Below are 54187 nucleotides of genomic sequence, written 5' to 3'. Positions count from 1 at the left end.
CTCCCGTGGGCACACCAGGGAGAGCCGGACAAGCGCTCTACTTCGCGGACCTGGGGGTCAGCTGTCGCCGCCCGCGGCGCCGGACGTGCCGGCGGTGACGTCGAGCAGGCGGTACTTCTCGACGGCCTTGCTGACGACGTCGGCCGCGATCTCGCCACGGCGGGCCAGGACCTGCAGCGTCCGGACCACCATCGACGGCCCGTCGATGAGGAAGTGCCGCCGCGCGGCGGCCCGGGTGTCGGAGAACCCGAAGCCGTCGGCCCCGAGCACCGCGTAGTCGCCGGGGACCCAGGCGCGGATCTGATCGGGCACCAGGTGGTCGTAGTCGCTGGTGGCGACGAACGGCCCCTGGGCGCCGGACAGCTTCTCGGTGACGTACGGCGTGCGCATCGGCGCCGACGGGTCGACGAGGGAGTCGTGCTCGGCCGCGAGCGCGTCGCGACGCAGCTCGTTCCAGCTGGTCACGGACCACACGTCGGCGGAGACGCCCCAGTCCTCCCTGAGGAGCTGCTGCGCCTCGAGCGCCCACGGCACACCCACGCCGGAGGCGAGGAGCTGGGCCTTGGGGCCTTCGGCGTCCGACACCGAGATGCGGTGGATGCCGCGCTTGATGCCCTCGATGTCGACGTCCTCCGGCTCGGCCGGCTGGATCATCGGCTCGTTGTACACCGTGAGGTAGTACATGACGTCCTGGTCGCGGCCGTCGGAGCCGTCGCCGTACATGCGCTCGATGCCGTCCCGCACGATGTGCCGGATCTCGTACCCGTAGGCCGGGTCGTACTGCACGATCGCGGTGTTGGTGCCGGCGATGAGCGGGCTGTGCCCGTCGGCGTGCTGCAGGCCCTCACCCGTGAGGGTGGTGCGGCCCGCGGTGGCGCCGATGATGAAGCCGCGCGTCATCTGGTCGCCCGCCGCCCAGAACTGGTCGCCCGTGCGCTGGAAGCCGAACATCGAGTAGAAGATGTAGACCGGGATCATCGGCTCGCCGTGCGTGGCGTACGACGTGCCCACCGACTGGAACGCGGCGGCGGAACCGGCCTCGTTGATGCCGGTGTGCATGATCTGGCCGGACTCGGACTCCTTGTAGCTGAGCATGAGCTCGCGGTCCACGGCGAGGTAGTTCTGGCCGAGCGTGTTGAAGATCTTGGCGCTCGGGAAGATCGAGTCGAGGCCGAAGGTGCGGGCTTCGTCCGGGATGATCGGCACGATGCGGTTGCCGAAGTCCTTGGCCTTGAAGAGGTCCTTGAGCAGCCGCACGAACGACATGGTCGTCGCGACGTGCTGCGTGCCGGAACCCTTCTTCAGCAGCTCGTAGGTCTTGTCCTCCGGCAGCGGGAGCGTCTTCTTCGCGGTGCGGCGCTCCGGCACGAAGCCACCGAGCTGACGGCGGCGCTCCTGCATGTACTGGATCTCGGGCGAGTCGGCACCGGGGTGGTAGTACGGCGGCAGGTACGGGTCGGCCTCGAGCTCGGCGTCCGAGATCGGGATGCGGAGCGAGTCGCGCAGCGTCTTGAGGTCGTCGCCCTTGAGCTTCTTCATCTGGTGCGTCGCGTTGCGCCCGGCGAAGCCGGAGCCCAGGCCGTAGCCCTTGACGGTGTGCGCCAGGATGATCGTCGGCTGGCCCGTGTGCGCCCGCGCCGCCGAGTAGGCCGCGTAGAGCTTGCGGTAGTCGTGCCCGCCGCGCTTCATGTTCCAGATGTCCTCGTCGGTCATGTTCTCGACGAGGGCCTTCGTGCGCGGGTCGCGCCCGAAGAAGTGCTCGCGGATGAACGCGCCGGACTCCGCGCGGTAGGTCTGGTAGTCACCGTCCGGGGTGACGTTCATCAGGTTGACCAGCGCGCGGTCCTTGTCGGCGTTGAGCAGGGCGTCCCACTCGCGGCCCCACACGACCTTGATGACGTTCCAGCCGGCGCCCTTGAACTGGGCCTCCAGCTCCTGGACGATCTTGCCGTTGCCGCGTACCGGCCCGTCGAGGCGCTGCAGGTTGCAGTTCACGACGAACGTCAGGTTGTCCAGCTGCTGCTGGGCGGCGTGCTGGATCATGCCGCGGCTCTCGGGCTCGTCCATCTCGCCGTCGCCGAGGAAGGCCCAGACGTCCTGCTGGCTGGTGTCCTTGATCCCGCGGTTGTGCAGGTACTTGTTGGTCCAGGCCTGGTAGATCGCCGACGCCGGGCCGAGGCCCATGCTGACGGTCGGGAACTCCCAGAAGTCCTGCATGAGGCGCGGGTGCGGGTAGGACGGCAGGCCGCCACCCGGGTGCGACTTTTCCTGGCGGAACCCGTCGAGCTGGTCCGCGGACAGCCGGCCCTCGAGGTACGCCCGGGCGTAGACGCCGGGGGAGGCGTGGCCCTGGAAGTAGATCTGGTCACCGCCGCCCGGGTGGTCCTTGCCGCGGAAGAAGTGGTTCAGGCCCACCTCGTACAGCGTCGCCACGGACGCGTACGAGGAGATGTGCCCGCCGACGCTGAGGCCTTCGCGCTGGGCGCGGGTCACCATGACCGCCGCGTTCCAGCGGATCCACGAGCGGTAACGGCGCTCCATGACCTCGTCGCCCGGGAAGTACGGCTCCTCGTGCACACCGATGGTGTTCACGTAGGGCGTCGCCATCGACGCGGGGATGCTCACACCACGCTCTCGCGCCCGCCGCAGCAGGTTGAGCATGACGTACCGGGCGCGGGGTCCGCCCTTGTCGTCGATCAGCCCGTCGAAGGACTCGACCCATTCCTCGGTCTCGGCCGGGTCGATGTCAGGTACGGCGCTGAGCAGACCGTTGATCAGCGGTCCGGTCTCGTCAAACGAAGCCACCAGCAACCTCTCTCGGTGTCGCGCGGCGCGGTCGCGGTTCGCGCTCCCCGCCGCCTCGTCAGGACCCGTCGCGTCGGCGGTAGCGTCACCACAGCTGGGGTTGCGGCTGTGCACGCCCACGCACAGGTGGTCCTATCCATTCTGTCCCCTCACAGCGTGCGCTCACACCATAGGGGGGTCAAGAGTGCGTGATCTGCGTTACGTCTGTGGTGGTTCGCGCCAGAATTGATACGCAGTATCGCAATGATGAGACTGGGTGCGTGACCGGCCCGTTGCCGAGGTCTCATCAATTCATCAAAAGGACACCACGCGACCTGGTTGCGAGGCATGGCCGGGGTGCGTGCACTACCTTTGGCGACGGAGGGCCTGACGGAGGGCCGACAGAACAGGCTACGACCCGGCTGCCAGTGCCGGACAGAGAGAGGGACGATCAACCAAGTGAGCACGGACACCCAGGGCGCCGGGCGCCTCGGTTTCGAGGCCGGCCAGGTGGTGCAGGAATTCGGCTGGGGAGACGACGTCGACGACGCGCTCCGGGCCGACATCGAAAAGATCATCGGTAGCGAGCTGGAGGACGAGGACTTCGGCGACGTGACCGACGGCGTCATCCTGTGGTGGCGGGAGGACGACGGAGACCTCACCGACGCGCTGGTCGATGTCCAGACCGTCCTCGACGACGGCGGTCTCATCTGGATCTTCACGCCCAAGCCCGGGCGCGACGGCGAAGTGGGCCACAGCGACATCCAGGAGGCGGCGACCACCGCCGGCCTGCAGACCACCAGCACCTTCGCCATCGCGGAGGACTGGTCCGCGACCCGGCTCGCATACCGGGGCCGCGGCAAGTGACGACCTGACAGGACGCGAGCCATGACCGAGCCTTCCACCGTTGTGTCGAGCGCCGTGTCGAGCGCCGTGTCGACAGCGCCCGTGGTGTCGCTGAAGCCGGGTGACCCCGCACCCGACTTCACGCTCCCCGACACGCACGGCACCCCGACCACGCTGTCGGACCTGCGCGGGGCGCCGGTGCTCGTCGTCTTCGTGCCGTTCGCCTTCTCGGGCACGTGTACCACCGAGCTGTGCGAGCTGCGCGACAACATCGAGGACTTCGAGACCGCCGGCGTGCGGCTCCTCGCCGTGTCGACCGACGCGGTCTTCACGCTCAAGGCGTGGCAGGCGGCCGAGGGCTACCAGTTCGACCTGCTGTCCGACTTCTGGCCGCACGGCGAGGTCGCGCGCTCCTATGGTGTGTTCGACGAGGGCTCCGGGATCGCGCTGCGCGGGACGTTCCTGATCGACGCCGACGGGATCGTCCGCTGGTGCGTGGTGAACCCGCGTGGTCAGGCGCGGGACCTGGAGGACTACCGGGTGGCGGTCGCGGAGATCTGATCCTGCCCCGATCGAGGGCCGGGCCGGAAAAGTAGGGCCGGTTGGGCCGTGGGCCAGGTATTGTGGTCCGCTGCCGGGGCTCGTAGCTCAGCTGGTTAGAGCGCCACGTTTACACCGTGGATGTCGGGGGTTCGAATCCCTCCGGGCCCACCTAGTGCCGGTTGGTATCTGGCCTGCTCAGAGGCCGTTTTCGCTCGTAGACGCGAGCGGACAGTTAGCTCAGCGGTACTGGCTCGCCTGGCTCTCGTACAGCGCCGCGTACGCGCCAACGGATTCCATGAGGTCCCGGTGCGACCCGGGCGAACCTCCACACGAGCGCCGCTGTACGGAAGCACCTCGAGCAGTTCTGTGTAGCGGTCGTCCGACCGGTTGACCAAGCACAGTTCATGCCCGCTGTCGACCTTCACCAACGTCCAACCCTCAGAGGTCGTGAACGTCTGACGGTAGAAGTCGAGAAGGGCAGGCAACGATCCATCTTGGATATCTATCACCTCGCTGCGGCGCTACCTCGACGAGCGCTTCCCGAACACGGAAGGCTTCGCGCTGGAAGTGGCTGAACAGTCTCCGAAGGGCCTAGGCGCCAAGCTGGTCACCGAAAGCCTTCCGGATCAGGTCCATCGGAATCTCAACGAGGGTCCCGTGCGCCGGGATCGTCAGACCGTGATCTGCCAGCGTCTCACCCTGCACCAAGATTGTGCCCCGGTCGCGGTTCGCGACGCGAATTTGCGAAATATTAACATGATCGCAACTAAAGCCCGAGTTTCAGCACGTCTGCGTAGCAAGCACAGGGCTTGATCGTCAAGAAGAACACCCGATTTGCACAACATTTATCCTGTCCCTGTCAGGGAGTGGTTTTCACTGCTCGGGTGGCGGTCTGATGGCTCCACTGCGGAACGAGGAAGTGCCCAGGGCCAGGCAGCTGGTCGTCCTCGTTCCGCTTTTGCTGTGCCCAGAGTGGTGGTTCGGAAGGGAACCGTCGCCTGACTCTGAACGACACAGGGAGTCGTCGTGAGCGCTCTGACCACCCAACGTCTGTCCTTCTCCAGCGACCTCGTGTCGGCCGTCGTGCTGCGTGACGCGGTAGAGGTCCCGATCACCGAGCGCAGCGTCGTCGTGAACTGTGCGATGACGGACGCGTTCACCGGCACCGCGCAGCTCGCGCCCCTGCCGCCACTCAGCTCCACGATCGTCTCCGCCGGAACGGTCACCGGTGAGCTGGTCGTCGTTGTTGTCCCACGGGACAGCGCCGACACGGAACAGCTTGCCCGCAAGCACGGCTGGCTCGACTTCTACGGCAGTGGAGGCCCGGTCCTGCTGAAGTCGTCGCAGGACACGATCGGCACGGTGGAGATAGACCGCCGGGTCATTCTCCGCCAGATCGGGCTGCCATCGGGCCCGGCACCCTTCACTGTCCGGGCCAACCTCTGGTTCAGCCCCGCGGGGACCGACTGCGGGATCCACAACGTCCATCCGTTCATCGAGGTGCACACCCAGATCAGCGGGTACGGCCGCATGCAGAAGTTCGATGCAAATGACCACGCGAGCCTCTACGAGGACCAGCAGCTCAGCCCTGGCACCACGAACCCGGTTCCGTTCTGCATCGACCGGGACAGCGAGCTGGTCTACCCGTGGCACCAGTACCGGGCGGACACGGACTGCCTCTGGCTCGCCCTCGAGTACCACGAAGCCTGACGCCCTTCTCTCGCACCGCCTTCCCCAGCGCTACGTCCATGTCGTCGGTGACCAGCCGGTCTCCTTTGGCGTACCTCAAAACAGGCAGGAGCAGCCCATGAAGACTCTCGGCATCGTTTTTGGCACCCGTCCCGAAGCTGTCAAGCTGGCACCGATCATCCGCGCCCTCCGGGACGACCCCCGTTTCCGTACCGTGCTCATCTCCACCGGCCAGCACCGCGAGATGCTCGACAGCACGCTCGAGGAGTTCCGCATCACGCCGGACGTGAACCTCCGAGTCATGAAGGACGGGCAGACGCTCTCCGAGGTCACCTACAGGATCCTTGAGAGCTTGTGCGCCGGTAGGCACCTCGACGACCTCGACGCCGTCCTGGTGCACGGCGACACCGCGACCACCCTCGCCGGTGCCCTCGCCGGGCTCCATGCCCAGGTGCCGATCGTCCATGTCGAGGCCGGGTTGCGGAGCGGCAACAACGCGTCGCCGTTCCCCGAGGAAGCCAACCGCAAGCTCGTCGGTCAGATCGCGGCGCTCCACCTCGCCGCGACCCCCGGCAACCATGCCAATCTCATCCGGGAAGGCGTCAGGGAGAGCGCGATCACCGTCACCGGCAACACCATCGTCGACGCGCTCGCCTGGGGCATGCAGAACCTGCACTCCTACGGCGACCCGCGTCTGGACGACCTCGACGATGACCCGCGCCGGGTCGTCCTCGCCACCACGCACCGCCGGGAGAGCCACGGTCGGCCCATGCAGGAGATTGCCGAGGCGTTGGCCGACATTGCCACCCGCGACGACGTCCGCGTGGTCGTCCCGCTGCATCTCAACCCGAGGGTCCGCTCGGTGATGCTGCCTGTGCTGTCGGGCATCGAAAACATCGACCTTGTCGACCCGCTCCCGTACCTGTCGTTCTGCCGCCTCCTGAGCCGCAGCGACATCATCCTTTCCGACAGCTCCGGCGCGGAGGAGGAGGGGCCCGCGCTCGGCAAGCCCACCCTGGTGCTCCGTGAGATCACGGAACGCAGCGAGTCGATCTTGACCGGGTCCTCACGCCTTGTCAGCCGTTCCCGCGGCCAGATCGTCGCCGAGGTGCAGCGGCTCCTCAACGATCCGGTCGCGTACGCGGAGATGTCGAACGCCATCAATCCGTACGGCGACGGCCGGGCAACCGGTCGCACCGTCGCAGCGATCGCGAACTACTTCGGCATGGGCCCTGCAGTGACGCCGTTCGTGCCCGGTGCTGACGTGGTTCGGTCGGTCGCATGACGGGGGCCAACCGCCTGCCTGCCGGACTGGTCGCGCTCGCCCTCGGCGGCTTCGGCATCGGACTGACCGAGTTCGTCATCCTTGGGCTCCTGCCCGAGGTGGCGGCCGACTTCCGGGTGACCATCCCGCAGGCCGGGTACCTCGTATCGGGCTATGCACTCAGCGTCGCGGTGGGCGGCGTGCTCGTCACCGCCGGTACCGCCCACCTCCGGCCCAAGCGCGTACTGGTCGGCCTGATGGTGCTCTTCATCATCGGGAACTTCCTCTCCGCGATCGCCGACACGTACGCGGTGATGATGGCCGGCCGGGTCGTCGCGGCGCTCTGTCATGGCGCGTTCTTCGGTATCGGGTCCGTCCTTGCCGCCTCCCTCGTCCCGGCGCACCGGAAGGCGCAGGCGATCTCGATCATGTTCCTCGGCCTGACGCTCGCAAACGTCCTCGGCGTCCCGGTCGGCACCTTCCTGGGCCAGGGCCTCGGGTGGCGGTCCACGTTCTGGACGATCACCGCGATCGGTGTGGTCGCGCTCCTGGGGCTCGTGGCGTTCATCCCTGACCGGCCCGCCGACGCCCGTCCGCCAGGGCAGCTCCGGCGCGAGCTCGCGGCCTTCCGGAACGGTCAGGTCTGGCTCTCGATCCTCGTCACCGTGTTCGGGTTCGGCGCGATGTTCGGCGCCTTCACCTACATCGCACCGATCCTCACGGAGGTTTCCGGGTTCTCGGACAGTGCGATCCCGTGGCTGCTCGTGCTCTTCGGCGTCGGCCTGTTCGTCGGCAACCTCGCCGGTGGCCGGGCCGCCGACCAGAACCTCGACCGCACCCTGCTGACACTGCTCGGCTCGCTGACCGTCGTCCTGATCGGCTTCGCCCTCGTCGTCGGCAACCCCTGGACCGCGGGCGCTGCCCTGTTCCTCCTCGGCGCGGTCGGCTTCGCGTCCGTGCCCGGCATGCAGATGCGTGTCCTGGAGTTCGCCGCCGCCGCGCCGACTCTTGCGTCCGGCGTGAACATCAGCGCCTTCAACCTCGGCAACGCCATCGGCGCCTGGATCGGTGGGATAACCATCACCGCCGGGCTCGGATACCGGTCGCCGATCGTGGTCGGCGTCGCCCTCGCCGCCGTCGCGCTGGCCGTCATGGCAGTCGCGGCGAGCTCCCACCGTCGCTTCGTCATGAACCAGGCGACGGCTTCACTGACCTGCCCCATCAGCGCTCACTGACGAAAGGCACTGGCATGACCACACCGATCGTTCGCAGCACCGCAGCACCGAAGTTGGCAGTCACCGAACCAGCCTTCGACTCCGAGACCGTTACCGACTTCCTCCGCGACGGCTACTGGCTCGAGGCATGCGACATCGACGGAGACGGCAACCTCGACCTCGTCGGCTACGGCCTCAACGTCGGCGAGATCTACTGGTACCAGAACCCGACCTGGCAGAAGCGGCTCGTGGTGGACAAGATCAAGGAGCCGGTCGGGGCCGGCTTCGGGGACATCACCGGCAACGGCCTGCCCGACCTGGTCGTCTGTTATCAGCTCTACGGCCCCGGCGGCACGATCCATCACGCCGACGGCGAGGGCGGGAAAATCGACTGGCTCGAGAACCCCGGAGACCCCACCGTCAGCACGGAGAACTGGAAGCGGCACTACGTCGGTCGGGCGACCGGCATGCACCGGCTCCGGGTCGGCCACTTCTCGCGCACTGACCGTCTCCAGATCATGGGGTTCCCGATCGTCGCTGTCGAGGACGTGCACGCCGTCCTCCCGGTGATGCTGTTCACCCAGCCCGACGACCCCACCGACGAGTGGGACGCCGAGGTGATCAGCCGCACGGACTTCCGCATGATCCATGGCGTGGCCCGCAAGTCCGGGCTCATCCCGGGCTCGCCCCTCGACTCGATCCTCATGGCGTCCGACGAGGGCGTCTCCTGGCTGTACTTCGACGAGGACGCCGGTTCGTTCGCGTCGGAGCACATCGGCGACGGCGAGACCGGCCAGTTCGAGCAGACCACGTTCAAGGGCTCCGGCGACCTGGACGGCGGCCGCGTCGGGGACGACCCGCTCGCCTACGTCGCTGCGATCGAGCCGTTCCACGGCAACACCGTGGCCGTGTACACCCGGTCAACCAAGGACGCCGAGGCGTCCGTGTGGCGCCGGCACCTGCTCGACATCTACGGCGACCCGAACGAGAACGGAGAGGGCCCCGGGCACACAGTCATGTGCCGCGACTTCGACGGCGACGGCGACGACGAGTTCCTCGTCGGGCTCCGCGGCCCGGAGCCGTGGCAGGGCGCCTACTACTACAAGGTCGTCGACCTCGAGAAGGGCCTGTTCGTGAAGTGGAAGGTGTCGGGCGAGTCGATCGCCCGCATCGTCGCCGGCGACTTCGGCAACCGCGGCGTGGACGACTTCGCCACCATCTCGTACTCCGTACAGCACTACTTCGTCGCACCGAAGGCGGAGATCACCCTCCACCGCAATCTCACCCCGCAGCAGGAGGAAGCCTGAGATGCCCGCGAAGATGACCGAGCCCCGCAAGGACACGCAGGACCGCTCCCCGGTCGACCGTCGGGCATTCCTGCTCGGCGCCGCCGGCACGGCCGCCGCAGGAGCGATGGTTGCGCTCGAGCCGGCGAGCCCGGCGGCGGCGGCCGCGGCCGACGTCGCCACAAGGTTCGGGGCTGTGGCCCGGAACGGCGCTGACTCCGTCGGCGCGGTCGTCACCGCGTCCGACTCCCGGTACTTGGATATGAAGACCGGCAACAATGCCCGGTTCGTCGCCACGCCGGACTACGTCCGCCTCATCACCTCCGCCCGGGACGCCGAGTCGGCCGTCCGCGCAGCGGTCCGGACCGGGAAGAAGGTGTCCGTCCGAAGCGGCGGCCACTGCTTCGCCGACTTCGTCTGCAACCCCGACGTCGAGGTCATCCTCGACCTGTCCACGATGACGGACGTCTTCTACGACCCCGCGATGCGCGCGTTCGCCGTCGAGCCCGGGGCCCGGCTGTTGAGCGTCTACGAGAAGCTGTTCAAGGGGTGGGGCGTCACCATCCCGGGCGGCATCTGCTACAGCGTCGGCGTCGGCGGGCACATCGCCGGCGGCGGCTACGGTCTGCTCACCCGCGCGCACGGGCTGGTGGTCGACCACCTCTACGCCGTCGAGGTCGTCACCGTGGACGCGCGGAACACCGTCCGGACTCACGTCGCCACCCGCGACTCCCAGGGGGCGCTCGGCGACCTGTGGTGGGCTCACACGGGTGGCGGGGGCGGGAACTTCGGGATCGTCACCAAGTACTGGTTCCGTTCGCCCGGGGCCACCGGTTCCAACCCGTCCGACCTGCTCGTGCGGGCACCGTCGAGGGTGCTGGTCAGTGCTCTGACCTTCCCCTGGGACCAGGTGGACGAGACAGAGTTCCGGCGCCTGATGACCAACTGGAACGCGTGGCACGAGCGGTACAAGGACCCGGGCACGCCGGAGTCGAACCTGTCCAGCCTGTTCAACCTGAGCCACCGGGCGAACGGCAGCCTGGGGATGTTCACCCAGATCGACGCGGACGCTCCGGACGCGACCGGCGTCCTCGAGCGGTTCATCGGCGCGATCACGGACGGGGTGAACGTGAGCACCGCGCCGATGGCCGCGCCGTCGGGCGAGCTCCCGCCGATGCCGGCCTTCTACGAGACCCAGGAGGTCTCCTGGATGCAGGCGACCCGCACCGTCGGGACCAACAATCCGACCATCACCAATCCGACCAGCCGAGGGGCGCACAAGTCCGCCTACTTCAAGAAGGGGTTCACGTCCGAGCAGCTCAGCGTGATGTGGGCCCAGCTGACCCGGCCGGACTTCACCAACCCCGACACGATGATGGTGGTCTTCTCGTTCGGCGGGCAGGTCAACGCCGTGGCGGAGGACGCGACGGCGAACGCCCAGCGGGACTCGATCTTCAAGATCTGCCTGCAGACGTTCTGGCAGGACGAGGCGGAGGACGACTTCTACCTTGGCTGGGAGCGAGAGACCTTCGAAGCGATGTTCGCCGGCACGGGCGGTGTGCCGGTCCCGGATGAGCAGGTGGACGGCTGCTACATCAACTACCCGGATGTGGACATGGCAGATCCGGCGAGGAACCGTTCGGGCGTGCCCTGGTCGACCCTCTACTACAAGGGCAACTACGCCCGCCTGCAGCGCACGAAGCAGGCGTGGGATCCCACGAACTACTTCACCCACAGCCTCGGCATCGAGCTGCCGGAAGGGAGTTGATCGACCATGAGCAACGAGGTCTCGACCCCGATGCGGCCGCCGAAGCTGCCGTCGCTCACTGGACTGCGGTTCTTCGCCGCCCTCCTGGTGTTCGGGTTCCACATCACCCTGTCGGCGTCGCCGATTCCGCCCAACGATCCGATCAACCCGTTCGCCGACCCGGTTGTCGCTTCGGCCGCCGAGCGGGTGTTCGTGACAACCGGGTACATCGGAGTGTCGTTCTTCTTCGTGCTGAGCGGATTCCTCCTGGCGTGGGCCGCTAGGCCCGGGGAGAGCATGGTGCTGTTCTGGCGGCGCCGGATCGTGAAGATCTTCCCGAACCACCTCGTCATGTGGACCCTGGCGATGATCCTGTTCGCGGCGGCCATCACCCCGGTGCACGCGTCGGTGCTGAACTTCTTCCTGCTGAGCGCGTACTCGCCGGACGGCGCGGTCAACGTCGCGGTGAACCCACCGTCGTGGACCCTCTGCATCGAGCTGCTGTTCTACATGCTGTTCCCGTTGTTGATACTCGGCATTCGCAAGATCCCCGGCAACCGTCTGTGGTTCTGGGCGTCGATGATGGTGGTGGGGATGATCCTCATCCAGATCGTCAACCTGACGCTCATCCCTGACACGCCGAAGTCCGCGATCACGCCGGTGTCGTCGTACCAGTTCTGGTTCGGCTACATCTTCCCGCCGTCCAGGCTGTTCGAGTTCGTGCTCGGCTCGATCCTCGCTCGAATCGTCATCGAGCACCGCTGGCCGGCGATCCGCGCCTGGCACACCCTGCTCGTCTGCGTGGCCGGATACGCCCTGGTGAACGCGGTGCCGTTCGTGTGGACGTTCAACGTCGCGACGATCATCCCGATCGCGATGCTGATCGCCACGGTGGCTGCCGGTGACGCAGCGGGCAAGCGCAGCTTCTTGCAGTCCCGGCCGATGCAATGGCTGGGCGACACCTCGTTCGGGTTCTACCTCTGCCAGGGCGTCGTGATCTTCTGGGCACGGCAGGCGATGGACAACGCTACGTTCCCGACCCCGGTCGCACTCCTCGTGGTCGCCGGATTTCTCGGGCTCACCATCCTCGGCGGCTGGGCGCTGTACTCCCTGGTCGAGAAGCCGATGATGGACCGGTTCGCCAGACCACGCCGGACCCCCGCCCGAGTGGCCGTCGTGCCTGTTCACCACCGGGCCTGACCGCGCGGGAAGGCCGGGCCTCGTCCGAGGCCCGGCCTTTTCCGGATAGGTGGCTCGTGGAGCGTGCCGCAGCTCAGCGAGTCACGCGCGAGGTCGTGCCGATCGTCGTCTCGACGCCGCGGCCGAGGAGGTCGAGCGCCTCGGACCCGGGGCCGTGGTCGGGGGTGTACATCAGGACCCGATGACCGGAGTCGTCCGGCGGGGTGAGCACCTCGAAGTTGAGCTCGAAGTCGCCAACCTCAGGGTGCCGGAACTCCTTCACGCCGGACACGCACCTCTCCACGGGGTGCTTGGCCCACAACTTGCAGAACTCCGGGCTCTTCACGGTCAGCTCCCCGACGAGAGCGGTCAGCCCGGGATCCTCCGGGCTCCTGCCACCGAGGACACGGAGCGACGCCACAGCGCGCACGGCCTCCTCCTGCCACCTGACGTATAGCTCCTTGGTGTGCTCGTCGAGGAACAGCATCCGCGTCATGTTCGGCCGGTCCGGGACGCGGCTCGGGCTAACGACGTCGAGGTGGCCAGCAACGAGCCGGTGCCCGAGCGCGTTCCAGCCGAGGACCTCGCTGCGTCGACCGATGATGACTGCCGGCGTTCCATGCAAAGAGTTGATCAGCCGGAGCGTCCCGGTGCGGGCATGGTCAGGCCGCACCGCGGCCCGTCGCTTGTTGGCCTGCGTCGGCCGGGCCACGTTGAACAGATGTGCCTGCTCGTCCGGCGTCAGGTTAAGCGCCCGGGCGATCGAGGCGATCACCGCGTCCGACGCGTTAGTGCTTAGCCCCTGCTCAAGACGTGAGTAGTAGGTCGGACTGACCCCGGCCAGCATCGCGAGTTCCTCACGACGTAGCCCCGGCACCCTGCGTACGCCGAAGCCCTGCAGTCCGACGTCCTCGGGTTGCAGGGCGGCGCGGCGGACACGAAGGAATCTCCCCAGCTCGTTCGGCCCATTCATCCCCTCATGTTCCCAGCCGAGACCCCGTCCTGCCTATCCCTGTCAGTGACAGGCAGGACGGGGTGTGGCTGTCGTCGGTGCCGGACAGGATCGTTGATCCAGAAATTCATCCACCCCACGGGCCGCACCATGCCCGTGCTCGAAGAAAGGTTCCCCGTGACCACGGACCAGACAGCAGATCGCGACACCATCGGCGTGGCCGAACCGGCTCCGGGCGGCCTGATGACGGGCACACAGCGCGTAGCACTCATCGTCCTGCTCACCGCGAGCTTCACGCTTGCTGTCGACTTTTCCATCCTCAACGTGGCGCTCCCCAGCATCGGGGCGGACGTCGGGTTCGGCATCGAGAACCTGCAGTGGATCGCCACCGCGTTCGCACTCTGCTCCGCAGGGCTCACTCTTCTCATGGGACGCGTCGCCGATATCGCAGGGCGCCGCCGCATGTTCCTGATCGGGATGGTGCTCCTCGGCGTCGGGTCCGTCGTCGGCGGGCTCGCCACCACCCCGGCGGTGCTGCTCGTCGCCCGCGTCGCGCAAGGGATCGCTACAGCGATCGTGGTGCCGGCAGCGCTTGCACTCCTGATCGGCGCGTTCCCTGAGGGGCGCGCGCGTGACAAGGCGCTCGGCCTGAACGGGTCGTTGATGGCTGCCGGCTTCACCACCGGTGCGATCCTCGGCGGTCTCCTGACCGACCTGCTGTCCTGGCGGTGGGCATTCTTCATCAACGTGCCGATCGCGATCGCGGTCCTCGTTGTGGCGCCGATCGTGCTCCAGGACAGCCGATCCGCGCAGCGCACCCGGCTCGACGTCCCTGGCGCCGTTTTCGTCACGCTAGGCCTGCTTTCGCTCGTATTCGGTCTCACCCGCGCTGCCGAGACGTCATGGACCGACCCGGTCACGCTGGTCGCGCTCGCGGCCGCGGCAGGCCTCCTCGTGGTGTTCGTGCTCGTCGAGCGGCAGTCGGAGTTCCCGTTGGTGCCGCTCGGGATGCTCGCGCGGTCGAACGTGGCGTGGGGGAACATTGCGGGGGCGCTCGCGTTCCTCACCGAGACCTCGCTGGTTTTCCTTCTCACCTTGTATCTGCAGGAGGTCCTCGGCTACACGCCGCTCGGCGCGGGCCTGGCGTTCGCTGTGCTCGGCATCGGCACCGTGATCGGTGGCCTCGTCGGCCCTCGGGTGATCGGCAGGTTCGGGAACAAGGCCGCCATCGTTGGAGGATTCCTCGTCCAGGCCGTAGCGACCCTCTCGCTCGTGCTGATCTCCGACGCTCCCGGGTCGATCTGGCTGGTCCTTGTCGCGACCTTCGTCGGGGGCGTCGCCAACCTGGTTGTCATCGTCGGGTTCATGGTGACCGCGACCTCTGGTGTACCTGGCTCCGAGCAGGGCCTCGCGACCGGGCTGACGACGATGAGCCAGCAGGTCGGCATCACGATGGGCACCCCGATCATGAGCGCCGTGTTCACCGCCGTGGTGCTCGCGAACACTGCCCCGGATGGGTCGGCGGTGCTCTCTGGTGTGACCACGGCCGTCTGGGTCAACGGCGGCATCTGCATCGCGGCCGCGCTGGCCGTGGCCGCGTTCCTCCGCGTCCGGCGGACCACCGCCTGAGCCTCAGGCGGCAGGCGGGACCAGCAACAGGGGCCTTCTACGGATGGGTAGGCGACGGGGACGTCGAGATCATCACCTGGCTGGACGACCACTCCCGCTGTCGCCGATCAACTGTCGCCTCTCGCGACCCCAGACACCTCCGCGCCCACCTCCGGGCGCACCTTGTGATGACGCGAGACATCGTTGACAGATGTCTCGCGTCATCGTTCACATCAGGGCAGCTCAGAAGAAGTCGCGCGGGTCGAATCCCTCGGCAAGGTCCGAGAGCGGCTGGCCTGCCTCGGAGACCTGGTCCCTGAGCCCTGACACGGCACCGTCAGCCGAGTTGGCGAGGCCCTCGACGCCCGCAGCGGCCTCGTCGAGAGCGCCAGTGCCGAGCTCGCCGACGCCCGCGGCGGCCTCGTCGAGAGCGCCAGTGCCGAGCTCGCCGACGCCCGCGGCGGCCTCGTCGAGAGCGCCGGTGCCGAGCTCGCCGACCGACGACGTGAGGCCTTCGACGTCGACGCCCGAGGCGAGCGCGTCGAAGTCGACGCCGAGGTTCGACGCGTTCTCCAGGAGCGGGCCGGCCAGGCTGCTGACCGCCGCACCCGCCGCGACCGCGCCCAGGACGCCCACCGCCCCCACGGCAGCTCCGGCCACGGCTCCGCCCGTGCCGACCTTCGCGAGCACCGACCGCATGGAGCCCGGTCGGCGGGCCTCCGTACGTGCGGCCGCCCGGGACAGGTCGGCGACGTCGGCCGAGCGGGGCTGCTCATGTGCCGGCAGCTCGGTCTGCATGCGCTGCAGCACCGCCTGGCGCTGCGCCGGCGTCAGCCGGGCGAACGACTCGGCGTGGATCTGCTCGATCTGGTGCGGTTCGGCGGTGCGCATGAGGTAGTCGTAGCGCGCGATGGCCTGTCGGTCGGCGTCGGCGGACGCCGGCGCGCTGGGCGGACCTTGCTGGGCGGTCGGGTATCCCTGCGGCGCGGACGCGTGGCCCGGCGCCTGTGCAGCCTGGTTGCGCCCGCTCACCGCCGCGGCCACGTCCTGGAGCGTGGACTGCCAGGACTTCTGGCCCGTTGAGCCGCCCTGCGGCGACCCCTGCTGCGTCTGTTGGCCCGTCTGGGCGTCGAGCACCTTCTTGGCGAGGCCGATCATGTTCGAGAGCTTGGACATGCGGTCCGTCCTTCCGTCGGGCTGGGGGACCACACTTCCAGGCGCTCATGAGAAGTTTGTGAGACCAGGATGAGAGTTTCACCCGGTCGCGTGAGGACGACGTTGATCCGCGACGTGGTGCTCACGGGCGCACCCCAGGGGCGGATCAAAGGATCCTGGAAGGATTCCCCAGGGAGCGAGATGCGGACCGCCCTCCCGTTGCGCTGAGATGGTGCACATGCAGAACAACTCCCGGCGCAAGGCCGACGCCGCAAGGCCCCCGATGGGATGGAACAGCTGGGACTGCTTCGGCGGGTCAGTGACCGAAGCCGAGGTGCTGGCCAACGCCGAGTACATGGCACGGCATCTGAAGCCCTACGGCTGGGACACGGTGGTCGTCGACATCCAGTGGTACGAGCCGGACGCCGGAACGCACGGCTACCAGCCGGTCTCTGACCCGGTGCTGGACGAGTGGGGGCGCCAGCTGCCGGCCCCGGGAAGGTTTCCGTCGGCTGCCGACGGCTCGTTCCGGCACCTCGCCGATCGGGTGCACGCGCTGGGCCTGAGGTTCGGGCTGCACATGATGCGCGGCATCCCGCGAAAGGCCGTCGAGCTGGACCTGCCCGTGCTCGGCGGGAACACGACGGCGGCGCAGATCGCCGACCGGGACAACGTGTGCCCGTGGAACCCGGACAACTACGGGATCGACCACTCGGTGCCCGGGGCGCAGGCGTTCTACGACTCGCAGCTCGCCCTGTTCGCCGAGTGGGGCGTGGACTTCGTGAAGCTGGACGACGTGTTGTACCCGCCGACGCAGAGCACGGAGATCGCTGCCTACTCCGAGGCGATCGACCGGTGCGGCCGGCCGATCGTGCTGAGCCTTTCCCCGGGTAAGCAGCTGTCCCTGGCGCACCTGGACGACCTGGGCAGGCACGCGGAGACGTGGCGGATCTCCGACGACCTCTGGGACGACTGGGGTCAGCTGAAGGAGATGTTCCAGCGCGCTGCGCGCTGGGCTCCGCATCAGCGTCCGGGTGCATGGGCGGACGCCGACATGCTCCCGCTGGGACGCCTGGGCGTGCGGGCGCACGTGGGTGACGCGCGAGACTCGAACCTGACCATCGACGAGCAGCGCACGATGATGAGCCTGTGGGTGATGATGCGTTCGCCCCTGATGTTCGGCGGGCACCTGCCCGACACACCGCCGGACACGCTCGAGCTGCTGCAGAACCCCGACGTCCTCGGGGTGTTGTCGAGCACCGGCAGCCGGGAGATCGTGCGGGACTGGTCCCTCGTGATCTGGCGCGCGGACTTCCCGGATCATGAGGTGTGCGCCGTGTTCTGGCTGGGTGACGAACCGGGCGAGCTCACGGTGCAGCTGTCCGACGTCGGGGCCGAGGGGCGGGAACGTGCCCGTGACCTGTGGGCCGGCGAGGACGTCGTCGTCAAGGACGACAGCGTTCGGCTGACCGTGCCGGCGCACGGAGTGCGCCTGCTTGAGCTGAGCTGAGCTGGCCGAGCTGACCCAGGTCAGGGCCGACGCCGGCGGGGGATCGCCGGCGTCGCGCCCACCTGCCTCAGTCGTTGTCGAGCACGGGTTCCCAGCATCGGGTGGTGACGCCGATGCCGTTCCACAGGTTGATCGTGAGCACGAGCGAGATGATCGCGGCGGTCTCGGCCTCGGTGAACACGTCGAGAGCGTCGTCGACGACCTGCTGAGGGACGTGGGTCTCCGCCAGGCGGGTGATGGCCTCGGTGAGTCGGAGGGCGGCCCGCTCCTGCGCCGTGAAGAACGGTGAGTCCTCCCAGATCGCCACGGCGTGGAGGCGCTGCGCGGTCGCGCCGTGCTGCACGGCCGCCTTGCTGTGCATGTCGACGCAGTACGCGCAGCCGTTCAGCTGGGAGGCGCGCAGCCGCACGAGCTCACGCAGGACGAGGTCGACGCCCGCGCGGTCGAGCTCGGCGGTGGCGGCCGCATCGAGGCTGCTCACGGCACGTGAGAACGTGGGCGCCAGTGCGTCGAAGTCCAGGCGCTGCGGGATGGGGACGAGAGTTGTCGTGGTGGTCATGGTGGAGACGCTAAGGGGAGATTGGCCCACACGTCGGGCCAATTCACAGAGGCTTGACCGGTCCACTCCCGACGCCCGGAGCGAGACAGCCTCACCTGTGTGACGCGCGGGTTCCGTCGTCACGGTGGGCGAGCGTGGCGAGCGCGTCCTTCCAGTACCCCTCGGCGGCGACCGCATGGCGCTCCGAGTCGATGTTCTCCTCGACCACGGTGACGAGCGTGCCGCCGTCGTCGGGCTCGAGCATGATGCGGATCTCGTGGTAGTTCTCAGGAGCGTCCGCGAGGCCGTTCAGCGGCGCGAAATGCGTGAAGTGCAGCAGCTTCGGCCGCTCGACGGCGATGACCTGGCCCTTGTCGGCGAACACCCGCCCGAAGAAGTGGCCCTCGAACGTGATCGGGCTGCCCGGCCGGAAGTCGGTCTCGATGTTGGCACCCAGCATCCACCGCGCCCCGGGATGCATGAGCTCGGCCCAGACCCGCTCGGGCGGCTCTGCGACGTGGGTCGTCGCGGTGACGGTATGGCGCGGGGTGTCGGTGCTCATCGCTGGCCTCCGGGGTGCTCTCGGAGACGACCGTACCCCGCGCCAGACCGTGCTACTCCCCGAAGTCGACGTTGCCGCGGCACGCGTCGCCGGGGCTCGGCACGACCGACTTGAAGCCGTGGCTCACCCACTTGCCGTAGGTCTGGACGTGGCCGTCGGTGACGAAGTCATCGTCGAACCCGGGCGGGTTGTTCTCTTCGGCGTCGGGAACGTCCAGACCCGAGAACGCACATATCGAGCTGGCGTTGTGCGCACCCGGGACCGAGGCACCGGTTCCGCTGGTCTCGCCTGCCTGTGCCGACATGGCACCGCCCAGGCTCAAGCCCGCCGCGACGACACACGTCAGGATGACGCGCTTCATGGTCACCACCTCCTCGTGGTGAGGGGCGGCCGGGTAGGTCGGGCGAACCCGGTCCGCCCCCCATGGCCAACGTACGTCGGGGTCACCGCGGCCACCGTCCGAGGCACAGAGTTCACCCGGGCGATGTCAGGTCGCCAGCCCGTTGCGGTAGGCGTAGACCACCGCCTGCACGCGGTCGCGCAGGCCGAGCTTGGCCAGGAGGCGGGACACGTACGTCTTGACCGTCTCCTGGCTGATCACCAGGGCCGCGGCGATCTCTCCGTTGGACAGGCCGTCCGCGATGAGCCGCAGCACCTCCAGCTCGCGGCGGGTCAGCGAGGTATCGCCGGAGGCTTCCCCAGCGGGCTTGATCCGCGCCGCGTACCTGCCGACGAGCTGCCTCGTCACCTCGGGGGCCAGCAGAGCGGCCCCGGTCGCGACGGTGCGGATGCCGGTCAGCAGCTGCGCCGCTGGGGCGTCCTTGAGCAGAAACCCGCTCGCCCCGGCGCGCAGCGCCTCGTAGACGTACTCGTCCAGGTTGAACGTGGTCACGACGAGCACCTTGACCGGGCGCTCCGCGCCGGCTCCGGCGAGCAGACGGGTCGCCTCGATGCCGTCCAGGACCGGCATCCGGACGTCCATCACCACGATGTCCGGGTTCAGCCGGCGGGCGAGGTCGACGGCGGCCCGCCCGTCCCCGCACTCGCCCACCACCTCCAGGTCGGGCTGGGCGTCGATGATCGTCGCAAACCCGGTGCGGATCAGCACCTGGTCGTCGCAGATCAGGACCCGGGTCGGCGCGCTCACGACCGGCTCCCCGTCGGGATGCGGGCCAGCACGACAAAGCCGCCGTCGTCCCGCCGTCTCGCGTCGAACGTGCCGCCCAGGGTGGTGACCCGTTCGCGGAGCCCGGCGAGGCCGCGTCCGCTCCCGGCCGGGACGCCGCGCGAGCCGGCCCGCGCTCCTGCCGGTGCGCTGGTTGGCGCCCCGGGGCCGTCGGTGCTGACCTCCACGGTGATCTCCCTGTCGTCGTAGTGCACGCTGACCGCCGTCGGGCTGCCGTGGGCGTGCTTGAGGGCGTTCGTCAGCGACTCCTGGACCACCCGATGGGCGGTCCGCTCGGCGCTGCCCGCCGCCTCGGCCGGCGCGCCCACCTCGGTGAGCTCCACCGGCTGCCCGGCCTGCCGCGTCTGCTCGACGAGCACCTGGAGCCCGCCGTCCGGCGGCGTCCTGACGGCGCCGTCGTGGCCCGGGTCGAGCACGTCCAGGAGGTGGCGCAGGTCGCCGATGGCCCGCCGGCCCGTGTCGGTGACGGCGGTCAGGGTCTCGTCGAGCCGTTCGGGTGCGGCGGTCAGGTACCGCGCGGCCTCCGCCTGCACGACCATCGCCGTCACGTGGTGGGTCACGACGTCGTGCAGCTCGCGGGCGATGCGGGTCCGCTCGGCGGCGCGGGTGTCCGCGGCGACCCGCAGCCGGCGTTCCGCCTCGGCCGACCGGGTGGAGCGCAGCCAGGCGCCGACTCCCCACGCCAGGGCCATGGCCAGGTAGAACGTCAGGTACTCGTCCACCCGCTCGGCGTCGGTCAGCCGGTCGAGAGCGACCGCCAGCCCCACGTATCCCACGGAGAGCACGACGGCGACCAGACGCCGACGGCGCTCCAGGTGCGCGCCCGTGCTGATCAGCGCGATGCCCAGCGCATTGCCCGCGAACGAGTGGTAGCCCTGGACCTGCCCGATCGCGAAGCCGAGCGAGACCAGCGCGATACACACGGCAGGCCACCGCCGCCGCACGGCGAGCGGGAGGCACTCGAGGCCGATGACCACCAGGGCCCAGCCGTCCAGGGGGCGGGCGGGCAGCTCACCGACCTGCGTCCCGTACTCCCGCAGCGCCGGTACGAACGCGGCGCCTGCGAGGCCGAGCGCGAGCGGCAGGTCCCGGACAGTGACGTCGAGCCGGTGCCATCGCCCCAGGACCTGCCGGTCCGGGTCCTGCCGGAGATCGGTCACCGGGGGAGCGTAGCGACCGCGGCCGCCCGGGCGCCGCGCCCACGCGGCACAACGTGACCGCGTCGGTAGGCCAGCCGGATGAACACCGCGGCGACCACCGCGCAGAACACCAGGGAGTACACACTTCCTTCCGGGCCGAACTCACCCCCGGTGATGAGCGCATTCCCCGACGTCGTCGCATCCAGCAGGCCCTGCGGGGTGTTGTTGCCCGAGACCTCGGTGCTGAAGATCGCGCTCCCCGCGATGTTCCAGCCGAGGTGCAGACCGATCGGCACCCACAGCTTGCGGGTGGCGACGTAGGCGGCGGTGAGCATGCCGCCGGCCTCGATCGCGATGGCGAGCGCGCCCCACAGGCTGGCGTTCGGGTTGACCAGGTGAACCAGGCCGAACAGCAGGCTGGTCACCGTCAGAGCGATCCATGTCCCGGTCCACCCCTCGATGATCCGGAACAGGACGCCGCGGAACATCAGCTCCTCCGTCACGGCGGCCGCTGCCATGACGCCGAGCAGCCCGAGCGCGCCCGTCGGCGTGCCCAGGCCGTGGACCGTGTAGCTGCCGAGAAACGCGAGGTTAGCGATGACCAGGCCGAACAGCGCGACGCCGAGCAGCGTGCCCCAGCTGATCGCCGGGGCCGCGCCCTTGAGCGCGACCTCCACCGGCGCTCGGTGCTCGGTCCGCCGCACCACCCAGGCGTAGACGACGACGGCGAGCACCGCCGTCGCCACCCCGACGGCCAGTGTCAGCCAGGGATTGTCCTGAACCGCCATCAGGCCCTGGCCGCCGAGGAACGAGACCGCCACAACCGCTACGAGCTGCCATACCAGACGCACGATGACTCCTTGTCGAGAAGCCGCGGCCGGAGCGCCGCGGGCTACCCCGAACGCTATGGACGCGGCGGTTCGCGGTAGTCACCGCACGGTGGACATTCGCAGGTAGCTCGCACGGGGGACAGACTGGCCGCCATGAGCAGCAACCTCGACCGGATCCGGGCCGAGATCATCGCCCATCCGTCCAACGCCTGGGCGCGCGACCTCGGCTACGAGCCGCTGTACGCCGCGGCACCGGGCGCGCGGATCGCGGTCATCGGCCAGGCGCCCGGCCGCAAGGCCCAGCAGAGCGGCGTGCCGTGGAACGACGCCAGCGGCGTGAAGCTGCGGGCCTGGCTCGGCGTCGACGACGCACAGTTCTACGACCCGGACCAGTTTGCCATCCTCCCCATGGACTTCTACTACCCGGGCAAGGGTGCCTCCGGCGACCTGCCGCCGCGCAAGGACGTCGCGGACCTGTGGCACCAGCGGATCCTCGCCGAGCTGCCGGACCTCGCGCTCACCGTCCTCGTGGGCGGCTACGCCCAGAAGCACTACCTGGGCGCCCGCGCCAAGCAAAGCCTGACCGAGACCGTGCGTGCCTACGCGGAGTACCTGCCCTCCATGATCCCGCTGGTGCACCCGTCGCCGCTCAACTTCCGCTGGCAGTCGAAGAACCCCTGGTTCGAGGCGGACGTCGTTCCGGCGCTGCGGACATTGGTGGGCGAGGCGCTCGCGGGGTCGTGACGGCGGCCCGACGCCGTCCGGCAAGGCCGCCGGCCTCACCGCCGACTCGCTCGAGCAGCCGCCCGAACCCGCGGACCCGCTACTGGGTCGAACCGGGACCGTCAGCCGGCGTCTTCGCGGAGCAGCTCCCGCAGGGTTTCGGCTTCCTCGGCGCATGCCCCGCATCCGAGCAGGTGGGCCTTCATGGCGGGGTCCTCGTAGTGCGGGTCCGCGATCTGGCGCTCGACGTACTCGTCGATCTGGGCGAAGCAGTCGTCGCACGACAGGTAGGGGCTCGTGTCGGCAAGGAGGCTGGTGATCGTCGTGGGGCTCAGGCCGCGAGCTGAATCTGTCATGGGGTGCTCCGGTTGGGGCGGGCGTCGAGAAAGCCGCTGTCGATGAGCGCAGCGCGCAGTCGGCGGCGGGCGTCGTGCAGGGTCTTGTAGAGGGCGTTGCGGGTGCTGCCGAGCCGGTCGGCCAGGACGTCGATCGGCACCTCTTCCACCAGCAGCGCCAGCACCACGCGCCGTTGGTGCGGGGTGAGCTCGCTGGCAATCGCGGCCCGGACGGCGCGGGCGAGCTGTGCGGCTTCGGTGTGTGCCTCCGGAGCCGGCGACCGGTCGGCGACGAGGGCCAGGGTGTCGGGCAGGGGAACCTCACGGTTCCGCCAGGCCTCGCGGCGCACTGCGACACCCGCGTGAAGCACCCCGAACTTGTAGGCCCAGGTGGTGAAGCGGCTTCGTCCCTCGAAGGTGCCGAGCCGGCGCAGCACGGCGACCAGGGCGTCGTTCGTAGCCTGCTGGGCCATGTCCTCGAGGTCTCCCGCACCTGCTCCCGGCAAGAGATCGCGCAGTCGCCAGACCTGATGCCGGGCGGCCCGCAGCAGCAGCTCACGGAGCCGTAGCAGCGCCTGCTGGCCGGCCGGACCGTCGTCAGTCAGGTCGGCGAGCCACATGCCATCCGAGGGGGGTGCGGGGGCCGCGGCGGGAATCGCCCGGTTGACGGTGGTCACGGTGCCACCTCCTGAGGCAGTGGCGCCACTATGCGAACCGCCAGCTCGGGCGGGCAGCCGCGGTCGACCAGCTGCAGGAGGGCATGTAGGTCGAATCGGCCATCGGAAGCGACCGCGTCTGCGGCCGCGGCCGGGAACCCAGCCTCGAGCAACCGACAGCGGCGCCACGTCTGGACGTCCGCCGGAGGTCCGCTGCTGCATCCGGGTGCAGCCTGCGTCTTGTGCGGGGTCATGTCCTGTTGGTGTCGCCATACCGGCGCCGTCTTACCCCGCCCGGGCCGCGGGGGTAAGAGTCCTGCGGCTGCCGACACCAACATGGTCATGGCCCTCTCGACGACGTCTTCATCGTCACCCGCACCGCTGCGGGTGGTCAACGTCGGTTGCGCCGGCCTACGCCAACTCAAACCCCGCGACTTCCCCGGCAGCTTCCACTGACCCAAGAAGAACGAGAGAGGAACTCCCGATGGCCACGAAGACCCCCGCCCCCGGCACCACCCGAACGACCCTCGGCGCAGAACGCGCCTTCCTGCTGCTGCGTACGGTGTTCACCGTCGCGCCAATCGCCTTCGGCCTGGACAAGTTCGCCGGGCTGCTCACCGACTGGGACCAGTACCTGGCGCCCTGGATCAACGACCTGGTCCCCGGCACCGCCCATGAGGCGATGATGGCAGTCGGCGTCGTCGAGGTCGTCGCCGGCCTCGTGGTCGCCTTCGCCCCGCGGTTCGGCGGGCCGCTGGTTGCCGCCTGGCTGGCCGGCATCATCGTCAACCTGGTGACCATGGGCGAGTACTACGACGTCGCGCTGCGCGACTTCGGGCTCCTCGTCGGTGCGCTGGCCCTGACGGCGCTGGCCTGGGACCGCCGCAAGGCGTCGGCGTGAGCAGCGCGGCGATCTCCGCTGCTCGGGCCACGCCCGCTGGTGAGCGGGGCGCTCGCGGGGTCGTGACGGCGGCCCGACGTCGGGCCGTGCCGGCCGCTCAGGCCGCGCCCTCGGACGCGGGGTACGACCCGTCGTCCGACACCGCGGCCCCGCCCGGCCGCTCCAACCACGGCACGGGCGGCCCGCGCGTATCCTCACGATTGGGGCACCCTGGAGACGTCCGCGGGTCTGGCGCGAGTCATCACAGGAGAAGACATGACCGGGAACTACGTCGCGACGGCGACGATCACGATCGACGCGGCACCAAGTCACGTGTGGTCGGTGCTCACCGACCGCGACGCGATCAGGGAGTTCATGTTCGGCACGGAGGTCTCCACCGACTGGACCGTCGGCGGGCCGATCACCTGGCGCGGCACCTGGGAGGGGAAGGGCTACCAGGACAAGGGCACGATCCTCGAGCTCGAACCCGGACGACGGCTCGTGCACACGCACTTCAGCGGGCTCAGCGGCCAGGAGGACAAGCCCGAGAACTACCACATGCTCACCTGGACGCTCGAGGCCACAGCAGGAGGGACCCAGCTGACGCTATCGCAGGACAACAACGCCAGCCCTGAGGAGGCCGAGCACTCGAAAGCCATGTGGGAGAGCCTCGTGCAGAGCGTCAAGGAGATCGCCGAGCGAGCAGCCTGAGGCCGTCCCCCCGCACGATGACAAGCCGGGGTCAGCTGGCCTTGAGGAATTCGGGGCGGATGACCTCGCGCAGTGCGGCGGTCATGGTGGTCAGGTCGATTGGTCCCGAAGCCGGTCGTGCTTGCTGGTCGAGGGTTTCCAGGATCGCTAGGCGTGCCATGGTCGAGACAGGCAGGTCTCGGCCGGCGGCGAGCGCGGCCAGACGGTCGTACTGGTCGGCAGTCAACCGCACGGACAGCACCCTTGGAGCGGGCTTGTCATCTCGCCGCACGCCCACGGCGTCGTCGGGCAGCGGGTCATGGCGTCGCGCCTCGGACTCTTGGGAGACCTCGGTCAGCAGATCTTCGATGCTCTTCTCGTTCATGGTTTCTTGTCCTCCCGCTTGCCACCGGCTTGGTCCTCGCCGGTGGGCTGTTCTGCACGCTGGTAATGGCGCTGGTCGACGTCGTTGGACTTCCACGCGTTCGCGCCCCAGAGTGTGTCACCTTCACGCACGGTGATCACCGTGATGAGGAGGCCGGCGGTCTCCGACCAACCAATGGTTCGGTCCGACAGGCCCTTCTTCGCTGCCGGATCCGGGGAGAACACAACCGCGGCCGGATCGGCGAACGCCTCGTTCGCCCACTCTGGCTCGATGTTCGTCTCCCCAGCGGACTCCTTCCGGGCTGATCTGGTGCGGATGTAGTCACCTCGGTGCTTCCAGTCCGGTTCCGCCGGGCTGGTCTCTTCGCCATCGCTCACGTAGTAGAAAATACTACGTCGGATCTTCAGACGGAAGGCTCGCCGGCCGACAGGTGCAGATTGATCCGATGAACGTGTCCGACGTCGGCCGGGTCGGCTAAGCGACTGGGCCGGCGCACGTCTGAATTCACCCGCTGCCGCCTCTGCGTGGGGCCAGTCCTCGCTATAGATTTCGTCGGTGCTGACCCAGACGCCCCTCTGGCCGGAGCTACAGGCGCCTCGACGGTCGCCGTGGCCGCGGCGGGGCAGGCGCAGTTCGGAGCGGCGCAGGCGCCGGGCGATCGGCATTGTCGCCGTCGCGGCGAGCATGGTGGTGGCGGCTGGGAGCGCCTACGCACTCGACGTGTTCGGCTCCAAGGCGACGGCTCCGCCGTCCGCAGTGACGGAAGCGCGGACAGCGATCGCCGAGAGCGCGACGTTCCGCGCGGATCTGATCGGCGAGATCAAGGATGCCCAGGCTGTCCTGAAGAGCCCGGACGGTCAGGCCGCGGAGAAGTCCGAGCGCCGGATGCTGAACGCGGCGATCGACGACGCACAGGCCGTGGCGGTGTCGCTGGAGTCGGTGGCATCCGCGCCGTGGGGCACGGTGGATGAAGCCAAAGCGGTGCTGGAACTGACGAGCGCGCTCCAGGACGACGTACCCGTCGTGACGGCCGCCCTGCGAGACGCCGCCAGCGCGGTGGCGACGTCGGGTCGGCAGGTGCGAAAGGCACGAGCGAAGTCCGAGGCGACGGCGCAGATCCAGGACGGCAGCGCCGCCGTACTCGCCGAGACCTCGCAGGACGGGACGGGCGTGGAGGCGGACGGCGCCGACCCGACAACCGGAGACGCGGGCGCCGACCCCGCGACCGACCCGGCAACCACTGAGGATGCAGGCACGGACGCAGCGACGCCCGCCGGCACCTGTCCCGAACCGGACCAGGTGTGGTCCGCGGAGAACGGCCACCTGTCGTCCTCGGAGCTGGCGTCGATCCCGTTCGCGTCGGGCCACTACGTGCGCGCCGACGTCGTCGGTGGACTGGCGGACCTGAACGCGGCGTACGCGGCCGAGTTCGGCGTGAACCTGACCATCAACTCCTCGTACCGCACGTACGCGCAGCAGGAGGCGCTGTACGACCCGTCGTCCGACACGGCGGCCCCGCCCGGCTGCTCCAACCACGGCACGGGACTGGCGATCGACATCGGCGGCGGCGTGGAGGCCTTCGGGTCGGCCCAGTACGACTGGCTCAAGGCCAACGCCGAGGCTTACGGGTGGGTCCACCCGCCGTTCGCCGAGCCGTCCGGGCGCAATCCCGAGCCGTGGCACTGGCAGTCCGTCCAGGCGCCCAACAGCTACTGACGTGGCCGACGTCGTTCCGGCGCTGCGGACGCTGGTGAGCGAGGCGCTCGCGGGGGTCGTGACGCCGGCATCGGCGTCCGATCAGCCGGTCGTGGACGCGGCTTCGTCCCGGGACATCTCTACCGCTCCGGAGCTGCGCAGGAACACGATGATCCAGCTGAAGATGAGTACCGCGGCGACCAGCTCGACGGCCGTGAGGTTGTAGTACCCGGTGATGAAGAAGACCGCCAGGATCACGATGACCCCGACGTAGATGTAGCCGAGCAGGACAAACACTCGTGGCATCGACGGAAGCAGCCGGCGAAGACTCACGACCATCGTGACGTAGATGATCACCATTCCGATGGCGGCGGTGTTGTGCGCCGCCAGGAAGTCGTCGACGGGGAAGATCCCGACGCACGCGAGGAGCACGCCGATGAGCACGAGCGCCGTCCGGACGAGGGTGCGGCCCCGCACCTCCATGGGGGTCGAGTGCGGCAGGTACGCGGTGGTGTAGTGCGCGATGGTCGTGACCATGACGCCAGCGATGATGAGGGTCAGGTTGAACGCCATCGCAGAGATGTCGTCGGTCATCCCGAGGGCGCTGAGGTTCTCCTGCCACCAGTACGGATCGGTGGCGCTGAGCATGCTGGTGAAGGCGCCGACGACGAGGAACAGCGCCAGGACCAGCGAGACCATCATCGGGGTGAGGTTCACAGCTGAGAGAAATGCCAGGTAGGCGGTCACGGCCAGGGCGACGCCGCCGAGCACTGCGGCGGCCGTCGAGTACGCGGTCGCTCCGATGAAGCTCTCGCCCACGACGGACGCGAGCCCGATCCATCCCAGCAATGCGATGACCGCGTGCGCCAGCGCCAAGGCCGCGATATCGAACCAGCGCAGCCGCGGGCGGCCGCTGCCACCCGCTTCGTCGCGTCGGATCTGGGTACGTCGCAGTACACACCCGAAGAGGAATGCGGCAATCGCGACCAGCGCTCCGCCGATGGCGGCGAAATCGCCGATCGAGCCGCGCCCGGAGATCGGCACGCCGCTGTCCCGGAACACGAAGAGCCCCACGAGCGCACCCAGCACGAAAGCGCCGGCGCCGGCGAGAAGCGCCGATGATTCGCGCGACTCAGTGCTCGCGACGGGGTGACGAAAGATGCGATAGAGGGGTGTCGGATCATTCATGTCGGACTCCTGTTCTGCTCGCCGCCGGGCCCGTCCTACGTTCCTCGGGCCCGGCTGCGGCCACATCACCCGAACAGGATGATTCGTCAGTCGCTTCGCGCTCCGGCTCGCTCTACCGTGCCGGAGCGGCTCGCCCTACCGGCTCACCCGGACCGGCTCCCACGCGAACCCGTCCGGGTCCGTGAACTCGCCGAGGTCGCTGTTCACCGCGATCCGGTGCGAGCCCGACCCCTCCGGCGGCACCCCGGCGTCCTTGGCCAGCGCCGCGCGCTTGTACAGGCCGAGCCCGATCGGGCTGGAGCCCATCTTGAAGTCGACGTACGAGCCGAAGCTCTTGCCCACGGTCAGGCCGCGCTGCACGTAGAACTTCTTGCTCGCCGACACGTCGTCGGCCCCGATGAGCAGCACGATCTCGTCGACCTCGCGTGCGGCCGGGCCGGAGTCCTTCTTGGCGGACGTCGCGACCTTCCAGATCGCGCCGTCGGGTGCCTGGAGGACGCCGCCGTGGCCCCACATGGACTTGGCGACGGGCTTGAGGACGGCGGCGCCGGCGGCGACCGCCGCGTCGAACATGGCGTGGACGTTGGCCGGCTGGGAGGTGATGAGGGACAGGTCGTATCCGCGGAATCCGGTCGTGGGGACGTCGGTGGCGCGGAGCTGGAGGGTGTCGCCCAGGTCGAAGGCGGCGTCGTAGAAGGAGCGTGCGGCGGGGAGGTCGGTCACTTCGAGGGTGACGGAGTCGATGTTTGCCATGCCCATCACGTTAGGTTCCGCGCGGCGTCCGGTGCTTCTCGATTCCTGACCGACTCTTGCGACTCTTTCCGACCAAGCCCGCCCCGTTCGCAGTAGCCTCCTGATGTGCCCCTCGCACCGGAGCTGCTCGACTGGTTGCTCGACGCCGACCCAGCGCTGCGCTGGCAGGTCGAACGCGACCTCGCGGGCGCGCCCGAGGACGTGTGGGGCGCGACGCGAGCCCGCATCGCGACGGAGGGATTCGGGGCCCGCCTGCTCGCGCTGCAGGATCCCGACGGGCAGTGGGCCGGGGGCGCCTTCTTCCCCGCGGGGTTCGAGGGCGACGAGGAGGGCCAGCCCTGGACGGCGACCACCTGGACGCTCTGCACCCTCCGGGACTGGGGCCTCGACGCCGCCGTCCTGGCCGGCACGGCCGAGAAGCTGGCCGCGGGCTGCCGCTGGGAGTACGAGAACCTGCCCTACTGGGAGGGTGAGGTCGACTGCTGCATCAACGGCTGGACGCTCGCCAACGGCGCGTGGCTCGGCGTGGACGTCTCGGGCATCGCCCGGTGGTTCGTCGACCACCGGCTGGCGGACGGCGGCTGGAACTGCGAGTGGGTCGAGGGCTCGACGCGCTCGTCGTTCCACTCCACGCTCAACTCCCTGAAGAGCATCCTGTACTACGAGGTCGCGACCGGCGGCAGCGACGAGCTGCGGGCCGCGCGCCGGGCCGGCGAGGAGTACCTCCTGGAGCGCCGGCTGCTGCGCACCCTGTCGACGGGCGAGCCCGTCGGCCCCTGGGCGACCCGGTTCCGCTACCCGTTCCGCTGGGGCTTCAGCGCGCTCAACGCCCTGGACTACTTCCGCGCGGCGGCGCTGCACGACGGCGTCGGACCCGATCCCCGGCTCACCGACGCGGTCGAGGTGGTGCGCGCCGCCCGCCGCCCGGACGGCACCTGGCTGCAGGAGGGGCGCCATCCGGGCCGGGTGTGGTTCGAGGTTGACGTGCCGGAGGGCGAGCCGTCGAAGTGGCTCACGTTCCACGGCACCCGCGTGCTCGACTGGTGGGACGGGCGCCGGGGCTAGCCGGCGTCGTCGGCCGTGGTGGGCGACGCCGGCTCCCGGCCGACGACGCCGAGGCGCAGCAGGCCCGTGCGCAGGGGGCTCGTGAGCACCATGACGAAGAGCCAGAAGTACGACGGCACGATCAGGCTGAGCAGCATGGCCAGCGTGAAGAGCAGCGCCATGGCCAGCGGCGCGGCTGCCATGGTGGTGGGGAACGGCAGTCCGGCCGCCGTCCGCTTGCGTCGTTCGACGACGGCGATGGCGAACAGCAGCCACGCGCTCACCGCGAGGGTGCCGATGTAGGACGCGATCAGCGGCCGGTCTGTCTCCAGGCCGCCGGTGAGCGCGGTGACGACCGGCATCAGCGTGATCGTGAACAGCCACGCGAACTGCAGCGTCGTGCGGCCGCGGTCCGCGGGCGTGTCCGGCAGCAGCATCGCGTGGTGCAGCCGCCAGAACAGCGCGATCATCACGAAGCTGAGCGTGAAGGCCAGCAGCTGCGAGGCGTGCGCGTCGACGTACTCGGCGAGGCTGTGGTCGTCGGCGGTCGCCTCGGACACGCCCTCCATGAGCGGCAGGATGAGCAGCGTCAGCGCGATGGCGATCGCGGCGTCGAGGAAGGTGATGAGGCGTTCGCTCGTCTGCTCCGGCGGCGTCGTCGTGCTCGTCTGGGTGCTCACGCGGGAGATCCTGCCATGCTCGTGCCGACGTCGAAAGGTCGGCCTCCAGCACAACATTGCGCATGGTTTTCCGCCCGGGACCATGCGCAAGACTGTGCTGGAAGCGGACCGTTCCGTTCGGCTCGCCCGGGCTAGCCGACGACGGCCGGCGTCCGGGCCGCGCGGGCCACCGCCAGGCTGGTGATGGCGGCCGCGGCCGACCAGGCCTGCGGGCGGCAGGCCGCCGGGTAGGGCGTGGGCACACCAGCGCGGGTCGCTGGGTCCCCGGAGTGCAGCTCCGGCACGCGGTAGCCGAAGCCCTCGGCCGCCGCGAGCAGTCCGTCCACCGTTCGCGCGGCATGCTCGGCACGTCCCGCCCGGTGCATACCGTGCACGACGATGGCGGTGTCGTGCGTCCACACGCTGCCCCCGTGGTACGACAGCGGCCAGTAGCCCGCTGCGCCGGTGGACATGGTGCGGATGCCGAAGCCGGTGGACATCGTCGGGCCGAGCAGCAGGTCCGCGACGTGCAGCTCCTCCGCGGGGTCGAGGATTCCCGTGCCGATGAGGTGCCCGATGTTGCTCGTGAGCGTGTCCACCGGCCGCTTGTGCCGGTCCAGCGCGACCGCCGGATAGCGGCCCTCGGGAGTCTCGACCCAGTACGTCCGCGCGAACCGGGCACGCAGGTCCCGGGCCCAGGCACGGAGCGCGGCCGGGCGCAGCGGGCCGGGCTCCTTGGGGCCAGGCTCGGGGGAGCCGAAGGCCTCGAGGAGGTCCGCGCCCGCGAGCGCCGCTTCGTAGGCATAGCCCTGCACCTCGCAGAGCGCGATCGGGCCCTCGGCGAGGGTCCCGTCGCGCCACTGGATGGAGTCGCCGGAGTCCTTCCAGCCCTGGTTCGCGAGCCCGCGCCCGGTGCGGTCGATGTAGTCGAGGAACCCGTCGCCGTCGCTGTCGCCGTGCTCCAGCAGCCAGGTCAGGGCCCCGCGCAGGGCGGGCAGGAGGGCGGCGACCTCGGCGTCGGGCATGCCGGCGCGCCAGGCGTCGGCCAGCAGGCACACCCACAGCGGGGTGGAGTCGACGCTGCCGTAGTACAGCGGCGGCAGGACGACGTCGTCGTGCGGGATCGCCAGCGGCGTCGCGCGCAGCTCGTGCAGGATCTTGCCGGGCTCCCGCGCCGTCTCGACGTCGTGGGTGGTGCCCTGCAGCCGCGCCAGGACCCGCAGGGTCGAGGCGGCGGCCCCGGTGTCGACGGGGAGCGCGAGCCGGGCCGCCCAGAGGGCGTCGCGTCCGAACAGCGTGAAGAACCAGGGTGCGCCGGCGGCGAAGAAGTCGTCGTCGGGGTGGTCGGGGAGGGTCAGGCGCAGGGCGTCCAGGTCGTCGAGGGCGGTTGCCAGCCAGCGGCCGAGCCGGGGGTCGGCCCCGGCAGGGAGATCCGCGCGGCCTGCGCCCGGCCAGGTGCCGGCGGCGCCCCGCACGACCAGGGAGCCGTCGTGCAGCGCGAGCGACCAGGCGGCCTCCGCCTCGCCGCCCGGCGGGACGTCGAGCGGCCAGACGGCCTCGACCTCGCCGCCGGCAGTCGTGGTCACGGTCGCGCCGTCGGCCGTCAGGGTGAACGACCGAGGGCCGGCACTCGCGGTCGCCGACCCCGGGGCGACGGTGACGGCGACGTCCGGGTTCGCGGCGCCGGCGAGCCCCGCCTTCACGTCGTGCAGCGTCGCGAAGTCCGGTCGGAGCCGCAGGCGCAGGGTGACGCGGACCGCCTCGGGCAGGTGCGAGGCCACCGTCCAGGTCTCGGCCACCTCGCCGTCGGCGACGCGGCGGTCCCGCACCAGGCGGACCTTGGGGTCGGGCTGGTCGTCGTCGACGGCGCGCAGGAGGCCGCCGAATACGACGCGCGAGGCGCCCTCCGGGGCGAGCGAGATGTACTCGACCGGCGACTCCGCGCACTCGCACGTCAGCCCGCTGACGTGCCGGACGTCGCCGTGGTAGACGCCGTCGACGGGCGCGCCACCGAGGTCGCCGTCGCGGCCGGACCACACCTGGGTCGGGGCGCGCAGCGCGATGACGGCGTCGCTGAGCAAGGGCTGCAGCGGTGCTGTGCGGTCGGCCGCGCGCTCGGGCTCGGGGGTGAGGCTCATTCTTTGACGGCTCCTTCGCTGGCGTTCATGATGCGTCGCTGGAAGACGAAGAACACGACCGCGACGGGGATGGTCATGAGCGCCGCTGCCGCGAGCTTGATCGGGTACTGGCTGCCCTGGCTGAGCTGGCCGCTCGCGAGGGACGCGACGCCCTTGGTGAGGGTCGTCAGCGAGGGGGACTGGGCGGACACGATGAAGTGGCTCAGCTCGTTCCACGACCCCTGGAACGAGAGGATCACGATGGTCACGAGCGCCGGACGGGCCATCGGCAGCACCACGGACCAGAAGATCCGGAACGTGCCCGCCCCGTCGATCCGCGCCTGCTCCTCGACGGAGGCGGGGACCGACTCGAAGAAGTTCTTCATGATGAACACGCCCGCGGCGTCCACCAGCAGGGGCAGGACCATGCCCGCGTACGAGTCGTAGATGCCGAGCTGGTTGATGACCAGGAACTTCGGGATCAGCAGCACGACGGTCGGCACGGCCATGACGGCGACGAGCCCCGCGAAGACGACGCCGCGCCCGCGGAAACGCAGCCGGGCCAGCGCGTAGCCCGCGAGCGAGTCGAAGAAGACACGCCCGGCGGTGACGAGCACCGTCACGACGGCGGAGTTCGCGAACCACACCGGGAAGTCCGACCTGAGGAACAGACGCCCGTACGCGCCCCACGTCAGCGGGTCGGGGATCAGGGAGACGGGGCTGGCGGCGGCGTCCGCCTCCGTCTTGACCGACGTCGCCACCTGCACGAGGAACGGGTAGACGTAGACGAGCGCCAGGGCGACCAGCAGCGCGTAGAGCGCGACCTGCCAGGCGAGCGCCTTCGGCGTCAGCCGGCGCGTGGTGCGGGTCATGCCGCCTCCCCCTTGGTGCGGGCGGTCCGGGCCCGGCGCCGGACGTCTGGTCGCTCGCGCAGGACCCAGCGCTGCAGGATCGTCAGGAGCACGATGATGACGAACAGGATGAACGCGATCGCCGCGCCCCGGCCCCACTCCTGGGACAGGAACGCCGACTGGTAGCTGAGGTAGGCAGGCGTCAGCGTCGTCTTGCCCGGGCCGCCCTGCGTGCCGGTGTAGATCTGGTCGAAGACCTGCCAGCAGCCGATCAGCCCGAGCGTGAGCACGGTGAACAGGGTCGGCCGGAGCTGGGGGAGCGTGATGCGCCAGAACCGCTGCCAGCCGTTCGCTCCGTCGACCATGGCGGCCTCCTCGACGTCAGGCCCGAGGTTCTGCAGGCCCGCGAGGAAGAGCAGCATCAACGTGCCGCTCGTCGTGAAGATCGCCATCAGCACGAACGCCGACATCGCCACCGAGGGCCCCGCGAGCCAGTCCCACCACGACAGGCCGAGGAAGCCGTGCTCGGTCAGGGCCTGCGGCCCCGACCGGACACCGAGCGCGCCGAGCAGGTCGTGCAGGACGCCGCTCGGCTCGTTGAACCAGTTCGGCCCGGCGATGCCGAGGCGGGCGAGGATCGCGTTGACCACGCCCGACGTCGAGAACAGGAACAGCCACAGCACCGTGATGGCGACCGAGCTGGTGACCGACGGGAAGTAGAACGCCGTGCGGAACACGCCCCGGCCCCGCAGCACCGCGCGGTTGACGAGCACCGCGAGGAACAGGGACAGGGCGGTCTGCAGCGGGACCACCAGCAGCACGTACCAGGCGTTGTTGCGCAGCGCGACGCCGAAGTCGCGCTCCGCGAGCCCGCCGCCGGTGGTCACCGCCGCGTAGTTGTCCAGCCCGACGAAGCCGACGTCGGACGACAGCGGGCTGCCGCGTCCCGACCAGTCCGAGAAGCTGACCCACAGCGCCATCAGCACGGGCACCAGCATGAACACGCCGAGGATCAGCAGCACGGGGGCCGTGAAGGCCCAGCCGGCGAGCGCCTCCCCGCGCCGGAGCCCGCGAGGGGGCCTGGCGCGGCGGGGCGCCCGTGCCGGCGTCGGCGTCGTCGTCGGCGCCGATGCCGAGGCCGCTGGGGGAGCGGACGGTGCGGACATCGCTCCCTACTCCGCTATCGCTTCGAGGTTCGACTGGGTGTCGTCGAGGATCTGCTGCGGGTCGCCGCCCTCGAGCGACTCGAGCTGGGAGTTGAGGTCGGTGATGACGTCGGTCGCGCCGGCCCACGTGGGCGGGAACTGCGCGTACTGCGCGCCGTCTAGGAACGCGGCGAGGTCGGGGTTCGCGCTCGTCCAGTCGCCCGCGGCCGACTCGGTCGACGGCATCGGGCCGAACGCCTTCGAGAAGGCGAGCTGCTGCTCGGTGCTCGTCAGGTGCGCGACGAGGTCCAGCGCGGCCTGCTGGTTGGGGCTGTCGGCGGCCATGCCCCAGCAGTTCGTGAACTGCAGCGTGCCCTGGCCGGCGGGCCCGGCGGGCAGCTCCGCGACCGTGTACTCGACATCCGGGAAGTCGGTGCTCAGGGCGCCGGTGATCCAGTTCCCCTCGACGGTCATGGCGGCCTGCTCCTTGCCGAAGGCCTCGCCGGGCCAGCCCGCGCCGAGGTCGGCCGCGTACGCGAACGTGCCGTCCGTCAGGTGGGTCTGCACGTACTCGAGGCCCTCTACGCTGCCCGCGCTGTTGGCGACGGGCTCGTCGTCGACCACGAGACCGCCGCCGGCCTCCGCCATGAAGACGCCGAGGCGCTGGTACTCGTTGCTGAGCGCGAGGCCCACGTGGTCGTCGGTGGTGAGCGTCTTGGCGACCGTCGCCAGCTCGTCCCATGTGGTCGGGACGTCGGCGTCGGTCAGGCCCGCGTCCTCCCAGAGCCGGGTGTTGATCACGAGCCCGAGCGTCGAGAAGTCCTTCGGGGCGCAGTAGAACGTGCCGTCGACGGTGAAGTTCTCCACGAGCGAGGGGTAGAAGTCGTCCTTGTGCTCGACGAGGTCGCCGTACGGCTGGAGCGAGCCGTTGTCGGCGTAGCCGGCGATCGCGTCGGGCGAGAGGTAGAACAGGTCCGGCGGCGAGCCGGCCGCGAAGCCCTGCGAGAGCTGCTGGGGCAGGTCGCTGGCGACCTGGACGTCGGCGGTGACGCCCGAGTCGGCGGACCAGTCGGCGACGGCGTCCGTGACCGCGTCGGTCTCGGCGTCGCCGGACGAGGCGATCAGGACCGAGAGCGCGTCGTCGGAGCTCGTGAGCTCGGTGGTGCCGCCGCTGGCGGCGTCGTCGGCGGGCTGCTCGAAGCCGGAACCGCCGCAGGCGGTGAGGGCGAGCGCACCGGCGACGAGGAGGGCCCCCGTACTGGCGAAGCGCCGTGAGATGTGCCGTGTCATGTGTCTCTTCTCCTTTGATGAGGCAGCACGCGGTGGTGGCCGGTCCTGACTTGACCCGGTCGAATTTGAACGATCAAATTGTGCTTGGCAGGAGAGTATGGACGGGGCGGGCGCGGTGTCAAGACGCCGTCGCGGCCCCTAGGATGACGCTCCGAACGTTCGCGGCAGGCGGTTCGGGGTGGGCGGTTCACTGCGGGCGGTTCCAGGCAGGCGGTTCAGTGCAGGCGGTTGACGACGGCGAGGAGGGGGCAACCATGGCGAAGGCCCCGACCGTGGAGGACGTCGCACGCGCCGCCGGCGTCTCCCGCCAGACCGTCTCGAACGTGCTGAACTCCCCGGCGATCGTGCGCGGCGCCACCCGCGAGCGCGTCGAGCGGGCGATCGCGGAGCTCGGCTACCGCCCGCACGCTGCCGCGCGGCGGCTCCGTACCCGGCGCAGCTCGACCATCGGGGTGCGCCTCGACCCATACCTGGGCGGGATCTCCGGCGTGGTGCTCGACCGCTTCGTCCACGCGCTCACGGAGCGGGCCAGCGAGCGGGGCATGCGGATCCTGCTCTACGCGGCGCACACGCCCGCCGAGGAGATCGAGCGCATGGGCGACCTCGTCGACGGCGGCGAGATCGACGCCATTGTGCTCACCGGGACGTCTCGCGAGGACACCCGCACGAGCTGGCTGCAGGGGCGGGACGTGCCGTTCGTGTCGTTCGGCCGCCCCTGGCGCGACGACGACACGGGCGCTCCCGCGCACCCCTGGGTCGACGTCGACGGCGCCGCCGGCACCCGCGCCGCGACGCGGCACCTGCTCGACCACGCCGGCCCGCGGATCGCGTTCCTCGGCTGGCCGGAGGGGTCGGGCACCGGGGGCGACCGCGCCCGCGGCTGGCACGAGGAGATGTCGCGCGCCGGGGCGTCGGGCCCCCGCTGGTTCGTGGAGGAGAGCGTGAGCCAGGCGCGGGAGGTGGCCGGGGCGGAGCTCGCGGCCGACCCGGCGGTGGACGGCGTCGTGTGCGTGAGCGACGCGCTCGCGATCGGCGCGCACCTGGCCGCGACCTCCCTCGGGCGGCCCGAGCTGCCGGTGGTCGGGTTCGACAACACCCCGGCCGCCGAGGCGCTGGGTCTCGGCAGCGTCGAGCAGCTCCCCGAGGAGGTCGCCGTCGGAGTCCTGGACCTGCTGATGGGCCCGACGGGAAACGCCGTCGTGCCCCGCAGTCCCGACGAAGAGGCGGCCTACGTCCTGGTAGAGCCGCGCCTGGTCATCCGCTGACCAGCACTCAACGGGGTGAGGCTGTCGCCCACGTCGTGCCGTCCGTTGTGGTCAGGCGCACCTCGAGGACGTCGGACACAGCCGCGTCAAGGACGCCGCCTGCCGTGCAGACATCCGCCGTCACCACGCACGGCCCGAGGGGAACCTCGCGGGTGCCGGACGGGAGGTCCGCACCCGGGTCCGCGACATCGGGGCCGGCTCCGTCCGGGTCTGCCTCGTAGGGGTAGCGGCCGGCAGCGCCTGTACCGGCGTCTGATCCGGCGTCCGGTCCGCCGTCCGCTCCGGCGGCGACCGTGACGACGACGTCGTAGCTGGCCGCCGCCCCGGCGTCGCGGACCACCACGTACGCCCAGGACGGTTCGCCCTCGTAGAGGAAGACCGTGCCGACGGACTGCGCCGAGGTGCCCGGACCGGCGTCCGTCACGAGGTCCGCGGCCGCGAGGTAGCGGCCGTGCGCCGTGTCGAGCGTCGAGCGGTAGGAGGTGGCCAGCTCGCGGTCCGGCGCCGTTGCGAGCCACACGCTGGTGCTGCCGACGCCGATCAGGCCGACCCCCAGGGCGGTGGCGAGCACCGCGCGCCGTACCCGGTGCCGCCGGAGGGATGCCGGGCGGGTCGGCGCGGCCGGGGTGCGTAGGCCCGCCGAGCGCAGGTCCCGGCCGGACGCGAGCCGGGCGAGGACGCGCCCCTCGAAGTCCGCCGACGGGTCCCGCTCCGGGACCAGGAGGAGCAGCTCATCGGCGGCCGCGGCGAGCGACGAGAGCTCGTCACGGCAGGTCTCGCACGTGGCGAGGTGCGCCATGACGGCGCCCCGGGTGGTGCCGTCGGCGACCCCCAGCGCCACCTCGGTGAGCGCGTCGCGCAGCTCGGCGCACCGCTCGCTCGTCATGGTGTGTCCACCTCCCGCAGGCTCGTCAACTCGTCGCGCAGGTGCCGCAGCCCCAGCCGGATGCGAGTCTTCGCCGTCCCGAGCGGCACTCCGGTCCGTTCGGCGATCTCCGCGCCGCTGAGCCCGAAGACCGCGGCGAGCACCACCGCCGTCGCCTGCTCCCGCGGCACCTGCGCGAGCGCCGCGTTCACCGTGGTGCCGGTCGCCACGCGTTCGGCGAGCCGGTCGGGGTCGGCGATCGTCTCCACCATGACCATCGGGTCGACCGGGACGTCTCGCCGCACCCGGAGCACGTCGATCGCGGCGTGCCGGGCGATCGCGAGGAGCCACGTCGTCGCGCGGCCACGGCGCGGGTCGAAGGCGCCCGCATGCCGCCACGCGCGGACGAAGGTCTCCTGCGCGACCTCCTCCGCGACCGCGGGGATGCCGACCACGAACAGCGCCAACCCGTACACCCGGGCCTGGTGGCGGCGCACGAAGACGGCAGCCGCGTCAGGGTCGTCCGCGGCCATCCCGGCGAGGAGCGCCTCGTCCGATGCCGTCATGTCCTTCCCTACGTGCGAGACCCGGCTCTGGATCTCGCCTCGTGGATCTCGGTGCGTGGAATTCGCCGTCGGGCGAGAGATCCGTCCGGGTGCCTCGCCACGTAAGGACCTGTGACGGACGCCCACCACGGACGCCCGGACGGAATGACCGGACCGAGGAGGAGCCATGTTCAGACTACGGGGGCGCGGGCCCCGCGGCGTGGGACTTGTCGCCGGAGCGGCGCTGACCGTCCTGCTCGCGGCGGGTTGCGGCGGAGGCGGAACCGGCGGCGGCTACGGCGGGGGTGGTGGCAGCGGCGACGGCGGGGCGGGCGACATGACCCTCGAGATCACGTCCCCGGCGGACGGCGACGAGGTCGACGTGCCGTTCACCGTCGAGCTGAAATCCAGTGAGGAGCTCGGCCCGACCGACTCGGGCAAGGACCACGTCCACGTGTTCTTCGACGGCGACGACCAGGAGTACATGGTGGTCGAGGGGAACAGCGTCGAGGTCACCGACCTGACCGAGGGCGAGCACGAGATCGACGCGTCGCTGCGCAACGCCGACCACTCCGCCGCAGGGGTGGAGACCTCGATCACCGTGACCGTAGGGTCCGGCGGTACGGGGAGCGACTCGAACGACACCAGCGACGATGGGTACTGACCCGCGGGACGACACGGTCGAGCGCAACCGGCGTCCGGCCCGGTGGTTCCATGCCGGCGTCTACGTGACGGTCCTCGTGCTGCTGGCCACGGGGTGGTGGCTCCTGCTGGGGCAGGAGGGCAGCCCGAGCGTGCTCGCTCGCGCCACGGGAATGTCCGACGCCGACCTGCACACCGTCACCGGCTGGGTCCTCGCGGGGCTGACGGCGCTGGCCGCCGTCTTCGGCGCGCGGGGGTGGCGTACGTTCTGGCGCGAGTCCGTCCGGTTCCACCGGGGCGACGCCGCGTGGTTCCGGCGCTGGCCGGCCGCGGTCTTCACCGGACGGTTCGGGCACCACGAGGGCCGGTTCGACCCCGGGCAGCGCATCGCGAACCTGGTGCTGGTCGTGACGCTGCTCGCCCTCGTCGTGTCCGGGGTCGGGCTGGCGCTGGTCAGCGGAGGCCCGGCGTTCGTCTGGTTCGCCCAGGTGCACCGGTGGTCGACGTACGTGGTGACCCCGGTCGTCGTCGGGCACGTGGTCATCGCCTCCGGCATCCTGCCCGGGTACCGCGGCGCGTGGCGCGCGATGCACCTGGGCGGCCACCTCCGCCGAACTGATGCCACCCGCATCTGGCCGGCCTGGACCGACCGAACCCACGCCGATCGTTGAGTGCTGGGTATTTGTCGTTTTGAGCCCGCCAAACGCACAAATACCCAGCACTCAACGGTGCGGGTCGGTTATTCGACCAGCTTGCCTGCGGTCGAGACCTCCTCGGATCGGATCAGGGTGGCTATCTCCTCCGGGACCTGAGGGATGTCCTCGCGGGTCACGCCCGTGCGCGGGGACCAGACCAGGTTGACCTGGAGCGCCGGGTCGAGGTCCGGGTAGTCCGAGCGGTTGTGGCACCCGCGGGTCTCGCGGCGCTCGCGGGCGGTCTCCAGCGTGGCCCGCGCCGCGATGAGGGACGCCTTGAGGTCGAAGGCGTGCGCGAGGTCCTGGAAGCCCGCGATGTCGGGGTGCACGCCGATCTCCCGGGTGCGCGCCTCGATCTCGTCCAGCTCGCGCAGGCCGGCGACCAGCCCCTCCTCGTCCCGGACGACGCCGGCGTGCTCGGTCATCGTGTTGCGCACCGCCCGCTGCAGCGCGCGCACGTTCTCGTGCCCGTCGGCGGTCAGCAGGTCGGCGACCTCGGCGCGGGCCTGGGCCTCGGCGTCGTGCGAACGCCGCTGCGCCTCCAGGCCGGCGGAGTAGGCGGCGGCCGCGCGACCGACGATGCGCCCGAACACCAGCAGCTCGATCAGGGAGTTGCCGCCGAGGCGGTTGGCGCCGTGCAGGCCGCTGGACGCCTCGCCGATCGCGTAGAGGCCGTCGACCTCGGTGCTGTGGTCCTCGGGCCGGACCCACACGCCGCCCATGGAGTAGTGGGCGGTCGGGGCGATCTCGATGGGCTCGGCCGTGATGTCGAGCATCTGCAGCTCGAGCATCGTCTGGTAGACGCGCGGGAGGCGCGTCATGATCGTCTCGCGCGGCAGGTGGGAGACGTCGAGCCAGACGCCACCCTTCTCGGTGCCGCGCCCCTCCTTGATCTCCGTGTACGCGGCCAGGGCCACCCGGTCGCGGGTCGACAGCTCCATCCGCTCGGGGTCGTAGTTCTTCATGAACCGCTCGCCCAGGGCGTTGCGCAGGATGCCGCCCTCGCCGCGCGCCGCCTCGGAGATCAGGGTGCCCGCAGCGTTCTCGGGCTCCAGGATGCCGGACGGGTGGAACTGGACCAGCTCCGGGTCGCGCAGGCGGGCGCCGGCCTCGACGGCGAGCCGGAACGAGTCGCCGGTGTTCTCGTCGCGGCGGGACGACGTGCGGCGCCAGATGCGGTTGTGCCCGCCCGCGGCGAGGATCACGGCGTCCGCGTGGATCAGGTACGGCGTGCCGTCGTTCAGGTCGAACCCGTAGGCGCCGAAGACCGCGCCGTCGCGGGTGAGGATCCGGGTGACGTAGACCGAGTCGAGGATCGGGATGTCGAGTTGCGTTGCCCGGCCCACCAGGGACCGCTGGATCTCCAGGCCCGTGTAGTCACCCGCGAACGCGGTGCGGCGGTACGTGTGCGCGCCGAAGAACCGCTGGGAGATGCGCCCGTCGTCCTCCCGGGCGAACGCCATGCCGTACCGTTCGAGGTCCGAGATGCCCTGCGCGGCGCCCCGGGCGACGATCTCGGCCGTGTGCGGGTTGGCCAGGAAGTAGCTCTCCTTGATCGTGTCGGCGGCGTGCTGCTCCCAGCTGTCCTCGGCGTCCATGGTGCCGAGCGCGGCGTTGATCCCGCCCGCCGCGAGCGAGGTGTGGGCGTCCATGCGCGGCCGCTTGCCCAGGGCCAGCACGTCGACACCCTGTTCGGCGAGCTCGATCGCGGCGCGTAGGCCGGACCCGCCCGTCCCGATGACCAGCACTGTCGTTGAGATTCGACGTTCTGTGGTGTTCATACTTCATCCGACCACCTGCCCGACGCATTCGTGACAGGGTCCGGCTGTGATGATTTTCATCGCGTGAGATGGGTCATCAGGCGGGCCGGAGCGCCTCGTCGTCGGCCACCACCGTCACCGACGGGTGGGTCCGCAGGAACGACGCCGGGACGTCGGCGGTGACCGGCCCGCGCAGCGCGGCGTCGAGCGCCCACGCCTTGGCCGCGCCCGAGGCCACCAGGACGATCGTCGATGCCGCAAGGATCGTCGCGATCCCCTGCGTGATGGCGTGCGAGGGCACCCGGTCCGCGTCGCCCGCGAAGTAGCGGGCGTTGGCGGCGCGCGTGTCGTCGCTCAGGGCGACCACGCGAGTGCCGGAGTCGCGGCTCGAGCCGGGCTCGTTGAAGCCGATGTGGCCGTTGCGCCCGATCCCGACGACCTGCAGGCCCACGCCACCGAGGCGGCGCAGGGTGGCCTCGTAGCGGTCCGCGTCCTGCTGTGTGCTGCCGTGCGGGACGAGCACCCGGAACGCCGGGATGCCGAGCGGCCTGGCGATGTGGTTGACGACGTAGGAGTGGTACGACCGCTCGTCGGCCGGCTCGATGCCCACGTACTCGTCGAGCGCGGCGAGCGTGAGCCCCTCCGTGACCAGGCCCTCCGCCCGCAGCTCGGCGAGGGCTGCATACAGGCGGAGAGGGGACGCTCCGGTCGCGACGCCGAGCACGCCCGTCGGGTGGCTTCGGACGTGGTCGGCGACGAGCCGCGCGGCGACGACGCCCACCTCGTCCGCGGCCGCCGCGAGAACCAGGGGGCCACGGACCGGGTGGGCGCCGTCGCTCGGGGAGGGTGAGCCCGAACCTGAGACCGACGCCGCCGCCCGGGCCGAGATCGAGGCCGAGGCGTGCGTCAACCGTCCTCCCGCAGGAACAGCTCGATGACGGGGATCGCGACGTCGGGCCGCCGGACCGGGAGCTCCAGCGTCAGGGTGTCGTCGCCGATGCCGGCGGCACTGGTCATGTGCGACTCGGCGTCCGTCGACAGCACCTCCATCGGGATCTCCGAGGCGTCGTGCAGGAGCTGGGCGTACTCCACCCGCCCGGCGAGCCCGGGCAGGTGCACGGCCTCGAACGGCCAGGCGAACAGGTGCAGGTACAGGCGGTTGCCGCGCTGGGTGAAGCGGCAGTCCGGCGGCGGGGTGTACGCGCTGGGTCCGGCGCCGTGGATCGCCCGGCCGTGGTGCGACATCCACTGCCCGATGGCGCGGAGCGTGTCCACGGCCACGGGGTCCAGCTCGCCGCGGGCAGTGGGCCCGACGTTGAGCAGGAGGTTGCCGTCCTTGGCGACGGTGTCGACGAGCATCCGCAGCAGCAGGTCCGGCGACTTGGCCGTCGCGTTGTCGCGGTCGTACCCCCAGCTGCCGTTGATCGTCTGGCACGCCTCCCAGAGCGCCGGCTTGCCGCCGATGGTCGGCGGCTCCGCCGGCTGGTACTGCTCGGGCGTGATGTAGTCGCCCGGGATGCCGAGCCGGTCGTTGACCAGGATGCCCGGCTGCAGCGTCCGGACGGTCGCGAGCAGCTCCTCGCTGCCCCAGTCCCAGGGGCCCTTGCCGCCCCAGACCAGCGCCCCCTCGTGGATGTGCTCGGGGTAGGAGAAGTCGAAGAACAGCTGCTCGACCTTGCCGTACCGGGTGAGCAGCTCGGCGACCTGGGCGTGCAGGTACTGGCGGTACTGGGTGATGTCGCGCGCCTGGGCCCGCGCGACGGCGTCGTCGCGCAGGGGGTGCAGCCCGTCGATCGGGAACTGCGGGTGGTGCCAGTCGATGAGCGAGTGGTACATGCCGACGCCGAGGCCGCGCTCCCGGAACGCCTCGGTGATCGGTCCGATCAGGTCGTGCCGCCACGGCGTCGAGGTGACCGAGAAGTCGGTGTCCTGCTCCGTCTCCCACAGGCAGAAGCCCTCGTGGTGCTTCGTGGTCACCACGACGTACTTCATCCCGGCGTCGGCGGCAAGCTCGGCCCACTCCGCGGGGTCGAAGAGGTCCGGCTCGAAGTGCTCGAGGTACTGCTGGTACTCGGCGTCGGGCGTCCGCTCGCGGTTCCGCATCCACTCGTTGCGGGCCGCGAGCGAGTACAGCCCCCAGTGGATGAACATCCCGAAGCGTCGCTCACGCATCCGGTCGACGGCCTCTGCGCGCAGTGCGTCGTCGTCAAGTGCGCCGTCAAGTGCGTCGCCGTGTATAGAGGTGGTCATCGGATGGCGCCCTTCGCGATGTCGCCGATGAACTGGCGCGCGCCGAACAGGAAGACCACCAGGAGGGGCACGGTCGCCAGGAGCGCGCCGGCCATGATCATCCCGTAGTCCTGGCCGAACGCCGACTGGAGCTGCGACAGCGCCACCTGGAGCGTGATCCGGTGCGGGTCCGTCAGGATCGTCAGGGGCCACAGGTAGTCGTTCCACGTCCCGATGAACGTGAAGAGCCCGAGGAACCCCAGCCCCGGGCGGATGAGCGGCAGGCACACGGTCACGTACTGGCGCATGAAGCCCCCGCCGTCGAGCACGCAGGCGTCCATGAGCTCGTCCGGGACCGCGGACTTGACGTACTGGCGGAGCCAGAAGATCCCGAACGCGTTGGCCGCCGCGGGGACGATGAGCGCCTGCAGGTGCCCGACCCAGCCGAGGTTCACCATCGTGATGAACTGCGGGATGATCGCGAGCTGCATCGGCAGCATGAACGTCACGAGGACCGCCGTGAACAGCGCGTCGCGACCCGGGAACTCGAACTTCGCGAAGGCGAACGCCGCCAGCGAGTCGAAGAAGAGCACCAGGAAGGTCACCGCGAGCGCGACGAACAGGGTGTTGAGCAGCGGGGCGACGAAGTCGATCTTGTCGAAGACCGCTCCGATGTTCTCGATCAGGTGGCTGCCGGGCAGGAGCTTGGGCGGCGACTTGTAGATGTCGCTCGTCGTGTTGCTCGCGATGACGAGGAGCCAGTAGAGGGGAAAGACCGACAGGAGCGCGCCGGACCCGAGCATGAGGTAGAGCCCGAGCTGGCGGCGTCGGCGGCTGCCGGGGGACGGCGCCAGGCGCGCGATGCGGACCGGTCCCAGGGGTCGTGGCGAGGCGAGGATGCTCATCAGCGTGTGGGGTCCTCTCTCTTCACGCTGTAACGCCAGCTGATGATCACGAAGACGAGGACGATGAGGAAGATCCCCCACGCGATCGAGGCGCCGTAGCCGAACTTGTTGTGGCTGAATGCCTGTTGGTAGAAGTACAGGACCATCGTGAGGCCGCCCTGCCCGGCCCCTCCGCTGTTCGGGTTGGTCGTGCTGGGGCCGCTGGTGAGCACCTGAGCCTCGGTGAAGCTCTGCAGCCCCGTGATGGTGGAGACGATGAGGACGAAGATGAGCGTCGGCCGCAGCAGGGGGAGCGTGATGGAGAAGAAGGTCCGCACCGGGCCGGCGCCGTCCACCTTGGCCGCCTCGTAGACCTCGCTGTCGATGGACTGCATGCCCGCGAGGAAGATGATCGCGTTGTACCCGGTCCATTGGTACGTGATCAGGATGGAGATGGTGAGCTGGATGCCTAACGGTGAGGACAGCCATGCGACGTCAGGCAGGCCGAGGGCGTTGAGGAGCGCGTTCGCGAGCCCGAACGACTTGCCGAAGATCGCCCCGAAGAGGATCGCCATCGCCACCACCGACGTGATGTTCGGGATGAAGTAGGCGATCCGCAGCGTCGTGCTGTAGCGCACGGCGTTGTTGAGCAGGGCGGCGACGACGAGCGCGATGATCATCATCGGGATCGTCGAGAGGGCGAAGATGATGAACGTGTTGCGGACGGAGAGCCAGAACGTGTCGTCGGTCGCCAGCCGCACGTAGTTGTCGAGGCCTACCCACTCGGGAGAGCCCAGGCCGTTCCACTTCTGGAACGACAGGACGAGGGAGTAGAGCGTCGGATAGAGGCCGAAGCTCAGGAAGAGGATGAAGAACGGCGCGATCGCGACGTACGCGGGCCAGGCGCGTAGGGCGCGACGCCGGCGGGAGCGCACCGAGGTGTGCGCCCCCGCCGACACCGGAGGGGCTGTGAGCATCACGCGGACTCCAGAGCCTCCTTGGCCGCCGCGACTGCGTCGGCCCAGGCCTGCTCAGGATCCTTGCCCGCCGTCTCCACGTTCGAGAGCTCCGTGTAGTACGGGGCGGCGACCTCGTTGTCGAGCGGGCTGTTGTACACGGTCGGCATGTTCTCCGAGGCCTTTTCGAACACGGACACGGTGTCCTGGCCGCCGAAGAAGTCGTCGCCGTCGTGCATGGCGGGCTCGTCGAGGGCCGTGGTGCGGGCCGGGAAGTTGCCGGTCTCGGTGTACATGACGGCCTCGTTCTCGGGGCTCAGGAGCTCCTTGATGACCTTGAGCGCCGCTTCCTTGTCCTTGGTCGCGGCCGGGATCGTCAGGAACGAGCCACCGATGTTCGCGGGACCCCCGGGCATCTGGGTGACCCGCCACTTGCCGGAGGTGTCGGCCGCGTTGCTCTTGATGTCGCCGGCGTACCACGCCGCACCGCTGAGCGTCGGCAGCTTGCCCGCGTTGACGGCGGAGGCCCAGTCCGGGCTGCCGTCGCCGATGCCGGCCACCAGCCCGCGGTCCCACGCCTCGATGGAGAGGTCCCAGGCATTGCGCACGGCGTCGCTCTCGCCGAGGAACTCACCGTCGGGGCTGACGAACTTGGTCTCGCTCTGGCCCATCACCTTGCCGAAGAAGCCGCCGAGGGAGACCTCGAGGTACGAGTCCGGGTCCGCCTTCTGGAGCTCCTCGCCGAACTTGAAGTAGTCCTCATAGGTCGCGGTCGCCGCCCCGACCTCGTCCGGGTCGGTCGGCAGGCCCGCCTTCTTCAGGATGTCCTCGCGGTAGAACAGGCCGGCCGGGCCGATGTCGATCGGCAGGCCGAGCAGCTTGCCGTCCGGGGTCGTGGCCTCGGCGAGCTTCCACTCCGGGAACTCCCCGACGATGTCGTCGATGTCGAGCGTGTTCAGGTCGGTGAACAGGTCCGGGTCCTGGAGGAAGAAGGGCATGTCCTCGCCCTTGACGCCGGTGATGTCGGGGATGTCGGCGCCGGCGGTGAAGCTGGTGAGCAGCTTCTGCTTGAAGTCGTCGCCGATGACGGACGTCTCGAGGCCGGGGGTGTCGTCCGTGACCGTCTTGACGACGGTGTCGCTGAGGCCACCCGGCCAGATCCACATCGTCAGGGATCCGTCGGAGGCGGGCTCATCGTCCGAGCCGACCGGGTCGCTGGTGCACGCCGCCAGGCCGAGGGCCAGGGTCGTGATCGCCGCGTACACGACGACCTGGGGGCGGCCGCGTGAAGTGCTGATTCTCATCGTGGTTCTTCTCTCCATGTTCGGTCGAGCTGTTCGGTGGAGCTGTTGGGGGGTCGCAGGGAGGTGGGGGTCGGAAAGCGGGGGGAGGCGACGCCGCTCAGGGCACGGCGTCACGGACGAAGGCGAACCGCGCCGGGTCGGCGGCGGAGGGGTGCTCGTCGAGCCAGCGGACGAGGCCGGCCCGGGTGGGGGCGGTGCCGGCGCCGCCGGGACGGGAGACCGTGATCGCGGCGGCGAGCGCCGCGAAGTCGACGCGCTCGCGCAGCGTCCAGCCGGTGAGCGACGCCACCGCGAGGGCGCCGACGAACACGTCGCCGGCACCCGTGACGTCGACGGCGTCGACCGGGACCGCCTCGACGTGGACCCGCTCGCCGGTCTCGGCGTCGAGGGCGAGGACGCCGCGGGCGCCGAGCGTGACCACGCTGAGCGGCACGCGCGTGGCCAGCGCCTCCAGGGCGTGCTCGGGGGTGTCGGTCCGCGTGAACGCCATGGCCTCGCCGTCGTTCGGGACGAAGGCGTAGCAGCCGTCGAGCCCGTCGAGGATCGTGGTGTCCCAGGCTCCGCTGTCGTCCCAGCCCAGGTCGGCGAACACCTTCGTGCCGCGGTCGACGAGCGGGCGGACGACGTCGTGCGTGGTGTCGTCGACGTGGACGATGGCGACGCGGGGGCGGACGTCGGCGCCCAGGATCTCGCCGAGGTCCCGCGGAGCGGGTGTGCCGCCGGTGACGAGGGCGCGGTCGCCGTCGAAACCGAGCGAGGCCGTGACCGGCAGTGCCCACCCGGCGACGGTGTGGAGCCCCGAGGTGTCGATGCCCTCGCGCTCCAGGAGACCCGCGCACAGCGTGCTGAGCGGGTCGTCGCCGACGACGGCGCTGATCGCCGTCGACGCCCCGAGCCGTGCCGAGACGACGGCCATGTTGGCGATCCCGCCCGGCCCCCAGCCGAAGTCGGTGGTCCAGGCCTCCTCGCCGGGGCGCGGGCTGTGACCCAGGCCGGCGAAGACGACGTCGAGGAAGAGCTGGCCCACCGTGAGGGTGTCCACCTGGGCGCCCGTCGGGACGTGTGGTTCCGACTGACGCGCTTCAGGGCCGGGCACCCCAGGTCGCGGGCTCGTCCGAGCCGGTCCCTCGGGTGCGTCCAGCGCGCCGCGTTTCATGGCCACAGTCCTCCTCGGTGGGGCACATGCGTCCGTAAGGAATAGCACGAGTCTGCGCGCCGCTGGTGGGTTTTGATTGTTACAGTTTAGTAAATGAGCGAAATTGAGCGATCGTGGTAGCGTGCTCCGCGTGAGAGATATGCGTGAGCGAGTCATCCTGGATCACCTGCGCAAGACCGGAGCGGCGACCGTGGGCGAGCTCGCCTCGGTGACGGGGTCGAGCGTCGCGACCATCCGCCGCGACCTGCAGCAGCTCGACCAGGCGGGAACCATCCGGCGCGCCCACGGCGGCGCCGTGCTCGCCGAGGAGGACGCTCCGTTCGCCAGCGTCGAGCCGGTCAACCGCGAGGCGAAGCAACGCATCGCCGCGCGTGCGGCCGAGCTGGTCGAGGACGGCGAGTCGGTGCTCCTGGACATCGGGACGACCACCCTGCAGCTCGCGCGCCTGCTGCACGCCCGGCACGTCACCGTCATCACCCCGAGCCTCGCGATCTACGAGGCGCTGCGGGACAGCCGCAGCGTGCACCTCGTGATGCTGCCGGGGGACTACGACCCGGTGTACCAGTCGGTCTCGGGCCCGCTGACCACCGAGTGCCTGCGGATGATCCGCGCGGACCGCACGTTCCTGGGCGTGAGCGGGGTGTCCGACACGGGCGACCTGCGCGACACCACGATGGCCCAGGTGCCCATCAAGCAGGCGATGGCCGAGGTCTCCGTCGAGACCACCGTGCTCGCCGACCACAGCAAGTTCCCGGGCACCGGCCTCGGCCGCATCAAGCTTCCGCCCAACGTTGCGCGGTTCATCACGGACGCGGACGTCTCCGGGCAGGTGTCGAGCGCCCTCGCCGCTCAGCAGGTGGAGGTTGTCGTCGCATGAGACTGACCATCATCGGTGGCGGCGGGTTCCGTACGCCGCTCGTCTACGCCGCCCTGCTGCGCGACCGCGCGCCCGGGCGGGTGACGTCGGTGGCGCTGGTCGACACCGACGCGGACCGCCTGCGGACGATGGCCCGCATCCTGGCCACCCAGGCCGAGGGCGTGGCAGACGCCCCGGTCGTGACCACCCACACGGACCTGGCCGAGGGCCTGCGGGGGGCCGACTTCGTGTTCTCGGCCATCCGCGTCGGGGGCATCGAGGGCCGGGCGCACGACGAGACCATCGGCCTGGCGCACGGGGTGATCGGGCAGGAGACGGTGGGCTTCGGCGGCATCTCCTACGCCCTGCGGACGCTGCCGACGGTCATGCACCTGGCCGAGGTCGTCCAGCGGGTGGCGCCGGACGCCTGGGTCATCAACTTCACGAACCCCGCGGGCCTGGTCACCGAGGCCATGGCGCAGGTGCTCGGGGGCAGGGTCATCGGCATCTGCGACTCGCCGATCGGGCTGGCCCGCCGTGCGCTCTCCGCGCTGGGCCTGCCTGCCGGCCCGAACGTCGAGGTGGACTACGCCGGGCTCAACCATCTGGGCTGGGTGACCGGCCTGCGGGTCGACGGCGTCGACCGCCTGCCCGAGCTGCTGAGGCGGCCGGACAGGATCGAGGCCTTCGAGGAGGGCCGGCTGTTCGGCGCCGACTGGATCCAGAACCTGGGCGTGCTGCCGAACGAGTACCTGCACTACTACTCCTACCGGCGCGAGGTGCTCCACTCCGACCAGCTCGCCTCGCACACGCGGGCCCGCTACCTGCTGGAGCAGCAGACCGCCTTCTGGTCCGACGCGCACGGCGCGGCGGACCCGCTCGCCGTCTGGGAGGCCGCGCGGCTCGACCGCGAGGCCACGTACATGGCGACCAGCCGGGAGTCCGTCGGCATGGGGGAGCGCAACGCGGACGACCTGGTCTCCGGGGGCTACGAGAACGTGGCGATCGCGCTGATGCGCGGCATCGCGTACGACGAGCACTCGCGCCTCATCCTCAATGTCCCCAACGGGGGCACGATCCCCTGGCTGGACGACGACGCCGTCGTCGAGGTGCCCTGCGTCGTCGACGCCGCCGGCGCGCACCCGATCCCGGGCGCCCAGGTGCCGGCCTTCGGCCGCGGGCTCGTGACGACGGTCAAGTACGTCGAGCGCGAGACCATCCAGGCCGGGATCGGCGGCTCGCGCGCGGCCGCGCTGCGCGCCCTGGCCCACCACCCGCTCGTCGACTCCGTCCGCGTGGCCGACGCCCTGCTCGACAGCGCCCGCGCCACGTTCCCCGAGCTGTCCTACCTCTCCTAGCACTCTCCTAGCACCAGGAGCCAGACACCGTGCACCAGAACCAGAAGCTCGTCGAGGAGCGCATCCACCGCGTGCTCACCGAGCGGATCACCCCGGCCTGCTACTCGGCCCGCACGCCCGTGACCCTCTCCGCGTGGGAGGTGCCCGACGAGCCGGTCCCGGTCGCCGAGGCGCTGCGCGCGACGTACACGGACTTCGCCGTCGGGACCCCGTGGGGGCGGCCGTGGTCGACCTGGTGGTTCCAGGTCACCGGGACCGTGCCCGACGCATGGGCGGGGCGGACCGTCGAGCTGGTCGTCGACCCCGGATTCCAGGGCGACTGGCCGGGCAACCAGGCCGAGGGCCTGGTGTTCACGCCCGACGGCGTCCCGGTCAAGGGCATCCACCCGCGCAACATGTACGTCCCGATCGCGGACGTCGCAGCGGGCGGCGAGCGGGTGCACTTCTTCCTGGAGGCCGCCGCCAACCCGGACATCCTCAAGAACGACTTCGTGCCCACGGTCTACGGGGAGAAGTCGACTGCCCCGGCGGACCCGGTCTACACGTTCGCGACCGCCGAGCTTGCCGTGCTCGAGCCCGAGGTGTGGGCGCTGCGGTTCGACGTCGAGGTGCTCTACCAGCTCGTCAAGGAGCTGCCCGAGACCGAGCCGCGCCGGCACGAGGTGCTGCGCGCCCTCGAACGGGCGCTCGACGTGCTCCTGCTGGACGACATCGTCGGGACGGCGGCCGCGGCCCGGGCCCAGCTCGCCGACGTGCTCGCGCGGCCGGCGAACGCGTCCGCGCACGTGCTCAGCGCCGTCGGGCACGCGCACATCGACACGGCGTGGCTGTGGCCGATCCGGGAGACCAAGCGCAAGGTCGGCCGGACGTTCTCCAACGTCCTCGCGCTGGCCGAGCGGTACCCGGACTTCCGGTTCGCGGCGTCGTCGGCGCAGCAGTACGCGTGGATCAAGGAGCGGTACCCCGACACCTGGCGGGGGATCAAGGCCGCCGTCGAGCGGGGCCAGTGGTTCGTCGTCGGCTCGCAATGGATCGAGCCCGACGGGAACCTTCCGGGCGGCGAGGCGATGGTGCGCCAGCTCACGCAGGGCATGCGCTTCTTCGAGCGCGAGCTCGGCGTCACGACCAAGGGCATCTGGATGCCCGACTCCTTCGGCTACACCGCCGCGTTCCCGCAGGTCGCCAAGCTGGCGGGTATCGAGTGGTTCCTCACGCAGAAGATCTCGTGGAACCAGACGAACACCTTCCCGCACCACACCTTCTGGTGGGAGGGGATCGACGGCAGCCGCGTGTTCACGCACTTCCCGCCCGCCGACACGTACAACTCGACGCTCGAGGGCGAGGAGATCCACCACGCCGTCCGCGAGTTCCGCGAGAAGGGCAAGGCCACGACGTCGCTCGTGCCGTTCGGCTACGGCGACGGCGGCGGCGGGCCGATCCGCGAGATGATGGAGCGCCAGCGCCGCGTCGCGGACCTCGAGGGCTCGCCGCGGGTCCAGATCGAGAGCCCCGACGAGTTCTTCGCCCGCGCACGGGCCGAGTACGAGGACGCGCCCGTCTGGGTCGGGGAGCTCTACCTCGAGCTGCACCGCGGCACGTTCACCTCGCACGCCCGGGAGAAGCGCGGCAACCGGCTGGTCGAGCACCGGCTGCGGGAGGCGGAGCTGTGGTGGACGGCGGCTGCTCTCCAGGGCGCCGACTACCCCTACGACGCGTTCGACCGGCTGTGGCAGACCACGCTCCTGCAGCAGTTCCACGACATCCTGCCGGGCTCGTCGATCGCCTGGGTGCACCGGGAGAACGAGGCGGAGTACGGCCAGAGCTTCGCGATGCTCGACGAGCTGCTGGACCACGCGCTCAAGCACCTCGAGGCGGAGGGCACGGTCGTCAACGCGGCCGACCACGCACGCGTCGAGCTGGTGCTCGACGAGCACGGCGACCCGGCCGGCCTGGTGAGCGTGCCGGGTCACGGGCTGGCCTCCTTCGAGCCGCTCGAGCCCGCGCAGCCCGTGACGGCCGAGCGCGACGGCGGCGACGTCGTCCTGCGCAACGACCTGGTCCGGGTACGCATCGACGAGCGCGGTCTCGTGACGTCGATCGTCGACCTGCGCGCCGGCCGCGAGCTCGTGCCCGCGGGCCGCGCGGCCAACCTGCTCCAGCTCCACCAGGACCTCCCGAACGCGTGGGACGCCTGGGACATCGACGCGCACTACCGGCACACCGTGCGCGACCTCGTCGAGGTCGAGTCGATCGAGGTCGTCGAGGACGGCCCCCTGCGCGCACGGGTCGAGGTCGTGCGCACGTTCGGGGCCTCCCACGTGACCCAGCGGATCTCCCTGCACGCCGACGACGCCCGCGTCCACCTCGAGGCGGAGCTGGACTGGCACGAGGGGGAAAAGCTGCTCAAGGCGTCGCTGCCCTTCGTCGTCCACGCGCAGCACCACTCGGCGGAGATCCAGTTCGGGCACCTGCGCCGTCCGACGCACACGAACACGTCCTGGGAGGACGCGCGGTTCGAGGTCGTGGCGCACCGGTGGGTGCACGTCGAGGAGCCGGGGTACGGCATCGGCGTCGTCAACGCCGGGACGTACGGCCACGACATCACCCGCCGGGTCGGCGAGGACGGCCAGGTCGAGACCGAGGTCCGCCTGAGCCTCGTGCGGGCCGCGAAGTCGCCGGACCCGACCCAGGACCAGGGGCATCACCTCTTCGCCTACGCGGTCGTGCCCGGTGCGTCCGTGAGCGACGCGGTCGCGGCCGGCTACGAGATGAACCTGCCGCTGCGCCTCGCCGCGGGCACGGCCGTGCGCCGCGCCGAGCCGTGGAGCGTGGTGTCGAGCTCGGACCCGGGCGTGCGGATCGAGGCGGTCAAGCTGGCCGACGACCGGTCGGGCGACGTCGTCGTGCGCGTCTACGAGGCTCTCGGGCGCCGCGCCTCGGCCACGCTGACTGCCGGGTTCGACGTCGCGGACGTCTCCGAGGTCGGCCTCGGCGAGCGGCCGCTGTCCGCGGGCATGCCCCGCGCACGCTCGCTCGACGTCGCCGGGCGCTCGATCACGCTGGGGCTGCGCCCCTTCCAGATCGTGACGCTGCGCCTCGCCCGCGGCGTCGTCCACCCCTGACGCGTGCGCGGGTCGAGCTTGTCGAGACCCGGGGGAGAAAACCCCGGCCCGCCCCACCCAACCGGGACCCGGGCACCCCCGCGGCGCCCCCCCGAGGGGGGGCGCCC

General features: G+C 70.3%; 50 protein-coding genes and 1 tRNA gene. 22 read left to right on the top strand and 29 right to left on the bottom strand.

The annotated features are described in order from the left end of the window. Positions 1 to 57: 57 nt before the first annotated feature. Entirely contained in the window at positions 58 to 2805 is a 2748-nt protein-coding gene (aceE, locus tag ACFT2C_RS19225; RefSeq protein WP_377208674.1) for a pyruvate dehydrogenase (acetyl-transferring), homodimeric type, read from the bottom strand. Positions 2806 to 3243: 438 nt separating this feature from the next. Here aceE and ACFT2C_RS19220 point away from each other — a divergent pair, with 438 nt between their 5' ends. The 9 genes from ACFT2C_RS19220 to ACFT2C_RS19180 all read left to right on the top strand — a co-directional run bounded on the left by ACFT2C_RS19220 (position 3244) and on the right by ACFT2C_RS19180 (position 12573). Beyond that, entirely contained in the window at positions 3244 to 3651 is a 408-nt protein-coding gene (locus ACFT2C_RS19220; RefSeq protein WP_129787754.1) for a DUF3052 domain-containing protein, read from the top strand. A gap of 21 nt (positions 3652 to 3672) precedes the next feature. Then, entirely contained in the window at positions 3673 to 4191 is a 519-nt protein-coding gene (locus ACFT2C_RS19215) for a peroxiredoxin (RefSeq protein WP_377208673.1), read from the top strand. A gap of 76 nt (positions 4192 to 4267) precedes the next feature. After that, positions 4268 to 4341: transfer RNA gene (locus ACFT2C_RS19210), tRNA-Val, on the top strand. An 858-nt stretch (positions 4342 to 5199) separates the two neighbouring features. Beyond that, positions 5200 to 5883, top strand: a complete 684-nt coding sequence (locus ACFT2C_RS19205) for a hypothetical protein (RefSeq protein ID WP_377208672.1) — start codon at positions 5200 to 5202, stop codon at positions 5881 to 5883. A 97-nt stretch (positions 5884 to 5980) separates the two neighbouring features. Then, complete coding sequence (gene wecB, locus ACFT2C_RS19200) at positions 5981 to 7147, top strand: non-hydrolyzing UDP-N-acetylglucosamine 2-epimerase (RefSeq protein ID WP_377208671.1); 1167 nt, start codon at positions 5981 to 5983, stop codon at positions 7145 to 7147. Between the two features lie 14 nt (positions 7148 to 7161). Beyond that, positions 7162 to 8361 (top strand): MFS transporter, encoded by a 1200-nt coding sequence (locus ACFT2C_RS19195; protein WP_377208677.1) that lies wholly within the window; start codon positions 7162 to 7164, stop codon positions 8359 to 8361. A gap of 14 nt (positions 8362 to 8375) precedes the next feature. Next, entirely contained in the window at positions 8376 to 9647 is a 1272-nt protein-coding gene (locus tag ACFT2C_RS19190) for an FG-GAP repeat domain-containing protein (RefSeq protein WP_377208670.1), read from the top strand. A gap of 1 nt (position 9648) precedes the next feature. Beyond that, positions 9649 to 11394, top strand: coding sequence for an FAD-dependent oxidoreductase (locus ACFT2C_RS19185; protein WP_377208669.1), 1746 nt, complete (start codon positions 9649 to 9651; stop codon positions 11392 to 11394). Between the two features lie 6 nt (positions 11395 to 11400). Next, complete coding sequence (locus tag ACFT2C_RS19180; RefSeq protein WP_377208668.1) at positions 11401 to 12573, top strand: acyltransferase family protein; 1173 nt, start codon at positions 11401 to 11403, stop codon at positions 12571 to 12573. 73 nt (positions 12574 to 12646) lie between these two features. Here the strand turns inward: ACFT2C_RS19180 and ACFT2C_RS19175 are convergent, their stop codons facing one another. Beyond that, positions 12647 to 13525 carry a helix-turn-helix domain-containing protein gene (locus ACFT2C_RS19175; protein WP_377208667.1) on the bottom strand — a complete coding sequence of 293 codons (879 nt, stop codon included), beginning with the start codon at positions 13523 to 13525 and terminating at the stop codon, positions 12647 to 12649. Positions 13526 to 13747: 222 nt separating this feature from the next. On the opposite strand from ACFT2C_RS19175, the gene ACFT2C_RS19170 reads away from it, so the two are divergent. Next, positions 13748 to 15133 carry an MFS transporter gene (locus ACFT2C_RS19170; RefSeq protein WP_377208676.1) on the top strand — a complete coding sequence of 462 codons (1386 nt, stop codon included), beginning with the start codon at positions 13748 to 13750 and terminating at the stop codon, positions 15131 to 15133. A gap of 222 nt (positions 15134 to 15355) precedes the next feature. Here the strand turns inward: ACFT2C_RS19170 and ACFT2C_RS19165 are convergent, their stop codons facing one another. Then, the gene (locus tag ACFT2C_RS19165) at positions 15356 to 16288 is read right to left on the bottom strand and encodes a cation-transporting ATPase (RefSeq protein WP_377208666.1); all 933 of its coding nucleotides are present in this window, start codon (positions 16286 to 16288) and stop codon (positions 15356 to 15358) included. A gap of 217 nt (positions 16289 to 16505) precedes the next feature. On the opposite strand from ACFT2C_RS19165, the gene ACFT2C_RS19160 reads away from it, so the two are divergent. Then, a complete protein-coding gene (locus ACFT2C_RS19160) occupies positions 16506 to 17777 on the top strand; it encodes a glycoside hydrolase family 27 protein (RefSeq protein WP_377208665.1) in 1272 nt (423 codons plus the stop codon). A gap of 67 nt (positions 17778 to 17844) precedes the next feature. On the opposite strand, the gene ACFT2C_RS19155 is transcribed toward ACFT2C_RS19160, so the two are convergent. From ACFT2C_RS19155 to ACFT2C_RS19130, 6 genes are all read right to left on the bottom strand, one after another. Continuing rightward, complete coding sequence (locus tag ACFT2C_RS19155; RefSeq protein WP_377208664.1) at positions 17845 to 18336, bottom strand: carboxymuconolactone decarboxylase family protein; 492 nt, start codon at positions 18334 to 18336, stop codon at positions 17845 to 17847. 91 nt (positions 18337 to 18427) lie between these two features. Further along, positions 18428 to 18877 (bottom strand): SRPBCC domain-containing protein, encoded by a 450-nt coding sequence (locus ACFT2C_RS19150; RefSeq protein WP_377208663.1) that lies wholly within the window; start codon positions 18875 to 18877, stop codon positions 18428 to 18430. Between the two features lie 52 nt (positions 18878 to 18929). Then, the gene (locus tag ACFT2C_RS19145) at positions 18930 to 19238 is read right to left on the bottom strand and encodes a hypothetical protein (RefSeq protein ID WP_377208662.1); all 309 of its coding nucleotides are present in this window, start codon (positions 19236 to 19238) and stop codon (positions 18930 to 18932) included. Between the two features lie 126 nt (positions 19239 to 19364). After that, complete coding sequence (locus tag ACFT2C_RS19140) at positions 19365 to 20024, bottom strand: response regulator (RefSeq protein WP_377208661.1); 660 nt, start codon at positions 20022 to 20024, stop codon at positions 19365 to 19367. Next, entirely contained in the window at positions 20021 to 21223 is a 1203-nt protein-coding gene (locus tag ACFT2C_RS19135) for a sensor histidine kinase (RefSeq protein WP_377208660.1), read from the bottom strand. Before ACFT2C_RS19135 ends, ACFT2C_RS19140 begins: the two co-directional genes overlap by 4 nt. Continuing rightward, a complete protein-coding gene (locus tag ACFT2C_RS19130) occupies positions 21220 to 22053 on the bottom strand; it encodes a CPBP family intramembrane glutamic endopeptidase (protein ID WP_377208659.1) in 834 nt (277 codons plus the stop codon). Before ACFT2C_RS19130 ends, ACFT2C_RS19135 begins: the two co-directional genes overlap by 4 nt. A 132-nt stretch (positions 22054 to 22185) precedes the next feature. Here ACFT2C_RS19130 and ACFT2C_RS19125 point away from each other — a divergent pair, with 132 nt between their 5' ends. Further along, on the top strand, positions 22186 to 22776 hold the full coding sequence (locus ACFT2C_RS19125) for a uracil-DNA glycosylase family protein (RefSeq protein ID WP_377208658.1): 591 nt from the start codon (positions 22186 to 22188) through the stop codon (positions 22774 to 22776). A gap of 101 nt (positions 22777 to 22877) precedes the next feature. Here ACFT2C_RS19125 and ACFT2C_RS19120 read toward each other — a convergent pair whose 3' ends face one another. Both ACFT2C_RS19120 and ACFT2C_RS19115 read right to left on the bottom strand, forming a co-directional pair. Further along, on the bottom strand, positions 22878 to 23111 hold the full coding sequence (locus ACFT2C_RS19120) for a hypothetical protein (protein ID WP_377208657.1): 234 nt from the start codon (positions 23109 to 23111) through the stop codon (positions 22878 to 22880). Continuing rightward, on the bottom strand, positions 23108 to 23767 hold the full coding sequence (locus ACFT2C_RS19115; protein WP_377208656.1) for an RNA polymerase sigma factor: 660 nt from the start codon (positions 23765 to 23767) through the stop codon (positions 23108 to 23110). Before ACFT2C_RS19115 ends, ACFT2C_RS19120 begins: the two co-directional genes overlap by 4 nt. A 463-nt stretch (positions 23768 to 24230) precedes the next feature. On the opposite strand from ACFT2C_RS19115, the gene ACFT2C_RS19110 reads away from it, so the two are divergent. Both ACFT2C_RS19110 and ACFT2C_RS19105 read left to right on the top strand, forming a co-directional pair. Next, on the top strand, positions 24231 to 24647 hold the full coding sequence (locus tag ACFT2C_RS19110; protein WP_377208655.1) for a hypothetical protein: 417 nt from the start codon (positions 24231 to 24233) through the stop codon (positions 24645 to 24647). A 255-nt stretch (positions 24648 to 24902) separates the two neighbouring features. Next, the gene (locus tag ACFT2C_RS19105; RefSeq protein ID WP_377208654.1) at positions 24903 to 25337 is read left to right on the top strand and encodes an SRPBCC domain-containing protein; all 435 of its coding nucleotides are present in this window, start codon (positions 24903 to 24905) and stop codon (positions 25335 to 25337) included. 31 nt (positions 25338 to 25368) lie between these two features. Here ACFT2C_RS19105 and ACFT2C_RS19100 read toward each other — a convergent pair whose 3' ends face one another. Together ACFT2C_RS19100 and ACFT2C_RS19095 are read right to left on the bottom strand one after the other, a co-directional pair. Then, positions 25369 to 25701, bottom strand: a complete 333-nt coding sequence (locus ACFT2C_RS19100; RefSeq protein ID WP_377208653.1) for a hypothetical protein — start codon at positions 25699 to 25701, stop codon at positions 25369 to 25371. Further along, on the bottom strand, positions 25698 to 26078 hold the full coding sequence (locus ACFT2C_RS19095) for a hypothetical protein (protein ID WP_377208652.1): 381 nt from the start codon (positions 26076 to 26078) through the stop codon (positions 25698 to 25700). The genes ACFT2C_RS19100 and ACFT2C_RS19095 overlap by 4 nt, the downstream gene beginning before the upstream one ends. Before the next feature lie 178 nt (positions 26079 to 26256). On the opposite strand from ACFT2C_RS19095, the gene ACFT2C_RS19090 reads away from it, so the two are divergent. Next, positions 26257 to 27417, top strand: coding sequence for a M15 family metallopeptidase (locus ACFT2C_RS19090; protein ID WP_377208651.1), 1161 nt, complete (start codon positions 26257 to 26259; stop codon positions 27415 to 27417). Between the two features lie 81 nt (positions 27418 to 27498). On the opposite strand, the gene ACFT2C_RS19085 is transcribed toward ACFT2C_RS19090, so the two are convergent. Both ACFT2C_RS19085 and ACFT2C_RS19080 read right to left on the bottom strand, forming a co-directional pair. Beyond that, the gene (locus ACFT2C_RS19085) at positions 27499 to 28584 is read right to left on the bottom strand and encodes a hypothetical protein (RefSeq protein ID WP_377208650.1); all 1086 of its coding nucleotides are present in this window, start codon (positions 28582 to 28584) and stop codon (positions 27499 to 27501) included. A gap of 135 nt (positions 28585 to 28719) precedes the next feature. After that, positions 28720 to 29337, bottom strand: a complete 618-nt coding sequence (locus tag ACFT2C_RS19080; RefSeq protein WP_377208649.1) for a glyoxalase — start codon at positions 29335 to 29337, stop codon at positions 28720 to 28722. A gap of 105 nt (positions 29338 to 29442) precedes the next feature. Between ACFT2C_RS19080 and ACFT2C_RS19075 the strand changes: the two genes are divergently transcribed. After that, positions 29443 to 30402: a squalene cyclase gene (locus tag ACFT2C_RS19075; protein WP_377208648.1), complete on the top strand. Its 960-nt coding sequence runs from the start codon at positions 29443 to 29445 to the stop codon at positions 30400 to 30402. Here the strand turns inward: ACFT2C_RS19075 and ACFT2C_RS19070 are convergent. The 5 genes from ACFT2C_RS19070 to ACFT2C_RS19050 form a co-directional block, all read right to left on the bottom strand. Next, positions 30399 to 31061 carry a TMEM175 family protein gene (locus tag ACFT2C_RS19070; RefSeq protein WP_377208647.1) on the bottom strand — a complete coding sequence of 221 codons (663 nt, stop codon included), beginning with the start codon at positions 31059 to 31061 and terminating at the stop codon, positions 30399 to 30401. The genes ACFT2C_RS19075 and ACFT2C_RS19070 overlap by 4 nt on opposite strands. Positions 31062 to 31192: 131 nt before the next feature. Further along, on the bottom strand, positions 31193 to 33178 hold the full coding sequence (locus tag ACFT2C_RS19065; RefSeq protein ID WP_377208646.1) for a glycogen debranching N-terminal domain-containing protein: 1986 nt from the start codon (positions 33176 to 33178) through the stop codon (positions 31193 to 31195). After that, the gene (locus ACFT2C_RS19060; RefSeq protein ID WP_377208645.1) at positions 33175 to 34029 is read right to left on the bottom strand and encodes a carbohydrate ABC transporter permease; all 855 of its coding nucleotides are present in this window, start codon (positions 34027 to 34029) and stop codon (positions 33175 to 33177) included. Before ACFT2C_RS19060 ends, ACFT2C_RS19065 begins: the two co-directional genes overlap by 4 nt. Further along, the gene (locus tag ACFT2C_RS19055; RefSeq protein ID WP_377208644.1) at positions 34026 to 35174 is read right to left on the bottom strand and encodes a carbohydrate ABC transporter permease; all 1149 of its coding nucleotides are present in this window, start codon (positions 35172 to 35174) and stop codon (positions 34026 to 34028) included. Before ACFT2C_RS19055 ends, ACFT2C_RS19060 begins: the two co-directional genes overlap by 4 nt. Before the next feature lie 6 nt (positions 35175 to 35180). Then, entirely contained in the window at positions 35181 to 36443 is a 1263-nt protein-coding gene (locus tag ACFT2C_RS19050) for an extracellular solute-binding protein (RefSeq protein ID WP_377208643.1), read from the bottom strand. Positions 36444 to 36697: 254 nt separating this feature from the next. Here ACFT2C_RS19050 and ACFT2C_RS19045 point away from each other — a divergent pair, with 254 nt between their 5' ends. Beyond that, positions 36698 to 37708 carry a LacI family DNA-binding transcriptional regulator gene (locus tag ACFT2C_RS19045; RefSeq protein ID WP_377208642.1) on the top strand — a complete coding sequence of 337 codons (1011 nt, stop codon included), beginning with the start codon at positions 36698 to 36700 and terminating at the stop codon, positions 37706 to 37708. A 7-nt stretch (positions 37709 to 37715) separates the two neighbouring features. Here the strand turns inward: ACFT2C_RS19045 and ACFT2C_RS19040 are convergent, their stop codons facing one another. Beyond that, on the bottom strand, positions 37716 to 38594 hold the full coding sequence (locus ACFT2C_RS19040) for a zf-HC2 domain-containing protein (RefSeq protein ID WP_377208641.1): 879 nt from the start codon (positions 38592 to 38594) through the stop codon (positions 37716 to 37718). Further along, entirely contained in the window at positions 38591 to 39139 is a 549-nt protein-coding gene (locus ACFT2C_RS19035; RefSeq protein ID WP_377208640.1) for an RNA polymerase sigma factor, read from the bottom strand. Before ACFT2C_RS19035 ends, ACFT2C_RS19040 begins: the two co-directional genes overlap by 4 nt. Positions 39140 to 39305: 166 nt before the next feature. Between ACFT2C_RS19035 and ACFT2C_RS19030 the strand changes: the two genes are divergently transcribed. Together ACFT2C_RS19030 and ACFT2C_RS19025 are read left to right on the top strand one after the other, a co-directional pair. Further along, positions 39306 to 39782, top strand: a complete 477-nt coding sequence (locus ACFT2C_RS19030; RefSeq protein WP_377208639.1) for a hypothetical protein — start codon at positions 39306 to 39308, stop codon at positions 39780 to 39782. Beyond that, positions 39772 to 40431 carry a cytochrome b/b6 domain-containing protein gene (locus ACFT2C_RS19025; RefSeq protein ID WP_377208638.1) on the top strand — a complete coding sequence of 220 codons (660 nt, stop codon included), beginning with the start codon at positions 39772 to 39774 and terminating at the stop codon, positions 40429 to 40431. Before ACFT2C_RS19030 ends, ACFT2C_RS19025 begins: the two co-directional genes overlap by 11 nt. A 68-nt stretch (positions 40432 to 40499) precedes the next feature. Here the strand turns inward: ACFT2C_RS19025 and ACFT2C_RS19020 are convergent, their stop codons facing one another. From ACFT2C_RS19020 to ACFT2C_RS18990, 7 genes are all read right to left on the bottom strand, one after another. Next, positions 40500 to 42236, bottom strand: a complete 1737-nt coding sequence (locus ACFT2C_RS19020) for an L-aspartate oxidase (RefSeq protein WP_377208637.1) — start codon at positions 42234 to 42236, stop codon at positions 40500 to 40502. Between the two features lie 76 nt (positions 42237 to 42312). Next, a complete protein-coding gene (locus ACFT2C_RS19015; RefSeq protein WP_377208636.1) occupies positions 42313 to 43125 on the bottom strand; it encodes a glucosamine-6-phosphate deaminase in 813 nt (270 codons plus the stop codon). After that, positions 43122 to 44465, bottom strand: a complete 1344-nt coding sequence (locus ACFT2C_RS19010; protein WP_377208635.1) for an alpha-L-fucosidase — start codon at positions 44463 to 44465, stop codon at positions 43122 to 43124. Before ACFT2C_RS19010 ends, ACFT2C_RS19015 begins: the two co-directional genes overlap by 4 nt. Further along, positions 44462 to 45349 (bottom strand): carbohydrate ABC transporter permease, encoded by an 888-nt coding sequence (locus ACFT2C_RS19005; protein ID WP_377208634.1) that lies wholly within the window; start codon positions 45347 to 45349, stop codon positions 44462 to 44464. The genes ACFT2C_RS19010 and ACFT2C_RS19005 overlap by 4 nt, the downstream gene beginning before the upstream one ends. Next, the gene (locus ACFT2C_RS19000) at positions 45349 to 46305 is read right to left on the bottom strand and encodes a carbohydrate ABC transporter permease (protein WP_377208633.1); all 957 of its coding nucleotides are present in this window, start codon (positions 46303 to 46305) and stop codon (positions 45349 to 45351) included. Before ACFT2C_RS19000 ends, ACFT2C_RS19005 begins: the two co-directional genes overlap by 1 nt. Then, on the bottom strand, positions 46305 to 47588 hold the full coding sequence (locus ACFT2C_RS18995; RefSeq protein ID WP_377208632.1) for an ABC transporter substrate-binding protein: 1284 nt from the start codon (positions 47586 to 47588) through the stop codon (positions 46305 to 46307). Before ACFT2C_RS18995 ends, ACFT2C_RS19000 begins: the two co-directional genes overlap by 1 nt. 97 nt (positions 47589 to 47685) lie before the next feature. After that, positions 47686 to 48630, bottom strand: a complete 945-nt coding sequence (locus ACFT2C_RS18990; protein ID WP_377208631.1) for a carbohydrate kinase family protein — start codon at positions 48628 to 48630, stop codon at positions 47686 to 47688. Positions 48631 to 48883: 253 nt separating this feature from the next. Here ACFT2C_RS18990 and ACFT2C_RS18985 point away from each other — a divergent pair, with 253 nt between their 5' ends. Genes ACFT2C_RS18985 through ACFT2C_RS18975 form a run of 3 tightly spaced genes read left to right on the top strand, consistent with a single transcriptional unit; the run spans position 48884 to position 54080 of the window. Further along, a complete protein-coding gene (locus tag ACFT2C_RS18985; RefSeq protein WP_377208675.1) occupies positions 48884 to 49621 on the top strand; it encodes a DeoR/GlpR family DNA-binding transcription regulator in 738 nt (245 codons plus the stop codon). After that, positions 49618 to 50958 (top strand): 6-phospho-beta-glucosidase, encoded by a 1341-nt coding sequence (locus ACFT2C_RS18980; RefSeq protein ID WP_377208630.1) that lies wholly within the window; start codon positions 49618 to 49620, stop codon positions 50956 to 50958. Before ACFT2C_RS18985 ends, ACFT2C_RS18980 begins: the two co-directional genes overlap by 4 nt. Before the next feature lie 29 nt (positions 50959 to 50987). After that, positions 50988 to 54080 (top strand): alpha-mannosidase, encoded by a 3093-nt coding sequence (locus tag ACFT2C_RS18975; RefSeq protein WP_377208629.1) that lies wholly within the window; start codon positions 50988 to 50990, stop codon positions 54078 to 54080. Positions 54081 to 54187: the final 107 nt, after the last annotated feature.

This window comes from Promicromonospora sp. NPDC057138, assembly GCF_042670845.1.
Taxonomy (GTDB): Bacteria; Actinomycetota; Actinomycetes; order Actinomycetales; family Cellulomonadaceae; genus Promicromonospora.
The sequence above is the reverse complement of the archived record's forward strand: the minus strand, read 5'-3'. Positions and strand labels throughout refer to the sequence as shown.

Bases quoted from the DNA above. Each gene is read 5' to 3' on its own strand.
- ACFT2C_RS19215 (WP_377208673.1), top strand. From the start codon at position 3,673: ATGACCGAGCCTTCCACCGTTGTGTCGAGCGCCGTGTCGAGCGCCGTG.
- wecB (WP_377208671.1), top strand. From the start codon at position 5,981: ATGAAGACTCTCGGCATCGTTTTTGGCACCCGTCCCGAAGCTGTCAAG.
- ACFT2C_RS19190 (WP_377208670.1), top strand. From the start codon at position 8,376: ATGACCACACCGATCGTTCGCAGCACCGCAGCACCGAAGTTGGCAGTC.
- ACFT2C_RS19185 (WP_377208669.1), top strand. From the start codon at position 9,649: ATGCCCGCGAAGATGACCGAGCCCCGCAAGGACACGCAGGACCGCTCC.
- ACFT2C_RS19180 (WP_377208668.1), top strand. From the start codon at position 11,401: ATGAGCAACGAGGTCTCGACCCCGATGCGGCCGCCGAAGCTGCCGTCG.
- ACFT2C_RS19175 (WP_377208667.1), bottom strand. From the start codon at position 13,525: ATGAATGGGCCGAACGAGCTGGGGAGATTCCTTCGTGTCCGCCGCGCC.
- ACFT2C_RS19170 (WP_377208676.1), top strand. From the start codon at position 13,748: ATGACGGGCACACAGCGCGTAGCACTCATCGTCCTGCTCACCGCGAGC.
- ACFT2C_RS19165 (WP_377208666.1), bottom strand. From the start codon at position 16,288: ATGTCCAAGCTCTCGAACATGATCGGCCTCGCCAAGAAGGTGCTCGAC.
- ACFT2C_RS19160 (WP_377208665.1), top strand. From the start codon at position 16,506: ATGCAGAACAACTCCCGGCGCAAGGCCGACGCCGCAAGGCCCCCGATG.
- ACFT2C_RS19155 (WP_377208664.1), bottom strand. From the start codon at position 18,336: ATGACCACCACGACAACTCTCGTCCCCATCCCGCAGCGCCTGGACTTC.
- ACFT2C_RS19150 (WP_377208663.1), bottom strand. From the start codon at position 18,877: ATGAGCACCGACACCCCGCGCCATACCGTCACCGCGACGACCCACGTC.
- ACFT2C_RS19145 (WP_377208662.1), bottom strand. From the start codon at position 19,238: ATGAAGCGCGTCATCCTGACGTGTGTCGTCGCGGCGGGCTTGAGCCTG.
- ACFT2C_RS19125 (WP_377208658.1), top strand. From the start codon at position 22,186: ATGAGCAGCAACCTCGACCGGATCCGGGCCGAGATCATCGCCCATCCG.
- ACFT2C_RS19120 (WP_377208657.1), bottom strand. From the start codon at position 23,111: ATGACAGATTCAGCTCGCGGCCTGAGCCCCACGACGATCACCAGCCTC.
- ACFT2C_RS19110 (WP_377208655.1), top strand. From the start codon at position 24,231: ATGGCCACGAAGACCCCCGCCCCCGGCACCACCCGAACGACCCTCGGC.
- ACFT2C_RS19105 (WP_377208654.1), top strand. From the start codon at position 24,903: ATGACCGGGAACTACGTCGCGACGGCGACGATCACGATCGACGCGGCA.
- ACFT2C_RS19100 (WP_377208653.1), bottom strand. From the start codon at position 25,701: ATGAACGAGAAGAGCATCGAAGATCTGCTGACCGAGGTCTCCCAAGAG.
- ACFT2C_RS19085 (WP_377208650.1), bottom strand. From the start codon at position 28,584: ATGAATGATCCGACACCCCTCTATCGCATCTTTCGTCACCCCGTCGCG.
- ACFT2C_RS19080 (WP_377208649.1), bottom strand. From the start codon at position 29,337: ATGGCAAACATCGACTCCGTCACCCTCGAAGTGACCGACCTCCCCGCC.
- ACFT2C_RS19065 (WP_377208646.1), bottom strand. From the start codon at position 33,178: ATGAGCCTCACCCCCGAGCCCGAGCGCGCGGCCGACCGCACAGCACCG.
- ACFT2C_RS19060 (WP_377208645.1), bottom strand. From the start codon at position 34,029: ATGACCCGCACCACGCGCCGGCTGACGCCGAAGGCGCTCGCCTGGCAG.
- ACFT2C_RS19055 (WP_377208644.1), bottom strand. From the start codon at position 35,174: ATGTCCGCACCGTCCGCTCCCCCAGCGGCCTCGGCATCGGCGCCGACG.
- ACFT2C_RS19050 (WP_377208643.1), bottom strand. From the start codon at position 36,443: ATGACACGGCACATCTCACGGCGCTTCGCCAGTACGGGGGCCCTCCTC.
- ACFT2C_RS19045 (WP_377208642.1), top strand. From the start codon at position 36,698: ATGGCGAAGGCCCCGACCGTGGAGGACGTCGCACGCGCCGCCGGCGTC.
- ACFT2C_RS19040 (WP_377208641.1), bottom strand. From the start codon at position 38,594: ATGACGAGCGAGCGGTGCGCCGAGCTGCGCGACGCGCTCACCGAGGTG.
- ACFT2C_RS19035 (WP_377208640.1), bottom strand. From the start codon at position 39,139: ATGACGGCATCGGACGAGGCGCTCCTCGCCGGGATGGCCGCGGACGAC.
- ACFT2C_RS19030 (WP_377208639.1), top strand. From the start codon at position 39,306: ATGTTCAGACTACGGGGGCGCGGGCCCCGCGGCGTGGGACTTGTCGCC.
- ACFT2C_RS19025 (WP_377208638.1), top strand. From the start codon at position 39,772: ATGGGTACTGACCCGCGGGACGACACGGTCGAGCGCAACCGGCGTCCG.
- ACFT2C_RS19020 (WP_377208637.1), bottom strand. From the start codon at position 42,236: ATGAACACCACAGAACGTCGAATCTCAACGACAGTGCTGGTCATCGGG.
- ACFT2C_RS19010 (WP_377208635.1), bottom strand. From the start codon at position 44,465: ATGACCACCTCTATACACGGCGACGCACTTGACGGCGCACTTGACGAC.
- ACFT2C_RS19005 (WP_377208634.1), bottom strand. From the start codon at position 45,349: ATGAGCATCCTCGCCTCGCCACGACCCCTGGGACCGGTCCGCATCGCG.
- ACFT2C_RS19000 (WP_377208633.1), bottom strand. From the start codon at position 46,305: ATGCTCACAGCCCCTCCGGTGTCGGCGGGGGCGCACACCTCGGTGCGC.
- ACFT2C_RS18995 (WP_377208632.1), bottom strand. From the start codon at position 47,588: ATGAGAATCAGCACTTCACGCGGCCGCCCCCAGGTCGTCGTGTACGCG.
- ACFT2C_RS18985 (WP_377208675.1), top strand. From the start codon at position 48,884: ATGCGTGAGCGAGTCATCCTGGATCACCTGCGCAAGACCGGAGCGGCG.
- ACFT2C_RS18980 (WP_377208630.1), top strand. From the start codon at position 49,618: ATGAGACTGACCATCATCGGTGGCGGCGGGTTCCGTACGCCGCTCGTC.